Below are 41102 nucleotides of genomic sequence, written 5' to 3' on the forward strand. Positions count from 1 at the left end.
CTGAGAACCACAGCGGTGGCACCAGTCATCTGGCTCCACCACCCGGCAAGCTAGTACCGCCCGCCCGGGCTCCACCCGTTGCCCGGTAGCTTGAAGGCCGAGCTCGTCCAGTCGGCAAAACTTCGTCAGGTCACAGTCGTCGAAGGTAGCGTTGAGCACGTCGAGGTCTTTCAGATGGCTGTGTAGGAACTTCCATCATCGGAAGGCCTCGACCTCTATCCAGCTATCGACGCGCCACTTCCCCGAGCCCCCCGTCTACACCCTCGATTGTGAAGAGCCGATAAAGAGCCCTGGAGAATGTCCCGATAAGGGCGCCTTACTCCTCACAGGCCTTCAAGGCGCGCCTCAGACGAGCACTTACTCACTCCATAAATGGTGAGGGAAGCCATCACACTTGTATCCACACATGTGGACGAAACTGTGGATGAGGAACAACGCTGCGCGGCGGCGTCACATCGCTCCTGTGCACATGTGGACAACACCTGTGGATGAATGACTCGCCGCGAGCCAGAGCATGTCGCTTCCAGCTGCGGAGGGCAACAAGAACACCGTCTCGGGACCTAGCCCCTGGGCGAGGCAACGATGGGGATGGTCCCAGAGAGGATGCGCCATGGCATGTCGGCGAGCTCGTGTGCGATGGATGCTCCAAAAGACCGACGACAGACCTGGCTGCTCTTCGGCCATCCGTTCCACGTGAAACGAGCGATCTGGCGGGAGCCTGACTGATGGCTGGCCTCTCGAGCTGTCACGAGAGAGCTGATGCTTCAGCAGGCTTTTGCGCAGAACATCGGAAGTATGTCGGTGAGGAATCGTCATCCGATGACTGGTGTAGGTGCAGCTCTCCGTTCGTGCAGCAGAAAGGGGGCGGGTCATGGCGGGCGTCGGACGTCCTTGAGGTCGTTCGGCGGAACACTGGAGCCGCTGCTGTCCCAGTGAGTAATGGGTTCTTGGCTTGCCTGCTCGCATGCCATCCCCTTGGGCGAGAAGAAAAGACACACCGTCTGGGAGGCGTTGGGGGATGTTTCACGTAGAACGCAAGGCATGGGCAGTCTCGTGGCTCCGTAGAAACCTGCCGACACACGACCGTACCGAACGGGTCTACCGGCCACCGCGTTGGCCACGGTTCGCTGAGCGGTACCGTCGTATGCGAAGACTGAAGTAAGCGTCTTCAGCATGATCCACGGGGATGCTCGACAAGACACCTGGAGAGACCGAGTAGCGGCGTTCCGGACAACTATCGACACGAGTGGGTGACTGGCGCAGAAGGGCGGGCCGCCTTGTGATCATTCATCGGCCGCGGACTGTGGCGAGGAGGTGATCTCTCTCCCGCCGTGTGATTCCTGGACGTGTTTCACGTGAAACGCGACTGCAGTGGAACATGGCGCAGTGGGATACGCGAAGAAGGTGGGAGTCTCTCACGGGGCCGAACTGCATTTGCGGGTCGCCTCGGACCACGGAGTCGATTCACCCGTTGGCGCGCCGGGACTCCGGCCATCAGATCGGTGTTCGGCATTGCATACATCTCTGTCTTCAGCTCAATGCTGAGATGAGCGCGTGCGTAGAACCGAATGTCGGTCCTGAAGTAGATGCCATAGTCGCCTATTGAGGATCAGCAGCCGAAGCGCTGGGACGGTGTGCGGGTGCAGGTAGACCTGCTCTCCTAGAAGTGCGTCTTCAGTTTCACCCTGGACGGAGACAAGGCGCCCGCATGGCTACGGTCTACGTTTCACGTGGAACGTGACACGGGCAGCGCTGGCCTGGAAAAGTCTCCGTGCGTTCGGCGAGTAGGCCAGGGGTAGCTAAAAGGAATGGTCTAGACATCTTGGCAGCTCTCACCACGCCCCTCTCCCCAGGTAGTTTCACGTGAAACCTTGGGACGACAGGGTCAAGACTGTCGCTGTGCTGAGGGGACAGTGACTACCGCTCACAACTCAGTGTCCACTTTGCGTGCGCCTTGGTCACGAGTGGATCGACACTCCTGCTGGCACCGCCGGCTCTTAGAGGCAGTCTCCAGGCCTGTTACGCGTGTGCCCTCGACCTAGGGCTGGAAGCATGACAAACGGGAAGCTGGCCGAACATGGGGGTATGCGGGCTTCGCTAGACGGGCGAATCTCTTCGTTCACGCAGGATGGAACACGAACGGCAGTGCCCCAGGGTTGTGACGGATCTGGGCAGAGAGTGGTTCATTGTCTTCGGCTCCTCGTGTCCTCATATCTCCTTGGACATGACGATCTTGGGCACTCGCTCTTTCGCCAAGGAAGCACTCCATGCTCCGCTGACCGCGCCCCAGAGGGCGGCGGGTCGATCCACATGGGTCGACACGCAACACTTTCGTTCGACCATTGTAAGCAACGCTTAACGGGTGATGCGAGGTGCGAGAGCGCAGATGATGCTCTTCGCATGAGGGCATGATTTGTGGTCCGTAGTCGACGGCTGGAGAGTGATTCGGTACATCATTGGCCGTTTCACGTGAAGCAAAGCGCGGTCATCAGCCTTCGGTATCGAACACAAGCCCTCACTCACCTACGTCTGGCCTCCCGCTTCGGTCCCAGACCTCGTTGCTGTCATCCCGGACTCGCATCGCAAGGTGGTTCGGAGACCTGAGCTAACGCGTCGCTGCCGCAAGCCAAGAGCGGCATCGCATGCGGCAGAGCGAGGAACCGCATTCGTGTTTCACGTGGAACGGGACTGCTGCTCCGTAGAAGGAAGCCGTACTCCGACCTAGACTGGACTGGACATATTTCACTGCAGGAGGACATGTGAAGAAGACCCGCCGAGGAGGCCTGGGCCGGGGCCTCGGTGCCCTAATTCAGAGCACCGCAGACGCCGAGGAGACCACGGCGCCAGCGTCTTCCGCCGCGCCGACGGAGGAGACCGGGCAGACTGTGTCCTCTGAGGACGAGAAGGAAGCAACGACGCGCCGGCGCACCGCGTCTGCAGCCGCCGCTGCATCGGAGAAGTCTGCTGACAAGACACGGGGTAAGACGGCGTCTTCGAAGAAGTCCAACGGCACCGGCTCCTCCTCGTCGTCGACGAAGTCGTCAACGATCAAGTCCTCGTCGAGCAAGTCCTCAACGTCCATGCCGTCCAGGTCGAAGACGCCCGCGGCGTCCACGGCGTCCAAGGAGAAGGCAGCCGCGTCGGGGACCACGTCCACCTCCACATCCACGGCCACCGGCGCGAAGAAGAGTGCTTCCACCGATTCGTCCGCGGTCAGTGGCGGAAAGGTCAGTGGCACAACGACGTCCGCTGCCAGCAGGAACACCAGGACCGGAGCCGGCGCCGGTGGCACCACCTCTGCCGAGAAGTCCGCCGACGCACCGAAGTCCACCTCCGGCCGCGGCAGTCGGCCCGTGGATGTCTTCTTCTCTTCTGATCGAACCCCCACGGAGGGTGATGCGAAGGGTGGCAAGGCCACCACTGCTGCCGAAGAAAGGGACACCACTGCTGTCGAGGAGCACGAGCAGACGGACGCCTCGTCCGCGTCATCCCGCTCTGCCGCTGGTCGCAAGTCCTCTGTACGACGCGGTCGTCCTTCCATGCCCGCTGTCAACGCTCTGGGCCGTCGGGCACCCGCGGAGCCGGCTGAGGCTGAAACTGAGGCTGAGAAGGTCTCGGAGAAGTCCGCTGGAGGCTCCGTGCCTGCAACCACAGACGTGACGGCCGGGGCCGAGGTCTCGGAGGCAGGCACCGTGCCCACGGACATCGCCGTGCTTCGCGAGCTGAAGGTCACAGACATCCATCCGAACCCCCGTCAGCCGCGTGAGGTCTTCGACGAGGACCACATGGACGAGTTGGTCACCTCTATCACCGAGGTGGGCATCCTTCAGCCCATCGTGGTCCGCGAGGTGTCCGGCCCCACGCCGTACGAGCTGATCATGGGCGAGCGTCGTTGGCGTGCCACCCAGCTCGCCGGCCTGGACACCATCCCGGCGATCGTGCGTCACACTCCGGACGAGGACCTCCTTCGTGATGCGCTGCTGGAGAACCTCCACCGTTCTCAGTTGAATCCGCTGGAAGAGGCAGCCGCCTACCAGCAGCTCATGGACGACTTCGAGTGCACGCAGGAAGAGCTGTCCCAGCGGATCGGCCGCTCCCGTCCACAGATCTCCAACACGCTGCGCCTGATGAAGCTGCCGCCGCTCGTGCAGCGGCGCGTCGCCAACAACACGCTCACCGCCGGGCATGCCCGTGCGCTGCTCGGTCTCACGGATCCGGCGGAGATGGAGCGTCTGGCCCAGCGCATCGTGTCCGAGGGCCTCTCCGTGCGGGCCACGGAGGAGGCCGTCGCGCTCGCACAGGGTGTCCGCCAGGCCGCCCCGGCCACGCGTCGTCGCAGCGAGCCGACCCGTCATGAGCGCCTGGACTACTTCGCCACCGCCCTGACCTCGCGCCTGGACACCCAGGTCAAGATCACCCTGGGCAAGCGGAAGGGCAAGATCGCCATCGACTTCGCGTCCGTCGAGGACCTCAACCGCATCATGGAGCTGATCCAGGGCGACGACGCGGAGAAGTGAGCCGATCGGCCGCGGCAAGCGGCCGTCGTCGGGGATGGAGGAGGGCCGCCGTAGCAGGCGCCTGCAGTACCGAGGCACATGAAATGCCCGTATCGAATGACACGGATGTCATTCGATACGGGCCTTTCTCATCCCGTCTGACCTGGTCCTTCTCCCTCACCGAATGACAAAGGCCGCCTCCCGCGAGGGAAGGCGGCCTTCATCATGTCAGTGGCAACAGGCCTGACAGGCCTGAGGGTCGGTCAGCTGCGCCTCAGCCGAGGATGTCGGAGAACTCCTCCACCAGGGCCGGCTTGGGCTTGGCGCCGACGGACTCCTTGACCTTCTGGCCGTCCTTGAACGCCACCACGAGCGGGATCGAGGTGACACCGAACTGGGCGGCGGTGGCCGGGGAATCGTCCACGTTGACCTTGGCGACGGTGACCTTGCCCTCATACTCGGCGGCGACCTCCTCCAGGACCGGGCCCAGCATGCGGCACGGACCGCACCACTCGGCCCAGAAGTCCACGAGGACGGGCAGCTCGGAGTCCAGGACCTTCTCCTGGAAGTCGGCGTCGGTGACGTTGATGATGCTCATGGGGTCTCCTTATGCGGATAGTCGGTGGTTTCGGTCCTCCACGGGTCGCTGAGGGCCGCAGGGCGGTCCTCAGGCCGGGTTCGCGTCGGACTCGGGGCCGGCGGGGGCCGCCTCGTCGACTCCCAGGACGTCGGCGAGATAGTGCTCCACGTCCTGGGCGGCCACGCAGCCGGTGCCGGCGGCGGTGATGGCCTGCCGGTACGTGTGGTCGGTGACGTCGCCGGCGGCGAAGACGCCAGGCAGGGTCGTGCGGGAGGAGGGGTGCTCCACCTTGATGGTGCCGTGCTCGGTCAGCTCGAGCTGGTCCTTCACCAGGTCGGTGCGCGGGTCGTGGCCGATCGCGATGAACAGGCCGGTGACGGCCAGTTCCCGCTGCTCGCCGGAGACGCTGTCCTGCAGGAGCAGGGAGCTGACCTTGTCCTCGCCCCGGACTTCGGCGACCTTCGTGTTCCAGTGGAACTCGATCTTCTCGTTGTCCATGGCGCGCTGGCCCATGATCTTCGAGGCGCGCAGCTCGTCCTTGCGGACCAGCACGTGGACCTTGGAGGCGAACTTGGTGAGGAAGAGTGCCTCCTCCATGGCCGAGTCGCCGCCGCCGACCACAGCGATCTCCTGGTCGCGGAAGAAGAAGCCGTCGCAGGTGGCGCACCAGCTGACGCCGTGGCCGGACAGGCGCTCCTCGCCTTCCACACCGAGCTTCCGGTAGGCGGAGCCGGTGGTGAGGATCACGGCGTGCGCCTTGATCTGCGAGCCGTCGCCGAGGGTGAGGACCTTCGGGTCGGACACCAGGTCGGCCTCCACCACATCGTCGAAGAGGATCTCCGTGTCGAAGCGGCGGGCCTGACCCTCCATGGCGGCCATGAGCTCCGGGCCCATGATGCCCTCGGCGAAGCCCGGGTAGTTCTCCACCTCGGTGGTGTTCATCAGCTCGCCGCCGGCGGTGACGGCCCCGGCCACCAGCACGGGCTCCAGGTGGGCCCGCGCGGTGTAGATGGCGGCGGTGTAGCCGGCCGGGCCGGAGCCGATGACGGCGACGTTGCGCACCGTGTCGGTCGAGGGGGTGTCGGTCACGGGTTCCTCCAGGGGGGTCTGAGTCGGTGCTGGTCGCCCCGCCCGTCCTCTGCGGCGCACGGGGTCCACGTATCAGGTCAACGGGCCCGCCGGGCCCGGTATTCCGGCCCGCGGAGGGGACGACGACGGCCCCCTCCCCGGACTGTGGCCATCAGCGGCCATCGGCTCACTGGACGGTGATCTCCGACAGGCGCATGCCGTAGGCGTACTGGGTGTTGTCCACCGCCAGCTGGGGCAGCTCGGTGACGGTCACGACGACGTACTTGGCATTGCCCTGATCGTCGGTGATGTCCACCTCGGCCTTGCCGTCCACGAAGGTGCCCTCGCCGCCGCGGCGCAGATCGCCCAGACCGTCCTCGCTGGCGACGCCGATGGCGAGCTGACCGGCGGAGCTCGCGAGGGACTCCACGGTCACCTTCTCGATGTCCCGGGCCTCCTCGAGCTCGATCACGAAGTTCATGCTGCGGGTGTAGCCGCCGAAGTTCGGGCGCTTGTAGGAGTAGCTCTGCCAGTAGGTCTCCGGGTCGCCGTCGATGATGTTCGACAGCTGGTCGTCGTGCTCGGACTCCAGCGTCGGGGCGTCCGGCACCTCGCGGTAGATGTCCACCAGGGAGGCCGGTTCCGCCGGAGCCACGTCCTCGGACGGGGACGCGGAGGTCTCCTCGGAGGGGGAGGCGCCGCCGTCGGTCGGCTGCGTCGACTCGGTCGGGGACCCTGTGGCCTGGTTGTCGTCCGGCACAGAGTCGCGGTTCTGGTTCAGCAGGAAGAAGCCGGTGATCAGCGCCACGGCCAACAGCAGGACCAGCAGGAGGGCGACGAGCCAGCCGGCTCCGCCCGTCTTGGAGCGTCGGTCGTCGTCGGGATCACGCCGGTCACGGGGCCCGTCCGGGTGGGCCGCAGCGGCTGCTGTGGCCGGGGCGGCACCGCGAGCGGTGTCCTTGCGGTCGCGGTGCGGATCCCGGGCATCGGCGTCACGGCGAGAGCCGGCCGGAACGTCGGTGCCACGACCCGAGGCGCCCGTGGCCGCGGCGGTGGCGCCCACTGCCGCGGCGCCGACACCGGCAGCCGCCGCGCCGCGCCGGCCGGAGCGGTCCTTGCGTCCCTCATCGGAGGCATCACGGCCGTCGGCGCGGGGCTCGTGCTCACTTCCGCGTCCGGCGTCACGGCCATCACCGTTGCTTGCAGCGCCGTCCCGGCGCACGTCGTCTGCCCTGTTCGCGTTCTGTGGGGCCGCTCCGGCGGCGGTTGCTCCGGCACCGGAGGCGGCAGCGGCCGCGAGGGCCCGGCGGGGCGCCGGGCGCACACGGCGAGGGGCCTGCCGCTCAGTGTCCTTCGGGGTGGCCTCGTCGTGCTTCGGGGCAGCCCCGTCCCGGTGCGCCTTGGCGGGGCGGGGACGGGCGGAGTCGGAGGCACTGCCCTCGTCACCGCGTCCGGCGGCGGGCACGGTGGGCATGGGGTCGGTGGAGATGTCCGCGGCGGCGGCGCCGCGGCCCTGCTCGGTTCGGCCGTCACGGCCCTTGCCGGATTCCTGGGCGGCGGCCTGGACGGCGGCCTCACGGCGACGATCGGCCTCGCGCTGCTCCATCTCGGCGCGCTCCTCGGCCTGACGGGCCTCGCGCTCCTCGCGCTCCGCACGCTCAGCGGCACGGCGCTCGGCGGCGGCACGCTCGCGGCGCTCGTCCTCCTCGATCTGACGGGCGCGGCGGCGCTCCAACTCCTCGGCCTCACGGCGCTCACGCTCGGCGCGCTCGGCCGCGGCGGCCTCCTCCCGCTCGCGTTCTACGCGCTGACGTTCGGCCTCCTCGGCGCGGCGCTTCTCTTCCTCGAGACGCTGACGTTCGGCCTCTTCGGCGCGGCGCTTCTCTTCCTCCTTGGCCTTCGCTGCGGAACCCGCGGCGGCCAGTGCGGACGCGCCGGCGGCCTCGCGGGCGGCCGAGCCGTCGGAGGAGGAGTTCATGCGCTCGGACAGGCGGTCTGAGAGCCGGTTGAGGAAGCCGGGGCGGCGGGAGTGCTGCTCCTGGTCCGCGCGGATGTGCTCGTCGAGCTCGGTGTAGTAGGCCTCGTCGTCGTCGTACTCATGGGCCTGCGCATCACGGGAGGAGCCGAAGATCTCCGAGCCGAGGGTGTCCGTCTGGAACGGCTCGACGTAGGTCTCCTGGGGGTAGGCCAGGCCGAGCAGCACGTCAGGGTCCGGGTTGCCGCCGGCGATCAGGTAGGTGTGGCCCTCGGAGAGGCCGAGGTCCAGGACCTGGACGTCGTCCTGACGCTCGCCCGTGGCGAGCTCGCGGGCGGACGAGGCCACCTGGGTCGCATTCTCCAGGGAGGCCACCAGCACGGTGACGCGGCGGTTGAGGACCTGGTCCAGGCCGGTGAACACGAGGTCCTGGTCGGCAGAGGTCACCACATGGTCGGTGATGCGGTAGCGACCACCGAGCACGGATCCGACTTCGATCGACTGGGACACGGGATTCCTCTCACATGACGGCTGCGCGGCGGCCACGGCACGGGATGGCCGTGCGCATTCCCCCATCCTAGAGGCAGTGAGGCGTAACACCAGGGAGGGACGGCCCCCGGGTGCCCCGCCGCGGGCCGGTGCGGGGCCAGGCGGATCAGCGGACGCCGAGCACGCGCCCGAGCGCCGGGATGCGGGAGGCCAGCGGCCGGGTCGCCATCTGAAGCTCCTGCATCCTCAGCACACGCAGGCCGATGAGGTAGACGACGCCCATCACGATGCCGGCTGCGGTGCAGGTGATGATCGCGTTGAGGATCGAACCCCAGGCGAATCCGCCGGAGTAGCCGCCGAGCAGCCAGACGGTCACACCTCCGACGATGCCGGCGACGCCCGCCGCCAGGCCTGTCTTGGCGTGGGCCTGCACCACGGCCGCGAAGTCGTAGTCGCCGAAGCGGCGCACCACGAGCACATGGGAGACGAGGAACGTGTAGATGTGCGAGAGCGTGCCCACCGCCGCGATCCAGTAGGCCAGCGACCAGTCCGGCAGGAAGAACGCGCCGGCGTACGCCAGCACGAGCATGCCGAGGGCGGAGGTCACCTGGATGACCATCGGGGTCTTCGCGTCCTCTGCGGCGTAGAACGCGCGCATCAGGTAGAAGCCGGCGGAGCGGAAAGGCAGGCCCACCGCGAGGATGAGCAGGACCTGGCCGATCGCGATGCCCGCCGGAAGGGCGGTCTCGGAGGCCGAGCCGAAGATGCGGCCGAGCGGGCCGGCCAGCACGATCATCGCCACGGTGGAGAACACCAGCGGCACGGAGAACGCGCGCAGGCCCTGGCTGGTGGTGCTCCGCACCGCCTGCATGTCCTGTGCGCCCACGGAGCGGGCCAGGCGGTTGAACAGCACGGTGGCCATGGAGACCACGAACACCGAGTGCGGCAGGATCGCGATCAGCATCGCCATGTTGTAGGCGTTCAGGCCGGGGATGGCGGCCTGGGCCATGGCCTCGGACCACCCCTCGGTGCCCGGGGCGCGGGAGTCCACGTCCGCGCGGGCGGCGGTGGCGCCGGTGATGATGCGGGCGCAGAGCAGGTTGACCGTGTTGCCGATCAGCATGGTCAGCAGGGTGAAGCCGGCCAGCGCGCCGGTCTGGCGCAGGCCCATGCCCTTCCAGCCGAACTTCGGACGCAGCCCCAGCCCGAGCCGCCGCAGCGGCAGGAACAGGATCAGGGCCTGCGCCACGATGCCCAGGGTGTGGCCGCCGGCCAGGATGACCGTCTGCGTGGTGGTCCACTCCGCAAGCTGGTCCCCGCCGGCGTACCGGCCGAACATCACCAGGTAGAGCACGATCGCGGCGATCGCCACGACGTTGTTCAGCACCGGCGCCCACATGTAGGCACCGAAGCGGCCGTTCGCGTTGAGCACCTGCCCGGCCACCGCGTACACGCCGTAGAAGAAGACCTGCGGGAGTGTCCACAGGGCGAAGACGGTGCCCAGCGTCAGCATGCCCGGGCTCCAGTTGCTCGTCAGGGCACCCATGATCGGGGCGGCGGCCATGGTGATGAGCACCGTGAAGCCGGCCATCACCAGCACCACCAGCGTCATCAGCCTCGAGGTGTAGTCGGCGCCGCGGTCCGCGTCCTTCGCATGCTTGATCAGCTGCGGCACCAGCACCACGTTGAACACGCCGCCGGCCAGCAGCATGTAGATCACGTTGGGGATGGTGTTCGCGGATTCGAAGACGTCCGCCACCAGGGCGGTGGAGCCGATGGCCACGGTGAGCAGGGCCGCGCGGACGAAGCCGAGCACGCGGGACAGCAGGGTGCCGGCCGCCATGATCGCGGACGAGCGCGCCACGTTCTTCTCGCCGGCGGGCACCGCGTCCGTGGGCGGATCGGCGGGCTCGGATTCCCTGACCGCAGCGGTCGGCGAGGCGGTCACGGAGGGGGCGGTGCCGTCGTCGTGCTCGGGGTGCCGGCCTGCGGCGGAGGAGGAGGTGCTCATGACTCGCTTCCGGAAGGGGGAGGTCAGGAGGCGGCGTCAGCCGTCTGCGGGGAAGTGCTGGTGGATGATCCTACGGGCGAGGTCCACGATCCGGCGCTCGTTGGCGAAGGACAGGCGACGCCCGACCTCCTCCAGACGCACCCAGGCGACGTCCACGGCCTCCTGGTCCGGGTCGTTCTCCGTGGTCAGCTCGCCGCCGGTGGCGCGCAGCAGGTAGTGGTGCACGGTCTTGTGGACGCGGTGGCGGGACACGGTGAACCAGTAGTCGATGGAGCCGAGCGGCTCGAGGATCTCGCCGGCGATGCCGGTCTCCTCCTCGACCTCGCGGGTCGCGGCCTCGCGGTGGTCCTCACGGCCCTCGGGGTGGCCCTTCGGCAGGCACCACTCGAGGCGGCCGCCGCGGTTGTAGCGGGCGATGATCGCCACCTCGAGGCCGTCCCGGTGCTCGCGGACCACGAGGCCTCCGGCGGAGACCTCCTCCACGGTGGGCAGGGCCGCGGCGGGCACGCGCGGACGCGGGCCGGTGGGCGGCCCCGGTGTGGGCGTGGGCGGGGTCTGACGCCGCATCCGGCCCAGGACGGCGGAGGGCAGGGGTGCCCCTCGGCGCTCGGGTCGGTCAGGGCGGGTCATGCCTTCAACCTTAGCGTCAGGCGTCCACGTCGCACGCTGGTCCGTCCCGGCACCCCCGCGGCGCTCGGGCGCAGCCCGCGGGTGCGGCCGACGGCGCGGCCTCCGCCCCGGGCGCGCCGCTGCGACCGCTGCGCGTGCAGTGCCCCGTCTGCTCCCCGGGCACCGTCCCCGTCGCGGTTCTCTGGCACCCTTGTACTCATCATGAGCACCTCCTCGCCGCGCGTCCCCCTGCCCTCCGGCTTCCCTGAGGGCGCCTCGCTGCCCGCCGTCGTGATCGAGCTGGGCGAGAGGTTCGCCGCGGCCGGCCGAGAGCTGTCCCTCGTGGGCGGACCGGTGCGCGACCTGTTCATCGGCCGGGACTCCGGCGACCTGGACTTCACCACGGACGCGGACCCGGACGCGATCGAGGCGATCGGCGCCGGATGGGCGGACGCCGTCTGGGACGTGGGACGCCGCTTCGGCACCATCGGGTTCCAGAAGGACGGCTGGCAGCTGGAGGTCACCACCTACCGTGCCGAGCAGTACGACCCGACCTCGCGGAAGCCGCAGGTGGCCTTCGGCGACAGTCTCGACGACGACCTGGTCCGCCGCGACTTCACCGTCAACGCGATGGCCCTGCGGCTGCCGGCGATGGAGCTGGTGGACCCGCACGGCGGCGTGCGGGACCTCGCCGCAGGCCTCCTGCGCACCCCCGGGACCCCGGAGGACTCCTTCTCAGACGACCCGCTGCGCATGATGCGCGCGGCCCGCTTCGCCGCCCAGCTCGGCCTGCAGGTCGCGGACGAGGTGGAGGCCGCCATGACGGACATGGCCGAACGCATCGACATCATCTCCGCCGAGCGGGTCCGCGAGGAGCTGGTGAAGCTGATCTGCGGCGCCGACCCGCGCCGCGGACTGGACCTGCTGGTCCGCACCGGCCTGGCCGACCGCATCCTCCCCGAGCTGCCGGCCCTGCAGCTGGAGACCGACGAGCACCACCGCCACAAGGACGTCTACGCCCACTCGCTCACCGTGATGGAGCAGGCGATCGAGCAGGAGGAGCGCTACTCGCCGCAGTCCCCGGACGTGGTGCTGCGCCTGGCGGCCCTCCTCCACGACGTCGGCAAGCCCGCCACCCGTCGCTTCGAGAAGAACGGTGCGGTGAGCTTCCGCCACCACGAGGTGGTCGGCGCCAAGCTGGTCCGCAAGCGCCTGCGTGCCCTGAAGTTCGACAACGAGACCATCAAGGCCGTCACCCGCCTGGTGGAGCTGCACATGCGGTTCTACGGCTACGGGGACGCCGACTGGACCGACTCCGCGGTGCGCCGCTACGTCCACGACGCCGGACCGGTCCTGGACCGCCTGCACGCCCTCACCCGCTCGGACGTCACCACCCGGAACAAGCGGAAGGCCAACCGCCTCGCCCACGCCTACGACGACCTCGAGCGCCGCATCGCCGAGATCTCCGAGGCCGAGGAGCTCGCCGCCGTCCGCCCGGACCTGGACGGCGAGCAGATCATGGCACTGCTGGGCATCCGTCCCGGCCCCGTGGTGGGACGCGCCTACCGGCACCTGCTGGAGTGGCGCCTGGACGAGGGCCCGCACGAGCAGGACGTGGCCGAGGCCGAGCTGCGCCGCTGGTGGGCCGAGCAGCCGGAGTCGCGGGAGGACACCGGGGCCTGACGGCCGTCCGTCGCCCGCTGTCGATCACTGTCCGCTGAACGACTGCACTGCAGGTTCGGTAGTCGGACGGCGACCATGGCCTCCGACTGACTACCGAACCTGCTCCGACGTGCCGTTGCTACAGGAACGCCGCGCTCACGTGGCTGGAGGAGCGTCCAGCACGGAACGGAACCTGCCCCGGTTGCTCATGGCCACAGCCAGGACAAGGGCAAGGACTGCGACGATGTAAAGAACGCCGATGACAGGTCCTTGCGCCTCCCAGGTGTGGGGGACCTGCAGGAGTGCCAGGCCCCCCAGGGGAAGGTAGAACCAGTCTGTGAGTTGCCGGACGGGCTTCTTGTCGCGCGCGGAGGGGACACGGGTCACGAGAAACAGGCCTCCTTTACCTCGTTGATGCCGATGATCTCAGCGAACAAGCCGCCGGATGCGGCCATGGCGGCGTTCCACTTCGCCTGTGCACCGTGGGCAGAATGATAGGCCCGCCAGATGATCTCGATGCCGCGGCGCACGCTGCCGAAGCGCTTGACGAGCTTGTATGCGACTGCAGCACCAGCGCCCCAAGGCGTGAATGTTGCTCCGACTGTGGCGATGCATACAGTCCACTCCCATGCGGTTGCGGGGTCTGCAACGACGGGGAAGGTCGTGTCAGATGAGGGGGTCACCGTCTGGATGAGTCGATTCCCCGTGACGGTGAAGTGGGTGTCAACCGGCATTCCCGCTGCATCGACAGCCCACGGCTCTTCCACGGTGCCGAACTCCTCGTCGTTCGCGTCTCGAATGGAGACGGAACCGTCTGGTTGCAGGCTCAACGATGCGCCCGCGGGAAGATCGAAGGCGAACTCGTATTCCGTGGGCGACGATGCATCGTTCATGACGATGAGTGTCTGCTCTCCGGAGGTCGTGTCGTACGTCACGAGGTCGCTGGAACCCAGGGTGGTCGCCGCCAACACATTGGTGGTCTCGTCCACGAGCTGCTCCGGCGCTAGATCCAGGGCGTCTCGAGGCGTATCGGTCGTCTGTCCCGGCAGATCCATGGAACTGGTTCCTTGAGGAGTGTGACTCGTCACGGTATTCGACGGAGCGATGGTGGACGCTCCGCTCCCACCTGTCGATGAGGACGCTGATACCGGAGCGGCATGTGCGGTGGTGGCGGACGCGCAGGTGAGTGATGTGGCTGCGACCACAGCCACCAGTCCATGCCTGAAGCTCTTGAACTTCGACATCCGGGTGCCTTTCTGTCGGTTGGATGTGAGTGCCAAGAGAGGGATGAATGCACCGAGGTGAGATTAGATCAGGGGGGGAGAGAGTCCAATCGACGGGGTGGCTGGGATCTCTTCGGACTGTCCCGCGGTGGAAGAATGGGGCGCATGAACGATGCGCAGATCGCTGCCGCCCACACGCCCGCCCCGATCGCCGAGATCGCAGCCTGTGCCGGGATCGACGAGGACGTGCTGATCCCATACGGCCGCCACATGGCGAAGGTGGACGTGCACGCGATCGACGCGCCGCGCACCGGCCGGGTGGTGCTGGTCACCGGCATCAGCCCCACCCCCGCCGGCGAGGGCAAGACCACCGTCACCGTGGGCCTGGTGGACGGGCTGAACCTGGTGGCCGAGGAGGAGGACGCCCCCGCCGCGATTGCCGGGCGCACCGCCATGGCCGCCCTGCGCGAGCCCTCCCTGGGCCCGGTGTTCGGGATCAAGGGCGGCGCCACCGGCGGCGGCTGGTCCCAGGTGGTCCCCATGGAGGCCGTCAACCTGCACTTCACCGGCGACTTCCACGCCCTCACCAGCGCCCACAACCTGCTCTGCGCCCTCGTGGACAACCACATTCAGCAGGGCAACGAGCTGGGCATCGACCCGCGCACCATCACCCTCAAGCGTGCCCTGGACATGAACGACCGCACCCTGCGCCAGGTGGTCACCGGCCTCGGCGGCCGCACCCAGGGCGTGCCCCGCGAGGGCGGCTTCGAGATCACCGTGGCCACCGAGACCATGGCCGTCTTCTGCCTCGCCCGGGACCTGGCGGACCTCAAGCGCCGCCTCGGCCAGATCACCGTGGGCTCCACCTACGCCGGCGAACCGGTGACCGCCTCCCAGATCGGCCCGCACGGCGCCCAGGGCGCCATGGCCGTGCTGCTGAAAGACGCGATCGCACCGAACCTCGTGCAGACCCTGGGCGGCACCCCAGTGCTGGTCCACGGCGGCCCCTTCGCGAACATCGCCCACGGCGCGAACTCGGTGATCGCCACCCGCACCGCCCAGCGCCTGGCGGACGTGGTGGTGACCGAGGCCGGCTTCGGTGCGGACCTCGGCGGCCAGAAGTTCATGGACATCACCTCCGTGGCAGGGCAGTTCCCGCCGGCGGCGATCGTGGTGGTCGCCACCGTCCGCGCGCTGAAGCTGCAGTCCGGCATGGCGCTCGCCGACGTCAAGGCCGGCGTGGCGAAGGTCGCCGAGCGCGACGGCCGCGACGAGCAGGAGGTCCAGGACGCCCACGTGGCCGCCCTGCGCTCCGGCGTGGCCAACCTCGCCCGCCACGTGGAGAACATGCAGGCCTACGGGGCCCCCGTGGTGGTGGCCGTGAACCGGTTCGCCGAGGACACGGACGCCGAGCTGGAGTGGCTCGAGGGCTGGTGCCGCGAGCAGGACCTCGCCTGCGCCGTGGCGGACGTCTGGGGCTCCGGCGGTGAGGGCTCCCGCGGCCTCGCCCGCGCCGTGGCACGGGCGCTTCCCGCCCCGGTCGACGACGCCCCGGTGCTCACCGGCCTCTGGACGGAGGGCATGACCGTGGAGGAGCGCATCCAGGCCGTGGTGAAGCGGAACTACCGCGGCGCGAAGGCCGAGTTCACCGCTGCCGCGAGGCGCCAACTGGCCGAGATCTCCCGCCGTGGCCTGGACGGCCTGCCGGTCTGCATGGCCAAGACCCAGTACTCCTTCTCGGACGACCCCACGGCCCTGAACGCCCCGGAGGGCTTCACCGTCACCGTCCGCGAGGTGACCGCCAAGACGGGGGCGGGGTTCGTCGTCGCCCTCACCGGCGCGGTCATGACCATGCCCGGACTGCCGAAGTCCCCGGCCGCCGACCGCATGGACGTGGACGATGCGGGCAACATCACGGGCCTGTTCTGAGCGATTCCAAGGGAACACACAGAACCGCAGGTTTCTGCGGATCTCGGGGGTTCATCTCGCGTACGCACGCGGGAGCGAGACCGATTCGCAACCATTGCGGACTGTGTCGTGAGTGGCGAAATCACGTCGGACGGTTCAGGCTAGATGACTGTGTCGAGTCCTCCTTTAGCTTCCCCGGCGAGGACGCGTGGCGCCCAGTCCACCTCCGGTGGCGGAGCGGGCCACCATACCCCCCGCCCCGGCACCCGTGTGAGCAAGGGCCCCGGTCGCGTCCCGGCCCTTGACGGCCTGCGCGGCATCGCCGTGCTCGCCGTCCTGGTCTTCCATGCCTGGCCCGCCCTGCTTCCGGGCGGGTTCGTCGGCGTGGACATGTTCTTCGTGCTGTCGGGATTCCTCATCTCGGTCGGCCTCATCCGCCAGATCGACTCCGGCCACGGCGTGAAGCTCGGCTCCTTCTGGATGCGGCGCATCCGGCGCCTGGTCCCCGCCCTGATCCTGGCCCTCGTCGGCTCCACGGCCCTGGCCTGGCTCGCCGTCTCCGAGTTCCCGGCCGGCCTGCGCCGCGAATGGCTCGGCGCCCTCACGTACACCAGCAACTGGCTGATGATCCTGGACGGCAACGACTACTTCAACGCCGCCACCCCGCCGCTGTTCGAGCACCTCTGGTCCCTGGCCATCGAGGAGCAGTTCTACGTGGTGTGGCCGCTGCTGATCCTCTGCCTCCTGCTGCTCTGCTGGCCGCGCAAGGGCACCGCCCGCTCGGCCCGCGGGGCGGATGCCGTCCGCATGGGCATCGTGCTGTCCCTGGCGATCGCCTCCGCCGTGGGCATGGCGGTCGGACAGCTCTCCGGTGCCCCGCAGACCCGCATGTACTTCGGCACGGACACGCACGCCTTCGGGCTGCTGTTCGGCGCCACCGTGGCTCTTGCGCAGACCCACGTGGCCCGTCCGGAGCAGGGCGGCCGTGAGCCCTCCACCGGACCGGTCCGCACGGCGCTGGCCTGGGCCGGCCTGGCGGTCCTGACCGTCGCCTTCTTCCTGGTGGACGGCACCGCGGCATACACCTACCTGGGCGTGCTCGCGGCGCTGTCCGCGCTGGTGGCACTGTTGATCCTGCACGTGGTCCAGGGCAACCGCCGCGACTCGTTCTCCAAGGCCATGTCCGGGGACTTCCTCGGGTGGTGGGGCCGCCGCTCCTACGGCGCCTACCTGTGGCACTGGCCGCTGCTGGTGATCATGCGCATCATCGTCCCGGTCGACGCGCCGGAGTGGATCGAGCCGCTCGCCGCGGGCCTGGTCATCATCCTCACCGCCCTCATCGCCGAGGCCTCCGCCCGCATCGTGGAGGAGCCGATCCTCCACCACGGCTTCCGCGCCACCTTCCGCTCCTGGGGCGAGGGCATCAAGGCCGCCTGGGCCGGCTCCGGCGTGCGCGCCGGTGGCCGCGGCCGTGCCGGTCGTCGTGCGGCCGGTGCCGGCAAGGCCCTGGTGGGCGTCGGCGCCGTGGCCCTGCTCGCCGTCCCCGTGGCGGCCGGCGCCGCCCTGGTCCACTCCCCGAGCCAGACGAAGCTGCAGCAGGAGATCGCCGACGCCGAGGATGCGCTCCGCGAGGCCGAGGCCGCGCAGGAGTCCCTGAAGGCCGAGGCGTCCAGGGCCGCCCAGGAGCGCGAGAAGGAGGGCGACGGGGGCAACGGGTCCGAGCCGTCCGGCGGTGAGGCCGACCCCTCCGAGGGCGGGTCCGCGCCGCCCTCCGGCGATCAGCTGGGCCTCGGCGACCCGAACGTGCTGCGCCCCGAGTTCACCGAGGAGGAGCTGGCCGAGAAGCTGCCGCCGTCCGTCCACGGTGAGGACATCAACCTCCTGGGCGACTCCGTCTCCCTGTCCTCCGCCCCCGAACTGCTCAAGCAGATGCCGGGCATCCGCATCGAGGCCGAGGTCGGCCACCAGCTCTGGGATGCCGCGGACCAGCTCGAGGAGATGGCCGCCAAGGACGAGCTGCGCCCCATCACGGTGGTGGCACTGGGCACCAACGGTGCCACCAAGGACAGCGACTGGGATCGCATCCTGGACACCCTGGGCGAGGACCGCCTTCTGGTCCTCGTGATCCCGCACGGCCCGCCGGAGTGGGTCCCGGGCGTCCAGAAGCAGATGAACGCGCTGGCCGAGGAGCACCGCGACCAGATCGTGGTGGCCGACTGGGACGCCGCCTCCAAGTACGTGCGCGAGTTCGCCCCGGACAAGGTGCACCCGCGTCAGAACGGCCAGCAGGTGTTCGCCCAGCTGATCCGCCGCACCATCGACGAGCGCCTGGGCGTGGACACCGCCAAGTGATCCACCCGCCGGGGTCCCTGGTTGTGGGGACAGCCTGGTGTTGCCGGGGTACAACCTGGCGTTGCGGGGGTGCAACCTGGCGTTTCGGGGGTACAACACGGTCCCGTTCTGCGATCTCAACGCCGTGTCTTATCCCCACTCTGGGGGAGGCGGCGGCACACCCTACGGCAGGTGGGCGCGTCATGCGGTAGACACAGCTCACCCGAGCACGCCCCCAGGGCACAGCACACCCAGGCACGCCGACGCCCGGCACACCGACGCGAACGGCCCCTCGCCTGCGGAAGGCGAGGGGCCGTCGTCGACACGCCCGGCTGAGGTCCGGGGCCGCGGGGATCGTGGGGCCGGTCAGCGCTCGATGTCGCCGCGGATGAAGGCCTCCACGAGCTCGTGGGCCTCCTCGTCGTGGTGCTGCACCGGCGGGGACTTCATGAAGTAGGAGGACGCCGAGAGGATCGGGCCGCCGATGCCGCGGTCCAGGGCGATCTTCGCGGCGCGCACGGCGTCGATGATCACACCGGCCGAGTTCGGGGAGTCCCAGACCTCGAGCTTGTACTCCAGGGACACCGGGGCGTCGCCGAAGTTGCGGCCCTCGAGGCGCACGAACGCCCACTTGCGGTCGTCGAGCCAGCCGACGTAGTCCGACGGGCCGATGTGCACGTCCTTTTCACCCAGCTGGGCGGAGGTGTTGGAGGTGACCGCCTGGGTCTTGGAGATCTTCTTGGACTCCAGGCGCTCGCGCTCGAGCATGTTCTTGAAGTCCATGTTGCCGCCCACGTTGAGCTGATAGGTGCGGTCCAGGGTCACGCCGCGGTCCTCGAACAGCTTGGCCATCACACGGTGGGTGATGGTCGCGCCGATCTGGGACTTGATGTCATCGCCCACGATCGGCACGCCGGCGGCGGTGAACTTGTCCGCCCACTCCTGGGTGCCGGCGATGAACACCGGCAGGGCGTTCACGAAGGCGACCTTCGCGTCGATGGCGGCCTGGGCGTAGAACTTGTCCGCCTCCTCGGATCCCACCGGCAGGTAGGAGACCAGCACGTCCACCTTCGCGTCCTTGAGGGCCTGGACGACGTCCACCGGCTCCTCCGCGGACTCCTCGATGGTCTCCTTGTAGTACTTGCCGAGGCCGTCCAGGGTGGGGCCGCGCTGCACCTTCACGCCGGTGTTCGGGACGTCGGTGAGCTTGATGGTGTTGTTCTCCGAGGCCAGGATCGCCTCCGAGATGTCCAGGCCGACCTTCGCTGCATCCACGTCGAACGCCGCAACGAACTCCAGGTCGGAGACGTGGTAGTCGCCGAACTGGACGTGCATCAGGCCCGGGACGGTGTCCTCGGCCTTGGCGTCCTTGTAGTACTCGACTCCCTGGATCAGGGACGTCGCGCAGTTGCCGAGGCCGGCGATGGCGACGCGGATGGGGTTCTCTGCCACTTGTTCTCCTCGAAGTCTCCCCGGGCGCACGTGCAGGTGGGCACGCCACATGGGCGCGCCCGGTCCCGGGGTTTTGAGCTTGCGTTGCAGTCTACGCCTGACGCGCGTGGAGCCGGGCCCGGTGACCCGCGCGGTTCCTAGGATGGTGGGCATGACCTCTGACCCCTCGAAGGCTCCGCGGCCCGCCCCTGCCCGCCGACCTGCGCCGCGCCGCGCCGCCGGACCGGTGGTGCCGGAGCGTGCGGGGACGGGCGGCTCCTTCGCCACAGGCGGACAGGACGACGCGGCCGCTGTGAGCGGCGTCACCGGTGTGCAGGCGCCCGCAGGCACAGGGCGCGCCGCAGGCACCGCAGATACGGGGCGCGCCACAGGCACGACGACGGCACGCACCTCGGGTGCGTCCCTCGCCGCAGCCGGGGGCCGGGAGGCCGAGGGCCGCTTTTCCCTGCCCGGCGGTCTGGCCGCCAACGGGTGGGGCCGGAAGACCGGCTCGTGGGCGTCGCCGGTGGCGATCGCCACGCTGCTGGTCGGCCTGGCCGCCGCGGCGACGGTGCTGCAGAAGGCCCCGTGCCTGGTGCGCGGCTGGGGCGCCCCGAACGTCTACCTGGCGGGCTGCTACTCGGACTGGGCAGCGCTCTACGGCGGGCGCGGGTTCGCCGACAACGCGTGGGCGCCCTTCGCCGCCGGATCGACCTTCGAGTACCCGGTGCTGATGAGCCTCGTGGCCTCCGTGGCCGCGCAGATCACCCAGTGGGTGCCGGACGGCGGCAACGAGACCCTCGCGTTCTGGCTGGTCAACGCCGTCTTCGTGGTGGGCCTGTGGGCCGTCGTCGCGGTGCTGACCGTGCGCATGGCCGGGCGCCGCTGGACCGACGGGCTCATGGTGGCCGTGGCACCCGGCATGATCCTGGCCGGCACCATCAACTGGGACATGTGGGCCGTGGCACTGATGGCCTGGGGCATGTACGTGTGGGCCCGGTCCAAGCCGGGCTGGGCGGGCGTGCTGTTCGGCCTCGGCGCGGCCATGAAGATCTACCCGCTGCTGATCCTGGGGCCCCTGCTGATCCTGGCGGTGAGGTCCCGGCGCTTCGGCCCGTTCCTCAAGGCCCTGGCCGGCACTGTCGGGGCGTGGCTGGCGGTGAACCTGCCGCTGATGGTGCTGAACGTCGAGGCCTGGAAGCTGTTCTTCACCTTCTCCTCCGAACGCGGACCGGGCCTGTCCAGCGTGTGGCACGCCTGGGATGTGATGGCCCCGAAGGTCGGCGGCCGCTACCTCCCGGACGAGTCGCTGTCCCTGGTGGTCTACGGGGTGTTCGCCGTGTGGTGCGCCGCGGTGTTCCTGCTCGGCGTGCTGGCGAAGCACCCGCCCCGGCTGGCGCAGCTGACGTTCCTGGTGGTGGCCGGATTCGTGCTGACCAACAAGGTGTACTCGCCGCAGTTCGTGATCTGGCTGATCCCGCTCATGGCGCTGGCCCTGCCGCGCTGGAAGGACTTCTGGGTCTGGCAGACGGTGGAGGTCCTCCACTTCTTCGCCGTGTGGATGTACCTGGCCAAGGGGGCCTCCGGCTCCGAGCCGCAGCACTCCATGGACGACTCCGTCTACGTGCTGGCGATCGTGGCCCACATGGTGGCCGTCCTCTGGCTCTGCGCCCGCGTGGTGGTGGAGATGTACGCCCCGCGCAAGGACCTGGTGCGGCAGGCGGCCGCGTCCAGCGTGGCGGCCGGCGGTCCCGAGGCGAACCGCGGCGTGGCGGCCGGCAGTGCCGGACCGGGCCGCGGAGGTGCGGCGTCCGGACCGGGACGCGGAGGTGCGGCGTCCGGACCGGGCCGCGCAGGCCCGGTGGACCTGGTCGCTGACCCGCTGGCCGGTGCCTACGCGGACTCCCCGCGGCGCTGAACCAGCGTGCGCTGAGCCACCAGGCGCCGAGCTAGCATGCGCCGAGCCACCATGTCCTGCGTCAGCAACCCCCGCACAGCCGGGTCAGGCGAAGTCCCAGCGGTGCACCGGGCAGTCCGGGTCCGGCTCGAGGCCGGGGGACGCCGGGCCGCCGTCGGGGTCGGCGCCGGGGCAGTCGCAGCGGGCGCCGGAGGCGAGGGTCGCCGCCTTCATCTGCTCGCGCCAGATGGCGTTGGGGTCGTTGTTCGCATCGGCGCGGACGGGGACGGCGCGTTCCGGGGCGTCGGCGTCCGCGTGGGGGTGCCCGACCGCGTCCCGGTCCCGGGTGAAGCCCATGCGCACGATCCACCAGCCGGCCAGCGTCCAGCCGATCATCAGCACCACGCCGATCGCCACCACGATCCAGATCTGCGCGTCCATCCTGGGCCTGTTCCTCGCTCTCGCACCCTCATGCCGGCCGCGTCGCCGACGCCTCCACCGTAGCCGCGCCGCCCCTGCGCCCCCGCACACGGCCGCGGTACGGTCGGACCATGACCGACACCTCCGCCGCAGCCACTGCCGCCCCGGGCCAGATGCCCGCGCACATCCAGGACCTGGCCGACTTCGTGACCGCCTCACCCTCCAGCTACCACGCCGCGGAGGAGGTGGCACGTCGCCTCGAGGCCGTCGGGTTCACCCGCCTGGACGAGCACCGGGACTTCCCGGCGGCCCCGGGCGGGTACGTCGTCGTCCGCGACGGCGCCGCCATGGCCTGGATCATCCCGACCACCGTCGGCACCGCCGCCTCCGGCGAGGCCGCAGGCGGCGGCGAGGGGGCCGACGTCGTGCCGGTGTTCCGTGTCCTGGGCACCCACACCGACTCCCCGGGCTTCAAGCTCAAGCCGAACCACGCCACCGTCACCGCGGACGGTTGGGCGCAGGCCGGCGTGGAGATCTACGGCGGACCGCTGCTGAACTCCTGGCTGGACCGCGAGCTGCGCTTCGCCGGCCGCCTCGCGCTCGCCGACGGCCGTCAGGTGCTCGCCGCCACCGGTCCGCTCGGCCGCATCCCGCAGCTGGCCATCCACCTGGACCGCCAGGTCAACGAGGGCCTGCAGCTGCAGCGCCAGAAGCACATGCACCCGGTGGTCGGGGCGGCCCAGCCGGGGAACGGGTCTCTGGACGGCCCGGTGCAGGCCCACCTCTGCGCGGACGTGCTGTCCGTGTTGGCCGAGGCCGCCGGCGTGGAGCCGGAGGCGATCATGGGCCATGACGTGATGGTCGCCGACGCCCAGGCCCCCGGCCTGTTCGGCGCGAACGGCGAGTTCCTGGCCTCCGGCCGGCTGGACAACCTGGCCTCCACCCACGCCGGGCTGGTGGCGCTCGAGCGCCTGGCCGGCGAGGGCGAGGGCGTGGAGTTCGCCGGACGCGTGGCCGACGGCATCGCGGGTGAGGCCGCCGGTGCCCCGGTCATCCCCATGCTCGCCGCCTTCGACCACGAGGAGCTCGGCTCGGCCTCCCGCTCCGGTGCCGCCGGCCCGATCCTCGAGGAGATGGTCGGGCGCATCCAGACCGCCCTCGGCGTCGACGGGCAGGCGCGCGCCCGCTCGATCCACGGCTCCTGGCTGCTCTCCGCGGACACCGGCCACCTGGTCCACCCGAACTACGCCGAGCGCCACGACCCGGCCAACCACCCGCGCCCGAACGGCGGCATGCTGCTGAAGATCAACGCGAACCAGCGCTACGCCACGGACGCCGCCGGCGAGGCCGCGTTCGCCCGCTGGTCCGGCGTGGCCGGGGTGCCGTTCCAGGAGTTCGTCTCCAACAACGACTCCCCGTGCGGCTCCACCATCGGCCCCATCTCCGCCACCCGCCTGGGCATCCGCACCGTGGACGTGGGCATCGGCCTGCTGTCCATGCACTCGGCCCGCGAGATGTGCGGCGTGGAGGACATCGCGCACATGGGCAAGACCGTCGACGCCTTCTACGCGGGCGTCTGACGGGCTGGCACCTCCTGCTCCTGCGTCGAGAGGGGCCTTTCAGTCCCGGCGCAGCTCCATCCGGGGCAGGTCCTTCTTCGGGTCCGGCCGCCCGGCCAGCACCTTCACGGTGTTGAGGTTCCGGGCGGTCCCGGAGCGGCCCAGGATGCGTTCGATCCGCGGCAGGGTGAGCGTCGAGGAGCGGGTGTCCACGGCGTAGCGGATCCACACGCCGCGGCCGGTGGTCAGGCAGCGGTCCTGCCCGGAGTCCTCGGCCATGAGCCGGGCGGCGTCGTCGGGGTCCGGGGCGGAGTCGAGCAGCACCAGATGGGCCTGGCGCGGCAGGAACCGGCCGTCCGCGACCTGTCCGGCGGTCGGTGCCAGGTCGCTCGCCTCCCAGGCGTCCAGCAGGGAGGCGATCTCCGCGGCGGTCGCCTCGTGCACGGGGGTCTCCACGTCCAGGCGGGCCAGGATCAGGCGGGAGAGCATCGAGGCCACCTCGGCGGCGGGACGGCGCTCGCCGATCCGGCACAGCACGTTCCCGGAGTTCAGGTGCACGGTCGCGTCCTCGGCGCCGGCCTCGGCGGCGAGCTCGGCCAGCTCGGCCTTGGGCACGCGGTTCCGTCCGCCCACGTTGACGCCGCGCAGCAGCAGCACGTGGGTGTGGCGGTGGTCGGTGCGGTCCATGGGGCCTCCTTCGCGTGGCGTGCACGGGTCGGCTCCGCCGGTGCTTCCCGACGACGGCCGGCCTCCTGCCGTCTGCATTCTCGCCTCTGCGGCTGTGATCAGTCTCGCCCTCCGGCGCGCGTTCCCGCGGTGGTAGGATGGATCAGGTTGTCTGCGTGCCGCCGAAGAGTGCGGGCCGACGCGCGGACGACGAGCACAGAACCTCCTGCCACGGAGAGACCGTGGCCGCAAGCCCAGAGGAGGTGGGTTCGCATGCGTGCTTATGAGCTGATGGTGCTGATCGACCCTGAGGTCGACGAGCGCACCGTGGAGCCGACCCTCAAGAAGTACCTTGAGGTCATCACCAAGGACGGCGGCACCGTCGACAACGTCGACGTGTGGGGTCGCCGCAAGACGGCCTACGAGATCCAGAAGAAGTCCGAGGCCATCTACGTGGTCATCAACTTCACCTCGGAGCCGGCCACCGCCCAGGAGATCGACCGACTGCTGTCGCTCAACGAGACCATCCTGCGCACCAAGATCATCCGCCCGGAGGAGCAGCGGGTCGCCGCCGAGTGATCCACCGCGTCCGGGTGACCTGAGAGCATCGGACACACACCCCGGTCCCCGGGACCGGAATCGACGCTGATCCATCTGCGAACACAGGAGTGACCATGGCCGGAGACACCATCATCACCGTGGTCGGCAACCTGACTGCCGACCCAGAGCTGCGCTTCACCCCGAACGGTGCCGCCGTCGCCAACTTCACCGTTGCCTCGACGCCGCGCACGTTCGACCGCCAGACGAACGAGTGGAAGGACGGGGAGACCCTGTTCCTGCGCTGCTCGATCTGGCGTGAGGCCGCGGAGAATGTGGCGGAGTCCCTGACCAAGGGCATGCGCGTCGTCGCGCAGGGCCGCCTGAAGGCCCGCTCCTACCAGGACCGTGAGGGCAACAACCGCACTTCCTGGGAGATGGACGTGGACGAGGTCGGCCCGTCGCTGCGCTACGCCACCGCCAAGGTGACCCGTTCGCAGCGCGGTGGCGGCGGAGGCGGCGGCTTCGGCGGCCAGCAGGGCGGCGGCGACTTCGGTGGCGGCCAGTCTGCAGGCGGCTTCGGCGGCAACTCCGGCGGCTTCGGCGGCGGCCCTTCGCAGGGCGGCGGCTGGGGCGGCCAGCAGGGCGGCGGCAATGCGGCCCCGCAGGACCCGTGGTCCGGCGCCGGCGGCGGTGGAGGCTGGGACACCCCGTCCTCCAACGAGCCCCCGTTCTGATCCGTGGCGCCCGGTGTGGGCGCAGCTTCTCAGGGCATCTGACCGTCCGGGCTTCCGAGCCCGGAGGCCGGCACTGAACCGCCGGCCCCATTCTCCGCCTCGCGGCGCCGCTGCGAGGCACCCCTGCCGCCGGTCCGTGACACGGCCGGAGGCGTTCCATCCCGCAGAACCGTTCTGCGGGCTCCACCAGACACAAGGAGCACCACGATGGCAAAGGCTGACATCCGTAAGCCCAAACCGAAGTCCAACCCGCTGAAGGCCGCCGGCGTCACTGTCGTCGACTACAAGGACGTCGCCCTCCTGCGCAAGTTCATCTCCGACCGCGGCAAGATCCGCGCTCGCCGCGTGACCGGCGTGACCGTCCAGGAGCAGCGCAAGATCGCCCAGGCCATCAAGAACGCCCGTGAGGTCGCCCTGCTTCCTTACGCCGGCGCCGGCCGCGGCTGATCGAGCGAGTCGAGAGAGGAAGTACACCAGATGGCAAAGCTCATCCTGACCCACGAGGTGACTGGTCTCGGCGCTGCCGGAGACGTGGTCGAGGTCAAGAACGGTTACGCCCGCAACTACCTGCTCCCGCGCGGTTTCGCCACCGTGTGGACCAAGGGCGGGGAGAAGCAGGTCGAGCAGATCAAGGCCGCCCGCGCCGCCCGCGCCGTGGCGAACCTTGAGGAGGCCCAGGCCCTGGCCGCCAAGCTGCAGGAGACCGCCGTGCAGCTCGAGCGCACCGCCGGTGCCGAGGGTCGCCTGTTCGGCGCCGTGAAGCAGGCCGACATCGCCGAGGCCATCGAGGCCGCCGGCATCGGCTCCGTGGACAAGCGCTCCATCACCATCCCGCAGGCCATCAAGGCCGTGGGCCACCACCAGGCCCAGGTCCGCCTGCACGAGGACGTCGTCGCCGACGTCGAGGTGCAGGTCCTGGCCGCCAAGACGAAGAAGAAGTGAGACCCACTCCTGATTCGTCACCGGTGATGTGACCGCCGTCGGGGACCCCGGCATGCACCGCAGGGTGCGTGCCGGGGTCCTCTGCTGTCTCGGGGGGCTGCTGTTCCCGGGGACCTGCGTAGTCTCCGTGGGCCGACGCGGCCCCGTCAGGCTCGCCAACTGGTGAGGACTCACCCTCTCAAGCGCCGAAGACCGGGGGTCAGACGGTGTGTCCTCACCAGTAGGCGAGGGCGCTGTGGGGTGTTCACCTGGCGACTCGGACGGGCACCCGGCTGCCGCAGGGCGCAGAATGCTTTCGGCACCCGGCACCCGGCACCCGGCACCCGGCACCCGGCACCCGGCACCCGGCACCCGGCACCCGGCACCCGGCACCCGGCACCCGCCACCCGGCACCCGCCACCCGGGACCTGAGCGCCCGGGGCTCGAGCGCCCGTCGAGCACCCGGCACACCGTCGAGCCCGCCGCCACCCCGTCGAGCATCGAGAGGAGACGACCCATGACCGCACCCGACACCCGAGCGCCCGCGGCCGCCCGGCCGCCGCTGTGGACCCGTGACTTCGTTCTGGTCTCGGTGGGCTACCTGTTCGTCTCGATGATCTTCTACCTGCTGATGACGTCGATGGCGCTCTACGCGGTGGAGCGGTTCGGCGCCTCGGACACGGTGGCGGGCGTGGTGACTGGCTCGTTCGTGCTCGGCGCGGTGGTCACCCGCCTGGTCACGCCGCCGTCCATGGAGGCCTGGGGGCGCCGCCGCACCATGGTGGTGGCGATGGTCCTGTACGTCCTGTCCTCGGCCGCCTACCTGGTGGCGTCCTCGGTCCCGCTGCTGATCGCGGTCCGGTTCGTGCAGGGCATGTGCTTCGGCGCCGGCGCCACGGTGCTGGCCACCGCGGTACAGTCGATCATCCCGCCGTCCCGCCGCTCGGAGGGGACCGGCTGGTTCTCCACGGCCATGACGGTCTCGAGCGCCATCGGACCCATGACGGCGATCCTGGTGATCAGCCGCTTCGGCTACGAGTGGCTGTTCGTCACGGCCACGCTCATCACGCTCGGCGCCCTGGTCTGCGCACTGGCGCTGCGCCGCATCCCGGAGCCGACGCCCACCGGCCGGTTCCGACTGACCCGCGCGGGGATCTTCGCCTCGGAGGCCGCCCCGATCGCGGTGATCACGGCGGCCGCGGGCATGCTCTACGGCGGCGGCGTGCTCGCGTTCCTGGCCGGCTACGCACGGGATCACGGCATCGGCGCGACAGCCACCAGCGTGTTCTTCCTGCTCTTCGCGCTGGGCACCCTCGTCGGCCGCTTCGTGCTGGGCCCACTGCAGGACCGCCGGGGCGACGATGTCCTCGCCTACCCCGTGCTCATCGCCTACGCGGTGTCCTTCGTCCTGCTCTCCCAGTGGCACACGGCCACGGGGCTGCTGGTGTGCGGGTTCCTGTTCGGCCTCAGCCACGGCCCGCTGATCAGCGGCTTCCAGGCCATCGCGGTGCAGGCGGTGCCGCCGCAGAAGTTCGGTGTGGCCACGGGCACCTACTTCCTGCTGCTGGACATCGCCACGGGCCTGGGGCCGATCATCGTGGGCGTGGCCGGCGCAGCCATCGGGCTGAGCTCCGCCTACCTGCTCTCCGGCGTCGTCATGGCGCTGCTGACGGCGTACTACTGGTTCGTCCACGGCCGCCACACGGCCTCCCGAGCCGCCTGACGGCGGACCGCCGCCGGCTCTTCAGAAGGCGGCAGCGCGCCGTCGTCGTGCCCCCGCCTTCCTTCCCGACGACGGCTCCTCGCCTCCGCCTGCCCGGGGAGACTCCGGAGCCCGAGGGGTTTCGTCTGGGCGGCCGATCGCCCCATGATGGCGGAGACGACGCCGCCCCGACGGCGGCGCACCGGCGCGCAGGCCACACCCGAGGCCCGTGCGGAAGGAGGACAGCCATGGCTGCCGATGAGACCACCCAGAACGCCCCGCTGCTGGACCCGACCGGGTCGCCGATCGCGTCCCCGTCCATGGAGGAGAGCTACGACCACGTGATCGTGGGCGGAGGCATGGCCGCGGTGAAGGCCGTGGAGGGCATCCGCGAGGTGTCCCCGGAGGCCACGGTGGCCGTGGTGAGCGAGGACGTCTCGGCGCCGGTCTACCGCCCGGACCTGTCCAAGAGGCTGTGGGCGGAGGACGAGGCGAGCGTGCAGGACTCGGTCCTGGTCACCACGGACGAGAAGGAGCCGGCCGCCCCGGGTCTGAACACCCACTACCTGCTGGGCGTGGAGGTCTCGGACCTGGACCCGGAGGCGCACACCCTGGTGATCGCAGGCAAGACCGTCTCCTACGGCTCGCTGCTGCTGGCGACCGGCTCCGAGCCGATCACCGGTCAGACGCAGGTGGGCGCTCGCGTGCACACCTACCGCACCGCCTCGGACTTCCGCCGCCTGCACGGCGCGGTGTCCAAGTCGGACCGCGTGGTGGTGGTGGGCGGCGGCTACATCGGCACCGAGCTCGCCGCGGCCCTGACCGGCGTGGGCGCGCAGGTGACCCTGGTGTCCCCGAGGCTGCCGCTGCTGTCCCACATGCTCCCGGAGGAGCTCGCCGAGGCCGTGCAGAAGGACTATGAGGAGCGCGGCGTGAGGGTGGTGGAGGGCCGCTATGCCTCCGTCACTGAGGCCGAGCACGTGGCCGAGCCCACCGAGGAGGACATCCCGCAGGACCCGGAGCCGGCGCAGGACGAGTCGGACGAGCCCGCCGCGGCCGAGGAGACCGGGCAGCAGGAGGAGAACCTCTCCCGCCCGTCGGACTACGGCCTGCGCGCGCCCGGCGTGCTCACGGTGACGCTGGAGGACGGCACGGAGCTGAACGCGGATCGTCTGGTCCTGGCGCTGGGCGTTCAGCCGCGCACGGAGCTCGCCGAGTTCGCCGGGATCACGGTCGAGGACGGCGTGGTGGTGGATCAGATGCTCCAGACCTCCGCGCAGGACGTCTACGCCGCCGGGGACATCGCCTCCTACCCGGACGCCCTGCTCGGCACCCGCCGTGTGGAGCACGCCGATGCCGCCGAGACCCAGGGCCTGGCCGCCGGCAGGGCGATGGCCGGCCAGGGGGAGGCCTACACGCACACCCCGTTCTTCTGGGGCGACCTGTTCGACGCCGGCTACGAGGCCATCGGCGAGATCACCACGGACCACACCACCGTGGTGGACCTGGCCGAGGACGCCTCCGGTGCGCCGGACACCTCCACGGCGGTCGTCTACTACGTGGACGGCGGCACGGTCCGCGGCGTCCTGCTCTGGAACGTCTGGGACTCGCTGCCGAAGGCCGAGGAGCTGATGAGGCAGACCAAGGACGAGCCCGTGGAGGACCCGGAGCAGCTCAAGGGCCGCATCCCGCTGGGCTGACGCCCGCGCGGGAGCCCGCCGGCTCCCCGGGTCCCTGACCGGCACCTGCCGGACGGGGCTTCCCGACGCCGGCCACGCACTCTGGCAGGGTGCGTGGCCGACGTCGTGGTGTCCCCGTGCGACAACTGGTGAGGACACACCATCATGACGCTCTGACAGCGGTCTTTGACGGTGAGTCCTCACCAGTAAGCCAGGGGAATGGGCAGCGCCCGGCAGCGCCCGCCGCAGGGCTCGGCTCGGCGCGGCGTGGTCATCGGCCGTGCCGAGGCGCCCCTGGTGAACCGAGGCGACGCGTTGGTGCACGTCGGCGAGACGGGCCCGCAGAACGGTTGAGCCTGCGGCAGGGCGTCAGGTGACGTCGGCTGGGCTTCTCTCCGCCGTCCTTCTCTGCGGGAGGAACAGTCCGCCGATCGCCACGAGCGACCCGACCACGGGCACGACGGCCGCCAGAACGAGCACTGTCCAGGACGAGACGCTCCGCTCCCGCCGCAGCCGGGCCACGGCGCAGACGAGGCCGACCGCCCAGAGCAGAAGGACGGCGATCTCGACTCCATTGGGCTCGAGGGCCACGGTGATCCCCCTCTCGTTTACCTCACCTTCTCCCGCAGGCAGGGGTGGGTCAAGCCGCCACCACGACGCCAGCCGCGCACCTTGCGAAGGTGCGTGGCCGTCGACGTGGTGTTCCCGTGCGACAACTGGTGAAGACTCACCCGACAACTGGTGAGGACACACCGTCACAACGCTCTGACAGCGGTCTTTGACGGTGAGTCCTCACCAGTAAGCCAGGGGAATGGGCAACGCCCTCCGCAGGGCTCGGCTCAGCCCGCGTGCGGACCGGTCTCGCCGATGTGCACGAGCGCATCGCCGCGGTTCACCAGGGGCGCCTCGGCCCGCCCGATGACCACGCCGGCGCGGTCCGCCTTCACGGCGGAGACCGTCCGGCCGAAGGAGTCGTAGAGGGTGCCGATGCGCTGTCCCTCCTCCACGAGCTGGCCCAGCACCACCTCGGAGTGCAGGATGCCGTCCTTGCGGGCACGCACCCAGCCGGAGCGCCACACCACGTGCCGTTCGGGAAGGTCGGGGGCCACCGGCTCGGCCTCGTCACCCATGGCGTCCACCAGGGCGGGGACGTCCACCTCGTACTCCTCGCCGCGGTCCGGGGCCGGGTCCACGCCCAGCGGCGCGAGGTCCACCATGTCCATGGCCGCCAGCACGCGGAGCACGCCGTCCACGCCGGGGGCGATCGCATATTCGTCGAAGCGCCAGCCCTCGCCGGCCTCGTAGAGCAGCACCCGCGCCCCGGCCTCGCGGGCGGCGGCGCGCAGGGAGCCGTCCCGCAGGCGGGCGTGGTACATCACCGGGGCGTCGAAGGCCTCGGCCAGGCGGCGGGTCTTGCCGTCCTCCAGGTCGCAGCGGATCTGCGGCAGGTTCGAGCGGCGGTCCGCGCCGGTGTGCAGGTCGATGCCCACCTCGCAGCGGCTGATCACCTCGGTCATCATCAGGTGCGCGATCCGTGCCGCCAGCGAGCCGCGCGCGGAGCCCGGGAAGGACCGGTTCAGGTCCCGGCGGTCCGGAAGGTAGCGGTCGCCCGTGAGCACACCGAGCACGTTGACGATCGGCACCGCGATCAGCGTGCCCCGCATCTGCTTCGGATTCAGCATGGACAGCACGCGGCGGATGACCTCGATGCCCACCACCTCGTCACCGTGGATCGCCGCGGACACCCACACGGTGGGCCCGTCCTCCCGGCCGTGCAGCACGTGCACCGGCAGGGTGACGTCCGCGCCGGTGATGGTGCGGGAGATCGGCAGGGACACCTCCCGCCGGTGCCCGGCGCGCACCTTCACGTTGCCGAACGCGAACGACGGACGGGGACGACGACGGCGCGTCTCCACGCTCACCGCTTGCCCCAGTTGCGGCGGCGGACGGCGCGGGGCGGGACGCCGCCGGCGTAGGAGCGGGACGAGTCCACCAGGAAGCCGCGGGCGAGGACTTCGCGGCCCACCAGCATGCGGAAGCCCATCTCGTCCCGGTCGGTGAGGGTGACCTCCGCGTCCAGGGTGCGGCCGCCCACGGTGACCGGCATGACCACCACGCGGCGGATTTCGGCGCGGCCGTTGGAGGAGCGGATGGTGCGCTCGTCCGCCACGGGCAGTTCCACGGTGACGGCGTCCCGGGCGGAGGTCTGCCAGGGGTGGACCTCGAAGCGGACCCAGAGGTGGCCCTCGCGGCGGAACTCCTGCACGTCGAAGGCGTGGAGGGCGGAGGTGCGGGCCCCGGTGTCGATCTTGGCCTTCATCCAGGGGACACCGGCGCCGGGGAGACAGACCCATTCGCGCCATCCGAGCGTGACGGCCTCGACTGACGTCTCCGGGGTGACCTGCTTAGACTCTGACACGCCCCCTATCCTGTCAGGAGATCCCTGGTGAAGCTCGCCATTCTGTCCCGGTCGCTGCGCGCCTACTCCACGCAGCGCCTGAAGTCGGCCGCCCTCGAGCGCGGCCACCAGGTGAAGGTCCTGGACACCCTCCGCTTCGGCATCGACCTGTCCACCGAGGAGCCGGACCTGCTGTTCCGCGGCAAGCCGCTGTCCTCCTATGACGCGATCCTGCCGCGCATCGGTAACTCGGTGACCTACTTCGGCACCGCCGTGGTGCGCCAGTTCGAGCAGATGGACGTGTACACCCCGAACACGGCCGCCGGGATCATGAACTCCCGGGACAAGCTGCGGGCCACCCAGATCATGTCCCGCCACGAGATCGACATGCCCGCCACCGTGTTCGTCCGCAACCGCGGCGAGGTGTCCACGGCGATCGACATGGTGGGCGGGGCGCCCGTGGTGATCAAGCTGCTGGAGGGCACCCAGGGCATCGGTGTGATCCTGGCGCCGACCAAGAAGGTGGCCGAGGCGATCATCGAGACGCTGCACGGCACTGACCAGCAGGTGCTCATCCAGCGGTTCGTGAAGGAGTCCAAGGGCAAGGACGTCCGTGCGCTCGTGGTGGGGGACCGCGTGGTGGCCGCCATGCGCCGCTCCGCCCAGGGCGACGAGTTCCGCTCCAACGTGCACCGCGGCGGCACCGTGGAGCGCGTGGAGCTGTCCCCGGAGTTCGAGGAGACCGCCGTGCGCGCCGCCCGCATCATGGGCCTGCGCGTGGCCGGCGTGGACATGCTCGAGGGGGAGAACGGCCCGCTGGTCATGGAGGTCAACTCCTCCCCGGGCCTGGAGGGCATCGAGCGCGCCACCAAGCTGGACGTGGCCGGTGCGATCGTGGACTACATCGCAGACCAGGCCGGGTTCCCGGACATCGACGTCCGCCAGCGCCTGGCCGTGTCCACCGGGTACGGGGTGGCCGAGATCGCCGTGAATATGGGTGCGGACATGATCGGCAAGACCATCGGCGAGTCCGGCCTCTGGGAGAAGGACATCCAGGTCCTCACCCTGCACCGCGGCACCAAGGTGTTCCCGAACCCGAGCGCGGAGAAGGAGCTGGAGGAGAACGACCGCCTCCTCTGCTTCGGCAAGCACGAGAACATGCGCTCGCTCATCCCGGCCCGCTCCAAGCGCCCCAAGCGGGTGCGCAAGCTGCCGAAGAACCCGATCATCGAGCCCGTGGTGGAGGAGGCTCCGGCGGACAAGGAGGCGTGAGGGGTCTGGCAGCCAAGAGGGGCAGGTGGCTCCCCTCGCTTATTCACCGATGAGTGCGTTCCAGAGCAGCGGGACGAAGTACCGGCGTCGGTAGGTACCGTCAGGGTCGAGTGGCGCAAGGATCTCTTTGCGGACCAATTGCTCGACGACTCGTCGTGCTCCTGCGGGCGAGAGGTCGAGGGCGGCCGATGCCTGGGGGACGGTGAAGACTGGTCGCGCAGTGGCGTGCTCGAGGAGGCGGAAGGCGCTCTCGGCGCGGATGTTGGATTCCCTCAGCTGATCGCTCAACTTTTCACGCGCTGCGATGAGCCGAAGCATGCGAGTTCGGGTGTCTTGTGCCGAGGAAGCGAGTCCGGTGAGGAAGAACTGGAAGTAGGAATTCCAATCACCGATGGCGCTGACATTGAACAGTCGGTCGTAGTACTCGGTTCGGCGTTGCTCGAACCACGCAGACACGGTCAGAGTCGGTTCCTGCAGGACCCCGAGCGCGTGCAGATCCCAGACGATGAGGTAGCGGCCGAGGCGACCGTTGCCGTCCCGAAAAGGATGCAGTGTCTCGAATTGGTAGTGGGACATGGCTGTGGCGATCAGGGGATCGAGTGATCCTGAGTGGTCAGCAGACTTCCACTCCAGGAACTCTTCTACGCCGGCATGGAGTTGATCGCCTGGAGGAGCGGGGATGAAACGGGCTTGGTGTGCGAGAGGTGCATCGGCTCGCCGGTCGTCCCGCCGTCCGACAACCACTTGCATGGTGCGCAGCCGGCCGGACTCATGTGCCAGTGGTGTCCCCTCCATGAGCTGGCCCTGGAGGGCGGTGAGGAGTGATGAAGTCAGCTGGCGGCCTTCGGTCTGCCAGCGGAAGCCCGTCGACGCCATAAGCACATAGTTGAGGACTTCGCGCATCTCTTTGGTGGAGACGTGTTCCTCATCCGCCGCGACGACGTCGGGCACCGGTGCATAGGTGCCTTCCAGCGCTGAGGTGCTCTGTGCCTCGAGACGGAGGAGTGGGTCGCGGAAGAGGCGGGGGTCCGGCAGTTGGGACGCGGTGCTGTCGAGAGCGGCCAAGGCTGCGTGAGCTTCGCCCAACCGCAGGATGACATCGGTGGTCAAGGCAGGCATAGAGTCCAGCAGTGGTGCGGGAAGGAACGCCTTGTGTCGCCATGGGCGACCGTCCGGCTCCTGGCCGGTGATGTCGACGAGGTTACCCATCTGTGGGGCGTTGAAACGAGTGAGGTCCACACGCACACACTAGGGCAACACATGTGTGCATTCACCAGAAGATGAACACGAAAGAGCCAGTTCTGTGTCTATCTTCTATCGAACGGATACGGAATGGGTGCATCTGGAGGCGTCCCCGACAGAACAACCCGGAGTACAGCCGGTGGGCAGTCGGGGCAGCGCTGCCGCCTGTCAGCATGGAGCCATGACCTCTTCTGCGCATCCGCACCCTGCCCTGAAGCATCTGCCCGTGGCCGAGACCGCTCCGGTACTGGACCGGCTCGTCCGCATGGTGGCCGCCGTGAGGCCGCAGGACGCGGGCGAGGTCCGGGCGCTCGCCGACCGTCTCCTCGCCGAGGACGGCCCCGCCCTGCGTGAGGCGCTGGTGGCCCGCGCGGAGGCCGAGGACGCGGCGGGCCGGAACTGGATGTCCGTGCCCTGGCTGGAGGGGTACCTGGCGGAGCGCCGGCCGCTGCCGCTGTCCACGAACGTGGTGTTCCAGGTTGCCCTCGGCCGCGACCAGCCCGGCGGTGCTGTGGAGGACTCGTTCGAACGGGCGGCGGACGTGATCCGGCGGGCGGCCGCGGTGCACCTGGCCGAGGCCCGCGGGGAGACCGAGCCGCCGGTGGACGCGCGCGGTTCGGCGATCGACCCCGCCCAGTTCGTCTGCCTCAACGGCGGCCTGCGCGAGCCCGGACAGGACGTGGATGCCTTCCGTGCGGCAGAGCCGGGCGCGGCCCGGTGTGAGGTGGGGTTGTTCGTGCGCGGTCGGCTGTTCGCGGTGCCCCTGACCCACGACGACGGCCGCCTCCTCGGCAGGGCACAGCTCGCCTCCGCCGTGGCGCAGGTGGTGGAGCAGACGCGGGGCGGTGCCGGTGAGGGTGGCGGCGGTGACGATGGCGCCAGCGGTGGCGTCGGCTCCTGCGGCATCGACGGTGGCGTCAGCGGGGGCGAGCTGGCCTTCGGCGCACTGTCCGCCCTGGGCTCGGCGCACCTGGCGGAGCTGCTGCCCGCGCTGCTGCAGGACGAGGCCAACGCGGCCGTCTCTGAGCGGCTGCGGCAGATGCTCTTCACGGTCAGCCTTCTGGACGGTGTGACGGGCACGGGCGTGGGCGAAGAGGTGAATGCTGATAGCGCGGACGGCGGGCCCGGTGCTGTGGCCGGCCACGATGCCGCGGCGCTCCTGCAGGGCCTGACGGATCCCAGCCTGGCCTGGGTCTACCGGCCGATCTCCTACCTGCACCGGCTGACCGACGGGTGGACCGCGATGCACGTGGAGCACTCCACCGTGGACGGGGCGACGCTTGTGGAGGCGGTGCGCCGCATGCAGCAGGTCACTGTGGAGGAGACCTCGCAGGGGGCACGCCCTGCCCCTGGCCCTGCGGCAGAGGTGAGCGGACAGGCGGGGGAGGCGGACGTCGTCGGGAAGGAGCTGGCCTGGACGTGGCCGGAGCAGCTGCGCGAGAGGGCGACCACGCTGCTGGACGAGGCGGCGGAGCGGGCCGCCGAGCTGCGGGTGGACGTGGTGTGCACGCGGAGGCCGGACGTGCAGGCGGCCGGGATGAAGGTGAGCCTGGATGCGGTGCAGCAGCTGGTGATGGCGCTGGCGCAGCGGATCGCGTTCGGGCGGGTGCGCGGGCACTACGAGTCTGTGGACATGCGCGAGTACCAGGCCGGGCGCACCGAGTGTCTGCGGCCGGTGACGCCGGAGCTCGTCGCACTGGTGGAGGCGCTCGCCGCGGGGCCTGTGGAGGGCCGGGCGGCTGTGCAGTGGCGGGAGCTGCTCGTGGAGGCGTTGGACGCCCACCGGGACTGGGTGAAGGCCTGCAAGGCCGGCCACGGGGTGGACCGGCACCTGTTCGGGCTGGGGCTGGCCGCCGAGGCTGTGCAGGAGAAGTCGGAGGCGCTGGACGAGCTGACCCGGCATCCGGCGGTGCGGCAGGCGCGGGAGGATTTCCTGTCCACCACGTCGATCGGCTCGGCCGACCAGGTGGTCCGCTACGCGTTCGTGCCCTCCGTGGAGGACGGGTTCGGGGTGGCCTACACGCCGGGGGAGGACTGGCTGGAGTTCACGGTCAGCCACTGGGCCGGCGGGGCGGCCGAACCGGAGCGGTTCCTGGCTGCGCTGGAGCGGGCCGCGGAGTGCGTGGACGAGCTGCTGCAGGCTGTGGGACGGGTCGCCTGAAGGGGGCTGTCAATCTGGATGTCCCCAGGTCACGGCGGCTTGTCCACACGAGTTGTCCACAGATGTGGATGTTGTGGATTGCGATGTGGATAGGGGTCTATAACACCCGGGTGAGACGGGGGTCAAACGTGATCTGAGGGGGTGCTGCCACGGTCAGGGATCTTCCAGGAAGAAATCTTCCCCCCACAGGCGTGGACCAGCATCATGCCTGGTCAGGGGGAGATTGATGAGCTCCTGTGGGTTTGCCCCACAGTCTTGTCCCCAGCGCCACGCCGGGGAATCCACACGACACGCCGCGCCGTCCACACGCTGTCCACAGGACCTGTGGAACACGCGGTTGTCGCAGGTTCCACGCCACAGGTAGTGTCCCGTGCTATCCCCACGTCGCAGGCGGTGGGTATTGGCCGGCAGGTGACCACTACGCCGGCGTCCATCCGCCGCCCCCGTGACTGGAGGTGTCCTCCGCCGCATCGACGTCCTGCACGCCGGTGCGGCGGACTAGTGCGGCACCTGCGACGGCCGGGGGTGTCACAGAGGAATACGGGCTGGCTCGGCCGGTCCGAAGGCCGCCGTCGTGCCGCGCCGTGGGAAGGGAGAATCCGGAAGATGTCTGATGAGTACGGAGACTCCGGCGCCTACGACGACGGCGGCCGCTCCTCTGACCGCGGCGTGCTGCCGCCCCAGGACCTCGAGGCGGAGCGCTCGGTCCTCGGCGGCATGATGCTCTCCAAGGACGCCATCGCGGACGTGGTGGAGATCCTCCGGGGCCACGACTTCTACCGCCCCAGCCACGAGATGATCTACGAGGCGGTCATCGACCTCTACGGCCGTGGTGAGCCGGCCGACGCGGTGACTGTGGCGGACTTGCTGAACAAGCGCCAGGAGCTGACGCGCGCCGGCGGACCGGCATACCTGCACGAGCTGATCCAGTCCGTGCCCACCGCCGCCAACGCGAGCTTCTACGCGGAGATCGTGGCCGAGAAGGCGGTGCTGCGGCGTCTGGTGACGGCGGGCACGAAGATCACCCAGATGGGCTACACCGGAGACGGTGAGGTCGAGGAGATCGTCAACGAGGCGCAGTCCGAGATCTACAAGGTGGCGGAGAACCGCCAGTCCGAGGACTACGTGCGGCTGTCCGAGATCATGGAGCACACGGTCGACGAGATCGAGGCCGCGGGCAACCAGGGCGAGGGAATGACCGGCGTTCCCACGGACTTCTACGACTTCGACGAGCTGACCCAGGGCCTGCACCCGGGCCAGATGATCGTGATCGCGGCCCGCCCGGCGGTCGGCAAGTCCACGCTGGCGCTGGACTTCGCGCGCGCCGCGGCACTGCACCACAACATGGCCACCGTGTTCTTCAGCCTGGAGATGGGCAAGAACGAGATCGCGATGAGGCTCTTGAGTGCGGAGGCGACGATCGCCCTGCAGGACCTGCGCAAAGGCACCATCCGGGACGACCAGTGGTCCAAGATCGCCGCGACCGTGGGCCGGCTGAACGACGCCCCGTTCTTCATCGACGACTCGCCGAACATGTCCATGATGGAGATCCGCGCCAAGTGCCGGCGCCTGAAGCAGAAGAACAACCTCAAGATGGTGGTGCTGGACTACCTGCAGCTGATGAGCTCGGGCAAGAAGGTCGAGTCCCGCCAGCAGGAGGTGGCCGAGTTCTCCCGTGCCCTGAAGCTGCTGGCCAAGGAGCTCGAGGTGCCGGTGGTCGCGTTGAGTCAGTTGAACCGTGGGTCCGAGCAGAGGACGGACAAGCGGCCGCAGGTGTCCGATCTGCGTGAGTCCGGGTCGATCGAGCAGGACGCGGACATGGTGATCCTGCTGCACCGCGAGGACGTGTACGACAAGGAGTCCCCGCGCGCCGGCGAGGCGGACCTGATCGTGGCCAAGCACAGGAACGGCCCGACGAAGACCATTGTGGTGGGGTTCCAGGGGCACTACTCGCGGTTCTCGAACCTGGCCGACGACGGCGGAGGCGGCGGAGGGTTCTGACGGAGGCACCGTGTCCGCGATGCCCCGTGGAGGCCGTCACTGCGGTGCGAGCCAACCTCACTGAGTAAAGTGACGCCGTCACTGAGTAAACTGAGGTCTTCACTATGTAGAGTGAGCCCGTCAGTCTGTAAAGTGAGTGCTGATGGCTCGGTGAGTGAGTGGGGGTCTCGTGACGGTGGATGGCGGGGTGCTGCGGGATGTGGAGAGGCTGAGGCGCCAACGTTCGGATGATGCCCTCTGCGAGGCCAAAGCTGCAGGCGGAGGGTTGCCCAAGGACATCTGGGAGACGGTGAGCGCGTTCGCCAACACCCGGGGTGGACGGATTCTCCTGGGCGTGTCGGAGGCTGGAGGCTTTGTGCCGGCCGAGGGATTTGATCCCCAGCGCGTGATCGACCAGTTCGTCTCCGGCATGGGGGACGGCGGGCAGCCTCCACAGCTGACCAACCCACCGGTGTACAGGATCGAGCGCGCTGAACTGGAAGGACGTCCAGTCGTCGCCGTGGACATTGCGGAGAACGACCTGGGCCGGAAGCCGTGTTGGCGGACCGCGCAGGGTATTGAGAAGGGCAGTTACAAGCGGGTGGATGACAAGGATCTCCACCTCTCCAGCGCAGAGATCTATGAGATGCGGCATGCCATGACCCAGTCATCGGTAGACCTCTCCGCCGTGCCGCGAGCTTCTCTGAAAGATCTCGACGAGTCGCAGCTGCACGCCCTCCTGCAGCGACGTGCGAGCTCTGTGGCTCTCCGAGGTGCGGTGGATCATGAAGAGCGGTTGCGGCGGCTGAATATCCTCACCGAGGACGGTGCCGTCACTCTCGCGGGGCTTTTGAGCTTGGGAGTGTTCCCGCAGCAGTTCTTCCCCCGGTTGCTCGTGGATGTCACTGTGCATCCTGGACTCGCGAAGGCCACCGGAGGAGGCCGAGTTCGCTTCAGCGACCGTCAGCAGTGCGAAGGGGCTCTGCCAGAGGTGGTGCAGACGGCCGTGGCGGCGACGGCCAGACACCTGCAGCGGTATGCCACGGTCGAAGGCAGCGGGCGAACGGAGCACTTGGAGATTCCCGAAGACGTCCTTCGTGAAGCCATCGCCAACGCCGTGGTGCACCGCGAGTATGCAGACCTCTTCCAAGGTGAGCCGGTCACGGTGGACGTCTACCCGGATCGCGTGGAGATTGCGAGCCCCGGTGGACTCTGGGGAGGCAAGACCAAAGACAACCTCGACGACGGCAGGTCCATGTGCCGGAACAGGGTGCTCATGCAGATGTTGCAGCACGTGCCCCACCATGAGGCGGCGGGATTCACCGTGGAGGGCCAAGGGGGCGGAGTGCGCATGATGATGAACCAGATGACCGCTCATGCGCTCGAAGGCCCGGAGTTCACCGTGCATCCGGACCAAGTGGTGGTCACTCTGCGGCGTCATGGCGTTGAGATCCCTGCACTGCGTCAGTGGTTGCAGTCTCTCAGCAGCGAGACCCTCACTGAGCAGGAGGAGGCGATCCTCCTGATCGCCCGGCGGAACGGCGGGGTCACCGTTCCAGGCCTGAGGCAGTCTCTGGGGGCGGATTCGGATGTGCTCCGCATGGTGTTGGACGGTCTGGCGTCGAAGGGTCTGATGCGTGAGACGGGCACGGATTCCTACGCCCTGTGGGCTGAGGAGCAGGGGCTGACCGATGCTGAGCGGGCCGTTGTTGATGCGTTGGCCAGTGGACACGCCCAGGAGCTGAGTGTGCATGACATTGCCCGTGCGACCGGGCGTGCCGTCACCTCCCTGCGACCGGTGTTGCGCGGCCTCGTTGAACGGGGCGTTGTGGTGGCGACTGCGCCCCCGACCAGCCGGAACCGTCGGTACGTCCTGCCGGACGGGTGACGCAGGAGTTGTCGAACAGGGGCCGACTCAGGTGGTCAGTGCAACACCGTCCTGGTGTTACGGCCTACTTTCAGTTCTTCGGCAACGTCTTGCGACCGGCCTCTGGCGAGCATCAAGGACAGGACACGCAGACGTCGTCTCATGGACTCTTCTCGCGTGGATCGGGGCATGGTGAGCGGGTACTGCCTTCCTGAACGCCCAGGAAGGGCGTGTCAACTTGTCTGTGTAAGCGGGGTGGTCACAGGTAGGGGTTGATCCGG

The 41102-nt window shown here is 69.4% G+C and carries 30 protein-coding genes and 1 pseudogene; 16 read left to right on the forward strand and 15 right to left on the reverse strand.

What is annotated here, in order from left to right; genetic code table 11:
- Both FM125_RS11755 and FM125_RS06385 read right to left on the reverse strand, forming a co-directional pair.
- Positions 1-159, reverse strand: a pseudogene (locus FM125_RS11755) (ISL3 family transposase); the annotation flags it as partial.
- 2650 nt (positions 160-2809) lie between these two features.
- Positions 2810-3388: a hypothetical protein gene (locus FM125_RS06385; RefSeq protein ID WP_143745254.1), complete on the reverse strand. Its 579-nt coding sequence runs from the start codon at positions 3386-3388 to the stop codon at positions 2810-2812.
- Here FM125_RS06385 and FM125_RS06390 point away from each other — a divergent pair.
- Positions 3354-4517, forward strand: a complete 1164-nt coding sequence (locus tag FM125_RS06390; protein WP_245829849.1) for a ParB/RepB/Spo0J family partition protein — start codon at positions 3354-3356, stop codon at positions 4515-4517. The genes FM125_RS06385 and FM125_RS06390 overlap by 35 nt on opposite strands.
- 253 nt (positions 4518-4770) lie before the next feature.
- On the opposite strand, the gene trxA is transcribed toward FM125_RS06390, so the two are convergent.
- From trxA to FM125_RS06415, 5 genes are all read right to left on the reverse strand, one after another.
- The gene (trxA, locus tag FM125_RS06395; RefSeq protein WP_067191329.1) at positions 4771-5094 is read right to left on the reverse strand and encodes a thioredoxin; all 324 of its coding nucleotides are present in this window, start codon (positions 5092-5094) and stop codon (positions 4771-4773) included.
- A gap of 69 nt (positions 5095-5163) precedes the next feature.
- Positions 5164-6165 (reverse strand): thioredoxin-disulfide reductase, encoded by a 1002-nt coding sequence (gene trxB, locus FM125_RS06400; RefSeq protein ID WP_087134028.1) that lies wholly within the window; start codon positions 6163-6165, stop codon positions 5164-5166.
- 166 nt (positions 6166-6331) lie between these two features.
- A complete protein-coding gene (locus tag FM125_RS06405; protein ID WP_087134029.1) occupies positions 6332-8629 on the reverse strand; it encodes a hypothetical protein in 2298 nt (765 codons plus the stop codon).
- 145 nt (positions 8630-8774) lie between these two features.
- The gene (murJ, locus tag FM125_RS06410; protein ID WP_087134030.1) at positions 8775-10619 is read right to left on the reverse strand and encodes a murein biosynthesis integral membrane protein MurJ; all 1845 of its coding nucleotides are present in this window, start codon (positions 10617-10619) and stop codon (positions 8775-8777) included.
- A 36-nt stretch (positions 10620-10655) separates the two neighbouring features.
- Positions 10656-11249, reverse strand: coding sequence for an NUDIX hydrolase (locus FM125_RS06415; protein WP_082740022.1), 594 nt, complete (start codon positions 11247-11249; stop codon positions 10656-10658).
- A gap of 201 nt (positions 11250-11450) precedes the next feature.
- On the opposite strand from FM125_RS06415, the gene FM125_RS06420 reads away from it, so the two are divergent.
- Entirely contained in the window at positions 11451-12911 is a 1461-nt protein-coding gene (locus tag FM125_RS06420) for a CCA tRNA nucleotidyltransferase (RefSeq protein ID WP_087134031.1), read from the forward strand.
- A gap of 362 nt (positions 12912-13273) precedes the next feature.
- Here the strand turns inward: FM125_RS06420 and FM125_RS06430 are convergent, their stop codons facing one another.
- Positions 13274-13945 carry a hypothetical protein gene (locus FM125_RS06430; protein WP_070639599.1) on the reverse strand — a complete coding sequence of 224 codons (672 nt, stop codon included), beginning with the start codon at positions 13943-13945 and terminating at the stop codon, positions 13274-13276.
- A 333-nt stretch (positions 13946-14278) separates the two neighbouring features.
- Here FM125_RS06430 and FM125_RS06435 point away from each other — a divergent pair, with 333 nt between their 5' ends.
- Both FM125_RS06435 and FM125_RS12095 read left to right on the forward strand, forming a co-directional pair.
- Entirely contained in the window at positions 14279-16042 is a 1764-nt protein-coding gene (locus FM125_RS06435; RefSeq protein ID WP_087134032.1) for a formate--tetrahydrofolate ligase, read from the forward strand.
- Between the two features lie 249 nt (positions 16043-16291).
- Positions 16292-18373 carry an acyltransferase family protein gene (locus FM125_RS12095; protein ID WP_245829851.1) on the forward strand — a complete coding sequence of 694 codons (2082 nt, stop codon included), beginning with the start codon at positions 16292-16294 and terminating at the stop codon, positions 18371-18373.
- 345 nt (positions 18374-18718) lie between these two features.
- On the opposite strand, the gene FM125_RS06445 is transcribed toward FM125_RS12095, so the two are convergent.
- On the reverse strand, positions 18719-19804 hold the full coding sequence (locus FM125_RS06445) for an inositol-3-phosphate synthase (RefSeq protein WP_067191310.1): 1086 nt from the start codon (positions 19802-19804) through the stop codon (positions 18719-18721).
- A gap of 151 nt (positions 19805-19955) precedes the next feature.
- Here FM125_RS06445 and FM125_RS06450 point away from each other — a divergent pair, with 151 nt between their 5' ends.
- On the forward strand, positions 19956-21701 hold the full coding sequence (locus tag FM125_RS06450) for a glycosyltransferase family 87 protein (RefSeq protein WP_087134043.1): 1746 nt from the start codon (positions 19956-19958) through the stop codon (positions 21699-21701).
- Between the two features lie 84 nt (positions 21702-21785).
- On the opposite strand, the gene FM125_RS06455 is transcribed toward FM125_RS06450, so the two are convergent.
- The gene (locus FM125_RS06455) at positions 21786-22121 is read right to left on the reverse strand and encodes a hypothetical protein (protein WP_067191308.1); all 336 of its coding nucleotides are present in this window, start codon (positions 22119-22121) and stop codon (positions 21786-21788) included.
- Positions 22122-22231: 110 nt separating this feature from the next.
- Here FM125_RS06455 and FM125_RS06460 point away from each other — a divergent pair, with 110 nt between their 5' ends.
- A complete protein-coding gene (locus tag FM125_RS06460; RefSeq protein ID WP_087134033.1) occupies positions 22232-23680 on the forward strand; it encodes a M18 family aminopeptidase in 1449 nt (482 codons plus the stop codon).
- Positions 23681-23719: 39 nt separating this feature from the next.
- On the opposite strand, the gene FM125_RS06465 is transcribed toward FM125_RS06460, so the two are convergent.
- Positions 23720-24346 carry a DUF1697 domain-containing protein gene (locus tag FM125_RS06465; RefSeq protein ID WP_180525410.1) on the reverse strand — a complete coding sequence of 209 codons (627 nt, stop codon included), beginning with the start codon at positions 24344-24346 and terminating at the stop codon, positions 23720-23722.
- Positions 24347-24598: 252 nt separating this feature from the next.
- On the opposite strand from FM125_RS06465, the gene rpsF reads away from it, so the two are divergent.
- From rpsF to FM125_RS06495, 6 genes are all read left to right on the forward strand, one after another.
- Entirely contained in the window at positions 24599-24904 is a 306-nt protein-coding gene (gene rpsF / locus FM125_RS06470) for a 30S ribosomal protein S6 (protein ID WP_070639590.1), read from the forward strand.
- A gap of 95 nt (positions 24905-24999) precedes the next feature.
- Positions 25000-25599, forward strand: a complete 600-nt coding sequence (locus FM125_RS06475) for a single-stranded DNA-binding protein (protein WP_067191665.1) — start codon at positions 25000-25002, stop codon at positions 25597-25599.
- Positions 25600-25806: 207 nt separating this feature from the next.
- Positions 25807-26046, forward strand: coding sequence for a 30S ribosomal protein S18 (gene rpsR, locus FM125_RS06480; protein WP_067191663.1), 240 nt, complete (start codon positions 25807-25809; stop codon positions 26044-26046).
- Between the two features lie 30 nt (positions 26047-26076).
- Positions 26077-26541: a 50S ribosomal protein L9 gene (rplI, locus tag FM125_RS06485; RefSeq protein ID WP_087134035.1), complete on the forward strand. Its 465-nt coding sequence runs from the start codon at positions 26077-26079 to the stop codon at positions 26539-26541.
- Positions 26542-27037: 496 nt separating this feature from the next.
- A complete protein-coding gene (locus FM125_RS06490) occupies positions 27038-28243 on the forward strand; it encodes an MFS transporter (protein ID WP_087134036.1) in 1206 nt (401 codons plus the stop codon).
- A gap of 227 nt (positions 28244-28470) precedes the next feature.
- Positions 28471-29922 carry an NAD(P)/FAD-dependent oxidoreductase gene (locus tag FM125_RS06495; RefSeq protein WP_087134037.1) on the forward strand — a complete coding sequence of 484 codons (1452 nt, stop codon included), beginning with the start codon at positions 28471-28473 and terminating at the stop codon, positions 29920-29922.
- A 348-nt stretch (positions 29923-30270) separates the two neighbouring features.
- Here FM125_RS06495 and FM125_RS06500 read toward each other — a convergent pair whose 3' ends face one another.
- The 3 genes from FM125_RS06500 to FM125_RS06510 all read right to left on the reverse strand — a co-directional run bounded on the left by FM125_RS06500 (position 30271) and on the right by FM125_RS06510 (position 32320).
- Positions 30271-30492 carry a hypothetical protein gene (locus FM125_RS06500; protein WP_067191656.1) on the reverse strand — a complete coding sequence of 74 codons (222 nt, stop codon included), beginning with the start codon at positions 30490-30492 and terminating at the stop codon, positions 30271-30273.
- Between the two features lie 248 nt (positions 30493-30740).
- Positions 30741-31823, reverse strand: coding sequence for a succinylglutamate desuccinylase/aspartoacylase family protein (locus tag FM125_RS06505; protein WP_245829853.1), 1083 nt, complete (start codon positions 31821-31823; stop codon positions 30741-30743).
- Positions 31820-32320: an ATP-dependent zinc protease family protein gene (locus tag FM125_RS06510; protein ID WP_070639581.1), complete on the reverse strand. Its 501-nt coding sequence runs from the start codon at positions 32318-32320 to the stop codon at positions 31820-31822. Before FM125_RS06510 ends, FM125_RS06505 begins: the two co-directional genes overlap by 4 nt.
- Positions 32321-32347: 27 nt before the next feature.
- On the opposite strand from FM125_RS06510, the gene rimK reads away from it, so the two are divergent.
- On the forward strand, positions 32348-33571 hold the full coding sequence (gene rimK, locus FM125_RS06515; RefSeq protein ID WP_087134039.1) for a 30S ribosomal protein S6--L-glutamate ligase: 1224 nt from the start codon (positions 32348-32350) through the stop codon (positions 33569-33571).
- A gap of 39 nt (positions 33572-33610) precedes the next feature.
- On the opposite strand, the gene FM125_RS06520 is transcribed toward rimK, so the two are convergent.
- Positions 33611-34810, reverse strand: a complete 1200-nt coding sequence (locus tag FM125_RS06520; protein ID WP_219337033.1) for a Fic family protein — start codon at positions 34808-34810, stop codon at positions 33611-33613.
- A gap of 184 nt (positions 34811-34994) precedes the next feature.
- Here FM125_RS06520 and FM125_RS06525 point away from each other — a divergent pair, with 184 nt between their 5' ends.
- The 3 genes from FM125_RS06525 to FM125_RS06535 all read left to right on the forward strand — a co-directional run bounded on the left by FM125_RS06525 (position 34995) and on the right by FM125_RS06535 (position 40842).
- Positions 34995-36974: a choline/carnitine O-acyltransferase gene (locus FM125_RS06525; protein WP_087134041.1), complete on the forward strand. Its 1980-nt coding sequence runs from the start codon at positions 34995-34997 to the stop codon at positions 36972-36974.
- A gap of 606 nt (positions 36975-37580) precedes the next feature.
- On the forward strand, positions 37581-38975 hold the full coding sequence (gene dnaB / locus FM125_RS06530) for a replicative DNA helicase (RefSeq protein WP_070639577.1): 1395 nt from the start codon (positions 37581-37583) through the stop codon (positions 38973-38975).
- A gap of 199 nt (positions 38976-39174) precedes the next feature.
- Positions 39175-40842 carry an ATP-binding protein gene (locus FM125_RS06535; RefSeq protein ID WP_256388819.1) on the forward strand — a complete coding sequence of 556 codons (1668 nt, stop codon included), beginning with the start codon at positions 39175-39177 and terminating at the stop codon, positions 40840-40842.
- Positions 40843-41102: the final 260 nt, after the last annotated feature.

It is taken from the genome of Micrococcus lylae (genome assembly GCF_900163825.1).
In the GTDB taxonomy this organism is placed as follows: domain Bacteria; phylum Actinomycetota; class Actinomycetes; order Actinomycetales; family Micrococcaceae; genus Micrococcus; species Micrococcus lylae.

Bases quoted from the DNA above. Each gene is read 5' to 3' on its own strand.
- trxA (WP_067191329.1), bottom strand. From the start codon at position 5,094: ATGAGCATCATCAACGTCACCGACGCCGACTTCCAGGAGAAGGTCCTG.
- murJ (WP_087134030.1), bottom strand. From the start codon at position 10,619: ATGAGCACCTCCTCCTCCGCCGCAGGCCGGCACCCCGAGCACGACGAC.
- FM125_RS06415 (WP_082740022.1), bottom strand. From the start codon at position 11,249: ATGACCCGCCCTGACCGACCCGAGCGCCGAGGGGCACCCCTGCCCTCC.
- FM125_RS06420 (WP_087134031.1), top strand. From the start codon at position 11,451: ATGAGCACCTCCTCGCCGCGCGTCCCCCTGCCCTCCGGCTTCCCTGAG.
- FM125_RS06430 (WP_070639599.1), bottom strand. From the start codon at position 13,945: ATGGATCTGCCGGGACAGACGACCGATACGCCTCGAGACGCCCTGGAT.
- FM125_RS06435 (WP_087134032.1), top strand. From the start codon at position 14,279: ATGAACGATGCGCAGATCGCTGCCGCCCACACGCCCGCCCCGATCGCC.
- FM125_RS06450 (WP_087134043.1), top strand. From the start codon at position 19,956: ATGACCTCTGACCCCTCGAAGGCTCCGCGGCCCGCCCCTGCCCGCCGA.
- FM125_RS06455 (WP_067191308.1), bottom strand. From the start codon at position 22,121: ATGGACGCGCAGATCTGGATCGTGGTGGCGATCGGCGTGGTGCTGATG.
- FM125_RS06460 (WP_087134033.1), top strand. From the start codon at position 22,232: ATGACCGACACCTCCGCCGCAGCCACTGCCGCCCCGGGCCAGATGCCC.
- FM125_RS06465 (WP_180525410.1), bottom strand. From the start codon at position 24,346: ATGGACCGCACCGACCACCGCCACACCCACGTGCTGCTGCTGCGCGGC.
- rpsF (WP_070639590.1), top strand. From the start codon at position 24,599: ATGCGTGCTTATGAGCTGATGGTGCTGATCGACCCTGAGGTCGACGAG.
- FM125_RS06475 (WP_067191665.1), top strand. From the start codon at position 25,000: ATGGCCGGAGACACCATCATCACCGTGGTCGGCAACCTGACTGCCGAC.
- rpsR (WP_067191663.1), top strand. From the start codon at position 25,807: ATGGCAAAGGCTGACATCCGTAAGCCCAAACCGAAGTCCAACCCGCTG.
- rplI (WP_087134035.1), top strand. From the start codon at position 26,077: ATGGCAAAGCTCATCCTGACCCACGAGGTGACTGGTCTCGGCGCTGCC.
- FM125_RS06490 (WP_087134036.1), top strand. From the start codon at position 27,038: ATGACCGCACCCGACACCCGAGCGCCCGCGGCCGCCCGGCCGCCGCTG.
- FM125_RS06495 (WP_087134037.1), top strand. From the start codon at position 28,471: ATGGCTGCCGATGAGACCACCCAGAACGCCCCGCTGCTGGACCCGACC.
- FM125_RS06525 (WP_087134041.1), top strand. From the start codon at position 34,995: ATGACCTCTTCTGCGCATCCGCACCCTGCCCTGAAGCATCTGCCCGTG.
- dnaB (WP_070639577.1), top strand. From the start codon at position 37,581: ATGTCTGATGAGTACGGAGACTCCGGCGCCTACGACGACGGCGGCCGC.